The following is a 56,157-nucleotide window of genomic DNA, read 5'->3' as shown; positions in this document are numbered from 1 at the left end:
GGATGACCTCGACGCCGTCCAGGTCCGGAAGCCCCAGGTCCAGGATGATGATGTCCACGGGGTGCTGCGCCGCCTGTTCCAGTGCGCTCTGCCCGGTAAACGCGGTGACGGTGGAGTAACCCCTGGCATTCAGGTTGATCTGGAGCGCGCGGAGGATCTGGACCTCGTCGTCAACGATCAGGACTGCTGCCATGATGCCCCCCTTATGCCGGGTTCCGGCGCGGCGCCGGTGGAGAGCGGCAGGCGAACCACCATGGTCAGGCCCCCGCCCGGTGTGGGTTCAGCCAAAAGGACCCCGCCCATGGCCTCGGTGAACCCTTTCGCGACGGCCAGGCCCAGGCCGATCCCCGTCCCCGGCGTAGTGTCATCCGCGCGCTGGAAAGGCCGGAACATGGCCAGGACCTCCTCGGCGGGAATGCCGGAGCCGTGGTCAACCACGGTGAGCTCACTGGCAGGAACATCCCCAATTCTTGCACTGCCCGCGCCTCCCACCGCGCCTGCAATCACCACGTCGGATTCCGGGGCGTATTTGAGCGCGTTCTCCACCAGGTTGGCGATGACCCGCTCCAGCATCCCCGGGTCCGCATCAACCGGGGGCATGTTGTCCGGCAACAGCACCCGGAGCCGGTCCGTGTCCGTTCCCCGCAGCGCCTCGCCCACCACATCCACCCAGTAGACCGGGCGGATCAGCGGCGCCACCGAGTCGGCCGTGATCCGGGACATGTCCAGGAGGTTGCTGACCAGCCGGTCCAGCCTGTCCGCGCCGTACTCGATGGTGGCCAGGAGTTCCTCCTGCTCTTCGGGCCCAAAGGTGATGGTCTTGTCCCGCAGGCTGCTGGAGGCCAGCTTGATGCCGGCCAGGGGGGTGCGCAGGTCATGGGACACCGCCCGCAGGATGGAAGTCCGCATGGTGTTTCCCTCCGCCAGGCGCAGGTTTTCACGCTGGCTCGCGGAGAGTTCCTCGCGCTGCACCATGGCCAGCAGGTGCGCGCCGAAGGCGGCCAGCAGCCGCCTTTCGTCCTGTGAAAGTTCCCTGCCCGCCAGGGTGAGCATCCTCCCGCCGTCCAGCTGTTCTACCGTGTCCGCCTCCGATACTTCGGTGGGGCGCGGTTCGCCGGAGAATTCCTGGAGCTCCCATGCCGCGGCCCTGCCGGTCCCGCGCCTGGCCCACAGCCCTGTCCCCTTCACCTGGAAATGTTCCCTGACCTGGTCAAGGAAGGCCGGGATGCTGTTCCCTTCGGCGACGGCCCGGCGGCTCAGCTCACCCAGTACGGCGGCTTCCGCGCCGGCAATGTGTGCTTCCTTGCTGAGCTTGGCCGACCGGTCCACCACCAGCGAGACGGCCACCGCCACCAGGACAAAGATCAGCAGCGCCAGGACGTTTTCCGGATCGATCACCGACAGGGACCCCACCGGCCGGACACTGAAGTAATTAACGATGAGCCCCGCCACGATGGCCGCAGCCACCGCCGGCCAGAGCCCCCCGAGCAGCGCCACCCCCACAATGCCGGTCAGGTGCACCAGCATGTCCGTTGACAGCTGGTTGTGGGGGAGCAGGTCCAGGACGAACTGCAGGACCGGGGGAAGCCCCACCGCCAGGGCGAAGGCGGGGATCTCCCGGCGCCGCCCCAGCCGGGGCGGCGTGCGCCTCTGGCCGCCGGACGGGCCTGGAAGGTGGTTGATGAGGTGCACATCCATGGTGCCTGCGTCCCTCAGCACACCGGCTGCCACACCGCCCCACCCACGGAAGGGGGACCGGCGGGAGGGGGCCCCCACCAGGATCTGGGTGGCGTTGATGCTCCGGGCGAAGTCCACCAGGGCCTGCCCCACGTCCCGTCCGCCTATGGCGTGGAACACGCCGCCGAGTTCCGCCGTGAGCCTGCGCAGCAGTTCCAGGTCCTTGCCGGACTCCGCGGATCCCTCCGTGCCGGTGCGGACATGGACCACGTGCAGCTCCCCGCCCGAAGCCGCGGCGATCATCCGTGCCGCCCGGCGCACCAGGGCCTGGTCACGGCTTTTCCCGTCCACCCCGACGGCGATCTTTTCCCGGGCCGGCCAGCTCTCCCTGACCCTCTTTAACTCCTTGTAATCGGACAGGTCCGCGTCCACGCGCTCAGCCAGCCACAACAGTGCAAGCTCCCGCAGGGCGGCGAGCGTGCCGATGCGGAAAACGCCCGCCAGCGCGGCGTCGGCCTCTTCCCGGCTGCCGTAGATCTTCCCGTCCGCCAGCCGCTGGCGCAGCAGCTCAGGTGAGGCGTCCACCAGTTCAATCTGGTCCGCACCGCGCACCACGGCGTCCGGGACGGTGGCGGATTCCTGCGCCCCGGTGACCTCCCGGACCGCGTCGGAGAGCGATTCCAGGTTCCTGATGTCCAGGGTGGAGATGACGTTGATCCCTGCCTCGAGCAGGGCGTCCACCTGCTCCCACCGGCGCACGCCGTCGACAGCAGCGGCGTAGTCGTCCACCAGGACGGTGTCCGGGGACCTGTCCTTGAGCGCCTGGACGTCCAGCACGCTGTCCAGCCCGCCGTCGAGCCCGCTGTCCAGCCCGCGGCTCCCCGGTTCCGGGCACAGTTCCAGGCCCGCCAGCATCTCCTCATTGTCGGCGCGGCCTTTGGCGGAGACTGCGCCCACCACAACGTCGAAGCCCTCCCCGGCCAGCCTGCGGCCTTCTTCCAGCAGCGCAAACGTCTTGCCCGCCCCGGGCGCAGCCCCAAGAAAGATGCGCAGATTCCCTCGTGCCATGGCTCTATTGTTCCCCCTGCGCGATTGTTCCCCCTGCGTGCAGGATGGCTTGGCTAGAGTGATGGGTGGACTGAAGGCAGGGAGCGGCATGACGGAAGAAACGCAGACGGGCGTGGCCGGGACGGTCCTGGGCGAGCGCTACAGGGTTGGCAAGGTAATTGGCGACGGCGGTATGGGGAGCGTCTACCGGGGCACGGACGTGGTGCTGGGCAGGGAAGTGGCGCTGAAGGTGTTCCGTGCCGGCGTCACCGACCCGGACGAACTGCGCCGGCAGCAGGCGGAAGCCCGGATGCTGGCCGGGCTGAACCACCCCGGCCTGGTGACTCTCTTCGATACCGGAACCCTGCTGAGCGGCGGGCGGGAGGTGCCCTTCCTGGTGATGGAACTGGTCAGCGGAACGGATCTGCGCAACCACCTGGCGTCCGGACCGCTGCCCGGCGCCGAGGTGGCCCGGCTGGGCGCCGAGCTCGCCGGGGCGCTGCAGTACATCCACCACCGGGGCGTGGTGCACCGGGACATCAAACCCGCCAACATCCTGCTCACCCGCTACACGGCGGATTCCCCTTTGCGCCCCAAACTGGCGGACTTCGGCATCGCACGCATGCTCGACGGCGCCCGGGTCACCGCCACCAACATGGTTCCGGGGACAGCGGCCTACTTGAGTCCGGAGCAGGCCAGCGGAGGGCAGGTTGGGCCGCCGGCGGACATCTATTCACTGGGGCTGGTGCTGCTGGAGGCCCTTACCGGGAAGGTGGCATTTCCCGGGCCGCCGCTCGAGGCCGCAGTGGCCCGGCTCTCCCAGGACCCCGACATTCCTGGCGTCCTGGGCCCGCGCTGGACGCGGCTGCTCGCCGCCATGACTGCACGGGACCCCCGGGACCGGCCGGAGGCGTCGGCCATCTCCGAAGAACTCGGCACGGCTGGAAACTGGGGCGGAACGCTCCATGACGCCGGCGGGGCGACGGCCGCCACCGAAGCCCTGCCGCAGCCCACCCGCGTCCTTTCCCCCGAAAGGCCCGCAAGTGCCGCCGAACAGGCAGGGGATCCCGGGGCCGCCGGTGCTGCAAGTGCCCAGGGGCCGAGGGTTCCTGCCCTTTCCGGCAGCGATGTCACCAACGCGACGTCATGGCTGCAGGCTCCCGGGGCAGGAATCCCTGAGGCGCCGGCCCACAAGCCGTCCACCGCGCAGCAGCCGTCCACAACCCAGCGGCCGTCCACAACGCAGCGGCCGCCGAAGGAACAGCGTCCCTGGAGGAAATTCGGCACGCTGGGAGGCCGGCGGCCCTGGATCCTCGGCGCCGTTGTGGTTCTTGCAGTGGTCCTCGCGGCAGTCCTGCTGGCCTCCATCCAGCGGCCCGCGCCGGCACCGGTGGAAACACCACAGCCGGTGATCACGGGGCCGCTGGGCGAGCACTTCAAGGAACTGGAAGAAAGCGTGACGCCATGAACCGCATAAAACATGCAGCCCGGATCGGGGCCGCTGGCCTGGCGCTGGTGCTCTTCACCTCCTGCGGCGGAGCGCCGGAACTGGATGCAGGAACGGCGGCAGGCCTGCAGGCCCGCGTGGCCTCGGCCAAACAGCTCACCGCGCAGCAGGACTTCCCTGCGGCGCTCGCTGAGCTTCAGCAGCTCAGCCAGGACGTGGCGGCCGCTGGGGAGAAGGGCCTGATGTCTGCGGAGCGGAAGGCCCGGGCCGAGGCTGCGATCAGCAAGATCAGGGCCGAACTCGAGGCGGCGCAGCGGGCGGCGGAGCCGCAGCCTGCCCCCTCTGCTGAACCCACGGCCGACAACGACCAGGAAGACGACGCCCAGAAAGAGGCCGAGAAGCAGCAGGAGGACGCCAAGAAGGAAGCCGAGAAGGGCAAAGGCAAGGGCCAGGGCAACGGGTGAGCCCCGCCAACAGGTGAGCGCCGGCAACGGGTGAGCCCGGCAACAGGTGAGTGCCGCCCACAGGTGAGCGCCGCCGTCGGACTTCCGGGCTGAGCCTGGCCCGCAGGACGCGCGAGGGGAGAACCTACCCTTCCCCCTCCGATTGGCGCGGGTGGATCATTAGCCATGGACAAGCGCGCAAGCCCTGGCAGCGATGACATCGCCGAGGGCGGGAATGCCGCGGACGCCGCGGGAGCCGCGGACATGCCAGGACAGCCGGGGCGGCCGGACCACGTGGTGGTGTTCGTCCACGGCATGGGCCGGGCCCTCAAAGGCGGCACCCTGCAGGAGTGGGCCCAGCCGCTGATGCTGAGCCTGCACGATCTCTCCCTGGACCTGGTGCCGCAAACCACGCATCCGCACCTGGTGATCACCAAGGCAAACGCCGTGGGTGACGCGCCGGAGGTGCTGGTCAAGGTCCTCCGCGGCGTTGCAGGCCACGAGCCGGACTACCTCACCGTGCTCATGACGGAGGCGTCCTGGGGCAGGGACTTCGAGCCGGCGTCAGCCGCGTCTACCTACTCGTGGGCGCTTCGCACGGCCCTGCGCGTGTATATGCGGTCCGTGCAGCTGATCAAGTGGAACCTCCATCCCGGGCGGCGCCGTGCCAGCCCGGCATGGCTCGGCGCCTGGCTGCGGCAGCTGGTCCTCACCTCGCTGGCCGCGTTCGCCGGGTTCTTCATCCTGCTGGCCGTGCTGGTGGTGCTGCTGCTCATCATCGTCCTGGCCTGGATTCCGGGGCCGGGCCGGTGGGTGGGGAAGCTCGTGTCCCTGTTCGCGGACTTCCTGGGCGATCCCCAGGTGTGGAAGCGCAAGCCCCTGCAGGCGGCGGCCATGCGGCAGCGGGTGGTGGACACGCTCCAGCGCTGGGACCAGGGCTCGGGCACGGAGGTGACCGTGGTGGCGCACAGCCAGGGCGCCGCGATCGCCGGGCAGGTCCTGTTCCAGAACCAGGCCCGCGTCACGAACTTCGTCAGCGTTGGCAGTGGGCTGGACCTGCTGGGTTACGCGCAGTGGGGCGGCGGGACGGGGGAGGACCCCGTGACGGACTGGTTGGCCAACCCCCAGCGGCCCCGGTGGATCAATGTGTGGGGGAAGTTCGACTTTGTGCCCGCCGGGCCCATCTCCACGCACGCCAACGGGCCGCTTCCCGTCTTCGGGAAGATCTACGCCCGGGACACGGAGGGCGACGGCGGCCCGGGCCCCGAGGAACATCCCGTGTACAACCGCTCCGCCCTGATCTACGACCACATCGTCTATTCCAGGAACCGCGTTGAGGTGCTGGACCCGCTGGCGCGGCTGGTCCTGGACCCGCCGCCTGCGGATCCTGCCGGGCTGGCGTTCAGGATGCTCGACGGCGACAGGCGGCTCCGCCCGCACCGCGTCATGGTGAAGAGCCTGGGCGTGACGCGGCTCCTCGCCGTCATCACCTCGGCGCTGAGCGCGCCGGCTGCGCTGGCGTGGCTGGGTTCCCTGGACGGGACGCGGAACCTGGTCCAGTGCGGCCCGCCCGGGGCAGGCCGGGACCCGTGGTGGTCCGCCTGGCTGTGCTCCGGCCCGACGTACCACTGGGCCCACTGGCAGGACCTGGGCGTGCTGGCCGTGACAACCGCCGTGTTCGCCGGCGTGCTGGTGGGACTCCTGAACGGGCCGGTGTGGGGAGTGCTGCATGACCGGCTGCAACGGATGCGCAAGCCGTCCTTCCGGCAGTCCAGCGATCCCACCCGGAACCTGCCGGCCAGCCCGTGGTGGTACGTCGCGTGGTACCTCCTGATCGTCACCGCGGTGGCCGTGGCCGTGCCGTTTATGCTCGCGTGGCCGGACCTGCCCTGGGTGGCCGTAGTGGTGCTGGTGGTTGCGCTTTGGGCACTGTGCTTTACGCGCACGAGCATTACCGGCCTGCCGGCGCGCACCGGACCCGTGCCGGTGGCTGGAGCTGTGCCGGCGCAGGCGCCAGCGGCTGCGGCACCCCCGGCGGAACCGCAGCGGGCGGCACCCCAGCCGCCGCCCGCCGTCGTGCGCGGCGGACGGCAACACGCTCAGCCCACCGGCTCGGCAACCCTCCCGGCTAACACCGTGACCGGCGCGGAGGACCAGCGCTCGCGCTCGGGCTCATAGGAGATGACGACGGCGGCGTCGCTGTCCCGTGCCTCGTCCATGGCGAGCAGCAGGGCGTCCTCCACGTGCCGGGCGTACTCCAGCCGCTCGGCCAGCGTGCCCTGCAGGTCGGCGTCGTCAATCAGCACATGGCCCTTGCCGTCCACAATGACTTTTAGTGAATACCCTTGGTCCTCATGCAAGGACCCCCTGGTGGATGAAATTTCGGTGACTCTGTCTGCCCGGACCAGCCCGTTGCCGAGCGTGCGGATCCACACTTCACCCATCGAATGACCTCCCCGTTTGTGTGGGCGCGGAAAAGCGCCCCATAAAGCGAACGCTACTCCTCCGCGGGGCGTTTGTGACCCCCGAATTTGCTTCATTTGCGGGCCTTTCGGCACTTCCGGGCTGGACGGCCTGCGGGCACGATGTTGGCAGGCGGCGGGTCCAGTCATTCCGCCCGTCCACACGCTTTGGGAGTCTGTATGGCGGATAAGACGGTACCCACCCGCGGCGGCAATCTTGGCTCTGTCCTGGTTAACGCCGTGATGCTGTGGGGGATCAATGTCTGGCCGGGCTGGAAGGTGGTGCCCTTCCTGACGGCGGACATGGACCGTGTGCTCGGCTTGATCAACGCCTCCCTGACCGCGGGCATCATCGCGAACCTCGTCTTCGTGGTGATCCGCAACAGGGGCGTCATGGCTTTGGGGAACCTGGTGGTCCTGGGCATCGGGCTCGCTGCCGTGCTCCGGCTGCTGGAGGTCTTCCCCTTCGACTTCGGGGACAGCTGGTCCGGCTGGCCCGTGGTGGTGCGGATATTGCTGGTGCTGGGCATCGTGGGCTCAATCATCGGTGCCGTAGTGGAAGTCGTGGCGCTGTTCAGGTCCCTGGCAGGCTTCGGGCAGCGGGCGCGCCAGTAGCTGGCCGGCGCCGGGGGTGCCGGGGGCGGCCATAGGATAAATCTGATGACTTCCCCGGACGACCCCCAGCCCTTCAGCCTGCGCGGCATGGCAGTGGCTGCTTTCGGGCCCACGCTGCTCTACGGGATCGGCACGGGAGCCATCCTGCCGGTGGTGGCCCTCACCGCCCGGGATCTTGGCGCTTCGGTGGCCGTCGCTGCCCTGATTGTCACGCTGATCGGGGTGGGGTCCTGGTTCTTCAACCTGCCCGCATCCCTGGTGACCCTCAAATTCGGTGAGCGCTGGTCCATCGTGGGTGCCGCCGCCGCCGCCGGACTGGCGCTCGCGGCGGCGGGGCTGACCTCCGTGATACCTGACGGGCTGTGGCTGCTCGCGGCGGCGATGGCCGTCGTCGGGATGTCCGGGGCCGTGTTCGGGCTGGCCCGGCAGAAGTACCTCACCGAGGCCGTGCCCGTGGAGTTCCGGGCACGGGCGCTCTCCACGCTGGGGGGCGTGAACCGCATCGGCGTGTTCATCGGCCCGTTCCTGGGCGCGGCGGTGATGCAGTTCGCCGGGATCAGCGGTGCCTACTGGGTGGGCGTGGTGGCCATGGCGGGAGCCGCGTTGCTGTCCCTCACCATCCCGGACCTGGCCGTTCCGCCGGCGCCCGACGGCGGCCACGAGGGTCCGGAGCCCACCCTCCGGAGCGTCGCGGTGTCCCACGTGGGCGTGTTCCTTTCGCTGGGGGTGGGGATCCTGCTGCTCAGCGCCCTCCGCTCTTCCCGCCAGGTGGTTATCCCGCTCTGGGCGGACAACCTGGGCATGGACGCCACCTCAGCCTCCCTGGTTTACGGGCTCTCCGGGGCGATCGACATGCTGGTGTTCTATCCCGCGGGCAAGCTGATGGATCGGAAGGGCCGGCAGTTCGTGGCGGTTCCTTCCACGCTGCTGATGGGGACGGCCCTGCTGCTGATTCCGCTGACAGGGTCCTTTGCGGGGTTGCTGCTGGCGGCGCTGCTGATCGGGTTCGGCAACGGAATCAGTTCGGGACTGGTGATGACGTTGGGTGCCGACTTCTCGCCGGACCGCGGCCGCGGGCAGTTCCTGGGCCTGTGGCGGTTCATGGCCGACGCCGGGTCCACCGCCGGGCCCGTGCTGCTCTCCGCGGTGACCGCCCTTGCCACCCTGGGCGCGGGGATCTCAGCCACGGGCGTACTGGGGTTCGCGGCGGCGGCCGTGTTCGCCGTCGTAATTCCACGCCTGAAGCACCGCCGCAACTACTGACCCGGGGGTAGGGGATATCCTCGACAGATGAGTGAACGGGGCACGCCCACCCGGATCAGTGTGCTGCAAAAAGGTGCCTGGTGGCTGCAGGACTACCTTTACGCCGCGGGATGGCAGGTCCGCGGCATGCTGTCGCGCGTCCAGCCCGGGTCCTTCCACCAGGGCCACCGGCGGCCGGTGCTGATCATTCCCGGAGTGTACGAAAACTGGCAGTTCATGATGCCGCTGATCCAGGCCATCCACGACGCCGGCCATCCCGTGCACGTAGTCACGGTGCTGCAGCGGAACCAGCTGGATGTGCCGGTGGCCGCCCGGATGGTGGCGCAACACCTGGAGGAAGCGGGCCTGCGGGACGCCGCGATCGTGGCACACAGCAAGGGCGGGCTGATCGGGAAGTACGCCATGCTGATGCTGGACCCCGAGCAGCGGATCGACCGGATGGTCACTGTATGCACGCCGTTCTCCGGATCCCGCTATGCCAGGTACATGCTGCTGCCGAGCCTGCGCATCTTTTCGCCCCGGCATCCGCTGACCCTCGAGCTGGCCCGCGAGGAGGCGATCAACAGCCGGATCACCTCCATCTACGGCCCGTTCGATCCCCACATTCCCGAGGGCAGCGTCCTTCCCGGCGCCACCAATATCGAGCTGCCCACCGCCGGGCACTTCCGGATTCTGGGTGATCCTGAGACGGCGCGGATCATCGTTGAGCAGCTGAACCCCGACGAGCCGTGACGCCTGGGTTGGACGATCCGGAGGTGGGGGACGCGGATATGGGGGACTCGGCTATGGGTGAATCGCGCGTGGGGGACTCGCGGGCGGATTCGCGGCCTGCCCCGGACGAGCCGGACCACTCACGCTCAAGCAGCGCCGTGGAGCGGCGGCAGAGCAGGTGGGCCACTGTCCTGGCGGTGCTGCAGCGGCTGCTGTACCTGGTGGTGACTGTCGCCGTCGGCTGGGCTGTGTACTATTTCCTGCTCTCCAGGCTCTCCCGCGGCCCCGAGCAGGCGTGGGTGTTCCTGCCCGTGTGGCTGATCCTGGCCTACGCCCTGCTGCCGCGCATCCACAAGATCCTGAGCAGCCTGTACATCCCGGACTACTTCATCGGGCGGGCAAGGACGGGCGACGGCGTGCTGGGCGATCCCGTCAACCTCGCCGTAGTGGGGACGGAGGAAGAGCTGCGGCGGGCCATGCTCTCCGCCGGCTGGGTGGAAGCGGATCCCATCACCCCGGCGACCGCCTGGCACACCCTGGCGTCCACCGTCCTGGGCCGCAGCTATCCCGCCGCCCCGGTCAGTTCCCTGTACGTGTTCGGCAATAAACAGGACCTGGCGTTCCAGCGCGAGATCGACGGGAACCCGCGCAAGCGCCACCATGTCCGGTTCTGGAAGTGCCCGCCCGGGTGGATGCTGCCGGGGGGCCTGTCCGTGGATTGGGTGGGGGCCGGCACATACGACAGAAGCGTGGGACTGTCCCTGTTCACGTTCCAGATCACGCATAAGATCGCCGACCGCACGGACGAGGAACGCGACTTCATCATTGCCACGCTGCAGGCAGCCGAGGCCGTGCAGTCTGTGCACGTCATCCTCAACTACTCCAGCGGCTACCACCACCGCAACGGTGGCGGCGATGCCATCCGCACGGACGGGCACCTGCCGATCATTGACCTGTACGAGCCGGGGCGGCCGGTTGGTTCTGCCTGACTGCGGGTGTGCCGTGCCCGAACCTTGCATACGCGCCGAGTCCTATCGACACCAGGATGAAGGTAGTGCCTGTGGCCTCGGGCCCGGCCAGCAGCCCCACGGCCAGGACCCCGCTGTCCGTTGCCAGTGCGAGGATGTGAAACTTGGGTAGCATCCTCATCGGACGGCTCCCGGCCCGCTTGGCTGGCCCGCGGATCAGTCGCGTTCCGGCGCGCCCGTGCGCAGGACCTGGAAGTCTGCCCCCAGTTCAACGTCGACTTCCGAACCGTCGTCAAGAATGACTTCCGCCTCGTAGGCGGCGCCGCCCTCATTCTCCCGTTCCACGTCCCCTATCCGGCCCTTGCCCACGTTCGCCAGCGCGGCCTGCCCTGCCCTGTCGCGGTCCGCAGCGCTCAGCGGCGGCCCTGATTCGCCGTCGTCCTGCCCCTCCGACACCACCTGGAACGAGCTGTCCAGCTCCACTTCCACGCGCGTGCCGTTGTTCAACTGGACGTTCACTTCATAAGGGGTGTTGGGGTCGTTCTCAGACTCGGCACTGATGACGGTGCCGGGACCCGTGCGGGCAATGGCGGCATCGCTGGCCTGCTGAAGGGCGGTTCCGTTCAACGGCTGGTCATCGCCCGGGGTGGTGCTGGCCGTGGCAATGGACGCTCCGCTGATGGCGGCTGCCGCGGCAGCAACGCCTGTGATCAAAAGAATTTTCCTGCCCATGACGGTCTCCTGTTGTATGGCCCCCAGCAGATCCTGATAGTGAAACCAGTGTGCTCCCAACGCTTCTCCGCCCACAAATTCAGGCCCGCAAATCTCAGCCAGGGCTCAGTTTGCCTCAGCCGGGGCACAGCATGGACAAAAGAATCAAAAACAGTTGGCAGGAGGGTTTGTCACAGGCGGCAACGGGACGCATCCTTGGTTCATGGAGGCCGAAAAGCGGCGCCCGCGCTTCGGGAAAATGCGCACCCCCTTCGGGAAGACGCGCACCCGCCGCTGGGGTGTGCGCAAGCGGGCAACGGCCACTGCGGTCGCCTTTGTGGCGGCTGCCCTGCTGGTTGGCGGGCTGACCCTCCTGCTGCTGCTCCAGAGGGCCCTGGTGTCATCCACCGAGCGGCTCACCAGGCTCCAGGCCGAGGACGTGGTTGCCCACATCGCGGAACAGGACCTTGAGGAAGCCGCCAATTACGTCAGGTCCGCGGCGCGGCCCGGCCAGTACATCCAGATCCTGGACCCCAAGGGGGCCGTCTTGGCCGCGTCCGTACCGGCCGCCGCCACGGAGCCCATCACGGCGCTGCGGCCGGCAGCCAAGCAGACGCTGTTCGAGCGCGTCTCGGTGCAGCAGAGCCTGTTCGACGACGAGCTGCTCGTTGCGGCCACGGGCGTCGGCGAGGACGATAAGGTCTACACCGTCGCCGTTGCCGCCACCGTTTCAGTGCAGTCCGAGACGGTGGCCACCGTGGCATGGTTCGTCCTGGGCGCCGCGCCGCTCCTCCTGGCAGGGGTCGGCGTCGGGGTCTGGATGCTCGTGGGACGGTCCCTGCGCCAGGTTGAGCAGATCCGGGACCAGGTTGCGGGCATTAACGCCAAGAGCCTGGACGGCCGGGTGGGGGTGCCCCAGACATCGGACGAGATCCAGGCCCTGGCGCAGACGATGAACATGATGCTGGACCGGCTGGAGGCCTCGGACCAGGAACAGCGGCGCTTCGTCTCCGATGCAAGCCACGAACTGCGCAGCCCCCTGGCAACGCTCAGCGCAGCGGTGGAGATCGCGGCCGCCGATCCGTCCGGGGTCACGTGGGAGGAGTCAAAGGAGGTTGTGGCCGGGGAAACGGCTCGGATGCGCTACCTGGTCCAGGACCTGCTGACCCTGGCCAAGGCCGACGACCAGGGCCTGCGCCTGGACGCCGCCGACGTGGACCTGGACGATGTCCTCAATGACGAGGTCGGCCGCCTCCGCTGCACCAGCAGGCACGAGATCCAGGCGGAGCTTGAACCGGCGCGGATTACCGGCGACGTCCGGAGCCTTGGCCGGGCCATCCGGAACGTCCTGGACAACGCGGAGCGGTACGCCCGCACGCGGATCAGCATCCGGGTGCACAACTCGCTCGACGACGTTCTGCTCACCATCGACGATGACGGGCCGCCCGTGCCTGCCGCCGACCGGGAGCGGATTTTTGAACGGTTTGTCCGGCTTGACGAAAGCAGGTCGCGCGACAGCGGCGGCAGCGGCCTGGGGCTGGCCATCACGTCCGCGATCGTCAGCGCCCACGGCGGCCGGATCCGGTGCACGGAAGCCCCGGGCGGCGGCTGCCGGTTTGAGCTGGCATTCCCCGCCCAGGCCGCCCCGGCAGAGTCTGCCGCGGCAACGTCCGCACCGGCGCCACCAGCGCCACCAGCGCCACCAGCGCCACCGGCAGCGCCGGGAGAGTCCGGCCCTGCAGAGTCCGCCGGGAAGGCTCGGGTGCAGCCGCTTACTCCGCCGCCGGCGCCGGGGAAGCCGGTGCACCAGGGCGGTCGGGGGTGAGCATGTACCCCATGCCCCGGACGGTGGTCAGGGTGTGGAGCCCGAAAGGCGTGTCGATTTTCCGCCTCAGGTAACCCATGTACACCTCGACCACGTTGCCCCCTCCCTCGAAGTCGGAGCCCCAGACGTTGTCCAGGATTTCGGACTTGGAAACCACCTGCTCGTGCCTGCGCATCAGGTAGTACAGCAGAGCGTATTCCTTGGCGGTGAGCCCGATCGGGGTGTCTCCCCGGCGGACGCTGCGGCTCACAGAATCCAGATGCAGGCTTCCGAGGGCCAGGACCACCGGACGCTCCGGTGCACCGCGGCGCGCCAGGGCCCGGATCCGGGCCACCAGCACCAGGAAGCTGAAGGGCTTGGTGAGGTAGTCGTCGGCGCCAAGGTCGAAGGCGTCGGTCTGGTCGTATTCTCCGTCTTTTGCCGTCAGCATCAGGACCGGCGTCCAGATCCGGTGCTCCCGGATTCCCTTGAGCACGTCGTAGCCGTTCTTCAGGGGCAGCATCAGGTCCAGGAGGATCACGTCATAGGGGTTCTCCACCGCGGCCCGCATGCCGCTGACGCCGTCGTGGGCCAGGTCCACAACGAATCCCTCGTTGCGCAGCCCGCGGCGGACCGTTTCGGCCAGCACGACCTCGTCGTCGACCATCAAAACCCTCATGACCGCGCCTCACGGTTCATACCGACAGTATCCCTGACCGCGGTTGGGCTGCACCACACCCGGTGCTCCTTTTGGAAGTCCCGGCGCCGCCGTGGGGGGATGGGCGGCGCCGGGACGCAGGATACCTGGCGGCGCCCACTTCAAAACGCCGCCAGGAGACTGGTGGGCGGGGTCAGCGAACATCAGTTCGGTCAAAGCCCCGGCCAAGCACCAGCAAGTATTCACGGGCTGTATCAAAATACGGGGCGGTAATGCCTCAAGAAACGATCAACCTTCAGCAAGGTCCGCGCCATGGACCAGGCCACGCCGGGTGGCAGCCAAGCCGGGTGGGTGGGTGGCCCGGACAGGAGGCTGGCGGCGGCCCTCCCGCTCCCCTCCCAACTAGGTAGCGCTAAGTGTCGTTTTGAGGCTCCAAAACGACACTTGGCGCTACCTAGTTGGGCGGGCGGGGGCCAAGGTGACCGTCAGCGCCTGGGTGAGTCCCGCCGTCGTGCGGCGAATGCGAACAGTGAGGTGGTGGCGACGGTGGCGAGGTACCCCGCGATCACAATCAGCGCGATCCCCGCCCAGAAATAGTTCGTGGTGCTGGCCTCCTGCCACGGACCCGGAGCGATCCGGGCCAGCGAATACACCGCCACCACCGCGGACACCAGCCCGATCACAACCGGCAGCGTCAGCCAGATCCGCGCCGAACCGATGTGCCCGCCGAACCCCTCCCACTCATTCCAGGACCCGCGCCGGATGATGAGCCAGCCCGCGGGAATCATGAAGGCGCCCACCAGGAGGAACGCGGCAACCACGTCGGCCGGCCGGTGCCACTGGTTGATCAGGGTGGAGACGCCGGACGCGATGGCGAAGGAGCCGCCCACAAAACCCGCCATCGGACGCCACCGGGGGGAGGCCATCAGGAAGACCGCGGCCGCAGCCGACGCCGCCAGCGTGGTGTGCCCGGACGGCAGCGAGTTCAGCTCCAGCGTCACCACACCTTTGTCCGGGCGGGCCGGGAGCAGGTCCTTCAGCACCTGGGTGGCTATGTTTGCCCCGACGCACGCGGCCACCGCAATCCCGGCCTCCGTCCAGTGCTTCCGGATCACCGTGACAAACAAAACCACGACGGCGGCCATCACCAGTGAGATGGTGGGCAGCAGATCCAGGAACTTTGTGGTCGCCTTGCCCGCCGGCCCGTGGATGTCCACGGCCTCCACCAGCGCCGACTCGTCGATGAACTGGCCGGTGGTGGTCTGCACGAAGTAGTAGTAGGTGGCGATCAGTCCGGCCACGCAGGCCAGGGTGGCAAGCACGAACAGGAAGCCCGACCCCGGTGCGGGTCGGGCGGCTGTCCTGCTGGGTGCCTGCCGTTGGAAAGTCATCGGTTTAAGGGTGTCACAGAAAGCTGGGAGCCCGGTTCACCCAACTGGGTAGCGCTAAGTGTCGTTTCCAGGGTTCATAACGACACTTGGCGCTACCTAGTTGGGCGGGTGTGGATTGATCGGGGCGAGGCGGGGAATGCTGGCCGCCGCTATCAGCAACGCCAGGGCTCCGAGGCCTAACGGCAGGGCGGTCAGGGTGGCCACGCCACCTACCAGCAGCGGCCCGCCGGCATCCCCAAGTTCGCGCCCGAGTTCGGCGGAGCCCATGGTGCGGCCCATGCGCTCGGGCGGGGTGGTGTCTGCAAGGTGGGCGAAACCAAGGGGTGTCGCCACGCCTGTGCCGGTGCCGATGGCCGCCGCCGCGACGAATATGGTGACCGGTCCGGGGGCGAGCGCCAGCAACCCCACGCCTGCGGCAATAAGGAGGAGTCCCGCCGTCGTGCCCTCGTTGTCCGTGACGCGGTTCCGGTCCCTCAGCCTGCCGGCCCGCGGCTGGGCCAGCACCGAGCCCAGGGCCAGGAGGCTCACGGCGGCCGTGCCGGCGAAGGCGTCCAGGCCGTGCCTGGTGGCCAGTGCGGGGAGGAATCCGACGGCGGCCCCGAGCGCCGCCGTCGATGCCGCCAGGACCAGCGTGGGGACGAGGAAGCGCCGCTCGCCCACCTGGCGGGCGAGGTCCACCACCGTGTAACGCTGGCGGGGGAGTGGCTCAAGGTGCGGCACCGCCAGCGCAACCCATACGGCCGTGGCCGCCGCGAGCACGGACAGGGTGCCGAAAAGCAGGGCGAAGCCGCCGGCCCAGATCAGGCCCGCGCCCAGCAGCGGCCCGATGATGTAGCCCAGGCTTTTCCACGAGCCGTACCTGCCGAAGTACGTGCCCGCATTCCTGCCCCGTGCCAGCCGGGCCACCATGGCGGACGACGCCGGCGAGAACGCGGATGCCGCCGCGCCCTGGCCGAGCCGCGCCAGGGCCAACATCAGCGGGTCCGCCGCCCAGAGCCCGATCAGGGACAGTGCGGCAAAAGCGAGCAGCCCGCCGACGATGACGGGTTTAGCGCCGACGCGGTCGCTGAGGGCGCCGAAGACCGGTTTGAGGAACACCTCGGAGACGTCGTACAGGGCGAGCAGGATGCCGAGGTTAAGCAGTGACAGGCCAATGTTCCCGCTCTGGGCGCCCAGGCCCGCCGCGATGCTGTGGGCGCCGAATGCGGTAACGAACCCGGCGGCGTACAGGGGAGCGGAGACGGCGGTGGCGCGGGATGCGGTGCGGGCGGCAGTCACGAGTGCACCTCGCCGTAGACGAGGGCGGCAAAACCATCCAGCGCGGCTGCGCAGCCGGCGAGCTTCTGCTCGGCACCTGCCGACGCCGGGCTGCCGAAAACGTCCTTGGTCCGGAGGGCGCGGAACCAGCGGCGCAGCCGGTCCAGGCTCTGCTCCTCTTCCTCGAGTTCGGCCAGGGTGAACTTCCGCTTGGCGGTTTCCTTGGCGATTTCGTCGGTGAACTTGCCGCAGTCGGCCATGAATTCGGCCCACTCGTCCGCACGTGCAGCGGTGAACAGTTCACGCAGCCTGGCGGCGTCGTCGGCCGGAGCGGTGGTGAGCAGGAGTACTTCGCCGCTTCCGGCGCGGGCCAGCTCCTTGGCCTTCCCGGCGCCCTCGCGGCAGGCGGGAACGTCCGGGGCGGTCCAGGCGCCCTGCCCGACGGGAACCGCGCCGAAGCGCCGGAGCTCACGCCAGACCGCCACCCGGTGCCGCGAAGGCTCCGAGGGCACCTGCACGAGCATCACCAGCCAGGGCACCTGTTCAAGAGAAGTCACATATTGAAGTGTAACAACTGTTACAGGGCTAGAAGTGCAGCTCCGGGCGGGGGTGCAGACGGGCAGCCCGGCCCCTAAACTGCCCGGACTTTCGCCGACTTTCGTCCCTTCACAAACCACCGAATCTGAGTAGTGTCCGGGATATGGAAACCATCATCCAGACTGTTGACCTGCACAAGCACTTTGGCCGGGTGCGGGCCCTCGACGGACTCAATTTGGAGGTCCGGCGCGGCGAAATCCACGGGTTCCTTGGCCCCAACGGCGCGGGCAAGTCAACCACCCTCCGCATCCTGCTGGGCCTGGCCAAGGCCACTTCCGGCACGGCCACCGTCCTGGGCCTCAATCCGTGGACCCAGTCGGTGCAGCTGCACCGGCGCCTCGCCTACGTCCCCGGCGACGTGCGCCTTTGGCCCAACCTGTCCGGCGGCGAAACCATCGACCTCCTCTCACGCCTCCGCGGCGGCACCTCCGACGCCCACGCCTACCGGCAGCGCAAGGACAGCCTGTGCGAAGCCTTCGATTTCGACCCCGGCAAGAAGGGCCGCGCCTACTCCAAGGGCAACCGGCAAAAGGTGGCGCTGATCGCAGCCCTGGCCACGGACGCCGAGCTGTACCTCTTCGACGAGCCAACGAGCGGCCTTGACCCGCTTATGGAGGCGGTCTTCCGGCGTGAGGCGCTGGCCGCCGTCGGACGCGGTGCAACGGTGCTCCTGTCCAGCCACATCCTCTCCGAGGTGGAAGTCCTCTGCCACCGCGTCAGCATCATCCGCGCCGGACGAATCGTGGACGGCGGCACGCTGGACTCGCTGCGCCACCTTACGCGCACCGAGGTCTCCTTCGCGGCGGACGGGGTGGACACCGCTTCCTTGGCGCAGTTGGGCGCCGTCCATGACCTGACGGCCGACGGCGGCAGGGTCAGGTTTGGCACGGATTCGGACCGGATCGCGGAGGTGCTTCCGGCCCTGGGAGCCCTGGGCGTGCAGGGCCTGACCATCACGCCGCCGTCCCTGGAAGAGCTGTTCCTGCGCCACTACGGCGACACCTCCGCGGGCACCGCATCCGGACGTGGCGCATCCGGACGTGGTGCAGGGGCGGACGACGGCGAGGCTGCCGGCGGCGGGCACGCGCACCGGCGGCACCTGCTGGGCGCGAGGGGGCGAGGCTAAGTGGGCGCGCTCGGCGTCCTGTGGCGCCAGCGGCTGCTGCGCGACCGCTGGCAGCTCGCCGTCTGGGTGCTGGGCATCGGTGCCCTTGCACTGTTCGCCGCCGCCGCCATCAACCAGACGTACGGGGAGGAAGCCAGCCGCGCGGAGATCCTCCAGATAGCCGTTGCCACGCCCGCCATCCTCATGCTCCGCGGCCTGGCGCGCGGGGCGAGCCTGGGCGCCTTCACGTTCTTCCAGATCTACGCCTTCCTTGCCCTGCTGGCGGGCCTGATGAGCACCTTCCTGGCCGTGCGGCACTCGCGGGCGGACGAGGAAACCGGCGCCGCCGAGCTGGTGGCATCCACTCCCGCCGGACGCCTGGTCCCGGCCCTGGCCACCCTCCTCCACGGCACCGCGGCCAACGTACTCGTGGCGTTGGCTGTATTCGCCGGCTTCACGGTGCAGGGGCTCGACGCGCCGGGTTCGCTGCTGGCCGGGGCTGCGGTGGGCGGCGTGGGGCTGGCCTTCCTGGGTGTTGCCTTCCTGGTGGCCCAGCTGATGGGGACCTCCCGTGGTGCCAACGGGATCTCGGCGGCGCTGGTGGTCCTGGCCTACATCCTGCGGGGCATCGGTGACGCCACCGGCACGCCCAGCGCCGATGGAACGGTGGTGACAGCCGGTCCCGCCAGCTGGGTTTCCCCGATCGGCTGGGGCCAGCAGACGTACGCGTACACAGGTGACCGGTGGTGGCCGCTGCTCCTGCCGGTGGCGCTCGCCATCGCCTGCGGGGGTGCCGCCTGGCTCATCCTGGACCGGCGCGACAGCGGCGCGAGCGTGTGGGGCGCGCTGCCCGGCCGGACGGCAGCACGCCCTGGCCTGAGGAGCCCTGCCGCGCTGGCGCTGCGGCTGCAGGCAGGGTCCATCGTCGGCTGGAGCATCGGCGGGCTGACGATGGGGCTGCTCGCCGGCTCCCTCGGCAGCGCCATCGCCGCCGCGGACACCATCAACAGCAGCGTCACCTCCGCACTGCGGGCCATGATCCAGGCGCAGGGTGTGTCCCTGACCCAGCTGATGGTTTCGGCCATGTTCTCGATCGCCGGAATCCTGGCCGCCGCCTGCGCGCTGCAGGCCATCATCCGGATGCGGCAGGAAGAGGCCGCCGGCACGGCTGAACTCCTGCTGTCCGCCCCGGTCAGCCGGATGCGGTGGCTGGGCAGCTACCTCCTGCTGGGCACGGCGTCGGTGGTGCTGGTGATGTTCCTGACGGCGTTCGGGGCCTGGGCATCGCTGGCGGCGGCCGGTGATTCCTCGATGGAAGCGGGGGCCATTTGGGAGACCGCTGTGGCCCAGCTTCCCGCGGCGTTGATTTACCTCGCCCTGCCCGCGCTCGTGTTCGTCCTCTGGCCGTCGGCCGCCGTCGCCCTGGGCTGGGGACTCCTGGGCGCCGGAGTGGTGCTGGGCATCTTCGGCGGCATGCTGGGGTTGGACCAGGCCATCCGCGACCTCTCGCCGTTTTCCCACACCCCCGTTCCCAGCGGTCCGACGACGGACTGGAGCGGCGCGTGGTGGATGCTCGCCATCGCCGTGGCCACCGCCGCTCTGGCCGCGGCAGCGATGCGGCGCCGCGAAACCGGAACGGCCTGAAACCGGAACGGCCTGACGGCGGGACGCACACACACAGGGACGCACCCACCCGGACGCACACAGACACAGGAGGCCGGCCGTGACCATCATCGACAACGCCGTATACGTCGACGGGCTCCGGACAGAGGATCCCGGCAGCCTGGACGAGACCTATTTTGTGCTCCGGCAGCGCGAGGGAATGGCATGGATCGGCCTCTACCGGCCGGACGCCGAGGAACTGCAGTCCGTGGCCGAGGAGTTCGACCTCAACGCGCTCGCCGTCGAGGACGCCCTGGCCGGACACCAGCGGGCCAAACTGGAGCACTACGGCGAGTGCGTCTTCCTGGTGCTGCGGCCGGCCCGCTACCTGGACGACGTGGAAAAGGTGGACTTCGGCGAGATCCACGTCTTTGTCGGCGCCGACTACGTGGTGACGGTCCGGCATGCCGAAGCCCCGGACCTGGCCAAGGTGCGCCGGCGGATGGAAGGCATGCCGGAGTTCCTGGCGCTGGGCCCCGATGCTGTGCTCTACGGCATCCTGGACCAGGTGGTGGACGAGTACGAGCCCGTGGCGGCGGGCCTTGAGAACGACATCGACGAGATCGAGGACGACCTTTTCGGGGCGGACCCGGAAGTTTCCCGGCGCATCTACGAGCTTTCCCGCCAGGTCATCACCTTCCAGCGCGCCACCAGCCCGCTGGTGGGGATCCTGCAGGTCCTGATGGCCGGGACGCCGGAGCGGGAGCCCGATCCGGAACTCCAGGACCACTTCCGGGACGTGCTGGACCACGTGCTCCGGCTCACTGAACGCGTGGCATCCTTCCGCGCGTTGCTGCAGAACGCGCTCGCCGTGAACGCCGCGCTCGTGGCCCAGCGGCAGAACGACGAGATGCGACGCCTCACCGAATCCAGCATTGCGCAGAGCGAGCAGGTCAAGCGGATCTCGTCCTGGGCGGCCATCCTGTTTGCCCCCACGCTGGTGGGCACCATCTACGGCATGAACTTCCGTTCCATGCCCGAGCTCGACTGGGTGTTCGGCTACCCGTTTGCCCTCGGCCTGATGATTGCCATGGGCTTGGGGCTCTACTGGACGTTCCGCCACAACAAGTGGATCTAGCGCCCGCCTGTACAGAGCGCCCGCTTGTACAGTGGGTCCATGCCCACGCCGCAGCCCACTGTGCCCCCGATTGAGGAACTCCTGGCCGGCGCGCACGTGGTGAGCCTGCCCATGCGGGTGAAGTTCCGCGGCATCATGGAGCGCGAGTCGCTGCTGCTGCACGGCCCCGCCGGCTGGGGCGAGTTCTGCCCGTTCCCCGAGTACGGCGACGCGGAGGCTTCCCGCTGGCTCTCTTCCGCCGTGGAGGCCGCCTGGCACGGCTTCCCTGCTCCGCTGCGGTCCGTGGTCCCCGTCAATGCCACGGTGCCCGCCGTTCCCGCGGACCGCGTGCCGGAAGTGTTGGCGCGCTTCGGCCGGGTGGACGCAGTGAAGGTCAAGGTGGCGGAACAGGGACAAACGCTGGACGACGACGCCGCCCGCCTCGCTGCTGTCCGTTCCGCCCTCCCGGAGGCCGCCGTCCGTGTGGACGCCAACGGCGGCTGGGACGTTCCCACGGCCATCGAGGCACTCACCCGGCTCGCCGGCGTCAGGCTTGAATACGCCGAGCAGCCGGTGCCCACCATTGACGGCCTGGCCGAGGTGCGGCGCGCCCTCCGCGAGGCGGGCACCCCGGTGCTGATCGCCGCGGACGAGAGCGTCCGCAAGGAATCCGACCCCCTGCGGGTTGCCCGCGCCGGCGCGGCGGACCTCATCGTGGTCAAGGTGGCGCCGCTCGGGGGAGTGCGGCGCGCCCTGGACATCGTGGCGCAGGCGGGACTGCCCGCCGTCGTCAGTTCCGCACTGGACACCTCGGTGGGCATCCGCGCGGGCCTCGCCCTGGCGGCCGCGCTGCCGGACCTGCCGTATGCGTGCGGTCTGGGGACGGTGTCCCTGTTCGAATCGGACATCACCACGGATCCCCTGGTGGCCGACGACGGCGCCATCCGCCTGCGTGACGCCGCCGCCGACGCCGGGCTGCTGGAGCGGTACGCGGCTTCCGCGGAACGGCGGGACTGGTGGCTGGCCCGGCTCTGCCGCGTCCACGCCCTCCTCACCCCCCAGCCACCCTCTCTCACTTAACGTCGCTTTTCGGGCCACCCTCGCTCACTTAACGTGCCTTCCGAACGAACGCCCTTGCATATCTGCGCAGGTCATCGGGGGTTACCGGCGGGTTTACCTGCGGTTCACCTCGCTGACGGCTGCGCGTAGGAACCGGCTGAAAGGGTGGGGGCACCGCATCGATTTTTTGGAAGGCACCCATGTCTGAAACGACTGCCCGCAAGTTCACCCTGCTGCCGATGCTCGGCCACACCAAGGGCAAGCGCAGCGCCATCACCTGCGCCCTGAAGTGCGACAATGCCTGCGCCGGCGACGTCTGCAACACCAGCTCCAACAGCTACTTCCGCGACATCGCCTCCGCCACCATCTCCCGCCGAGCCGCCCTGGGCTTTGGCGCCGCCGGTGCCCTCGCCGTCGTCCTCGGCAGCGCGGTAACCTCCCCTGATTCCGCAAGCGCAGCCGGTCTGTCCAAGGCCGCCAAGGAGGGTTTCGGCAAGTCCAAGCTGCAGTTCACAGCCATCCCGTCGATTGACGCCATGGTGGATGCCGTCACGGTTCCGGAAGGCTTCACCTGGAAGCCGGTCATCCGCTGGGGCGACCCCATCTTCAACGACGCGCCGGAGCTGGACCTGAACAACCAGACGGTTGCAGCCCAGGAAAAGCAGTTCGGCTACAACAACGACTACACGGACATCCTGGAGATTCCGGGCAGCAAGGGCCGCCGCGCCGTTTTGTTCTCCAACCACGAGTACACCAACGACGCCATCATGTTCCCGCCAACCATGCCGGCTGAGCAGCAGCGCAAAGTGGGAGCAGCCGCACACGGGCTGACCGTGGTGGAGCTGGAGCGCCACAACAAGAACCAGCCGTGGACCTACGTCAAGGGCGCAGGCCTGAACCGCCGCTACCTGAACAGCACGGTCTATGAACTGACCGGCCCCGCTGCAGGATCTGCGCTGGTCAAGACCGTTGAGGACAAGGACGGCCGCTTCATCAAGGGCACGCTGGGCAACTGCTCCGGCGGAACCACCCCGTGGGGCACCATCCTCTCCGGTGAGGAGAACTTCCAGGGCTACTTCGTCGGCAATGGCACTTCCGCCGGAGACAAGCGCTACGGCATTACCAGCAAGCCAACCGCCCGCAAGTGGGAACTGGACGAGGACCGCTGGGACACCCGTAAGCCCGGCTACGAGAACGAGGCCAACCGCTTCGGCTGGATCGTGGAAGTGGACCCCTTCGACCCCACTTCCACCCCGAAGAAGCACTCTTCCCTGGGCCGCTTCAAGCACGAGGGCGCCAATGTCATCATCGCCGGGTCCGGCCACGTGGTGGCTTACTCCGGCGACGACGAGCGGTTCGACTACCTGTACAAGTTCGTTTCCAAGGACAAGTACGTCGAGGGCGACCGTAAGCACAACATGACCCTCCTCTCCGCCGGCAACCTGTACGTCGCCAAGTTCACTGGCAACTCACCGGCTGCTGAGATCACCGGCACCGGGGCCGTTCCCGCCGACGGAGCGTTCGACGGTATCGGCGAATGGCTGCCCCTGGTGGTGGACGGCAAGTCCGCCGTGAAGGATATGACCGTCGAAGAGGTCCTGGTGTACACCCGCCTCGCGGCCGACAAGGTTGGCCCCACCAAGATGGACCGCGCCGAGGACGTACAGCCCAGCCTCCACACGGGCAAGGTTTACGTGGCGTGCACCAACAACTCCAACCGCGGCACCGGGACGAACGAAGGCGCCACCGAGGTCAACCCCCGCAACCAGAACCGTGACGGCCACATCGTGGAAATCACCGAGACCGGCGACCAGACTTCCACTACCTTCACCTGGAACCTGCTTATGGTCTGCGGCGATCCCAAACAGGGCGACGTCACCTACTTCTCCGGCTTCCCGGTGGACCAGGTCTCGCCCATTTCCTGCCCGGACAACCTCGCGTTCGACTCCGTGGGCAACCTCTGGATCTCCACCGACGGCGCCCCCTCCGGCATCGGCCGTGCGGACGGGCTCTTCAAGGTCACCCTGGAAGGCGCGGAGCGCGGCAAGGTGGAGCAGTTCCTGGCTGTTCCGCGCGACGCCGAGACCTGCGGCCCCATCATCCACGATGAGGAGCGCACCGTGTTCGTTGCCGTGCAGCACCCGGGCGAGGACGGTACGTTTGAGAACCAGCTCTCCTTCTTCCCGGACTACGTCGCGCCAGGCACCGCCCCGGCTCCCGGCCAGGTGCGTGCACCGCGCCCGTCCGTGATCCAGGTGTTCCGCACCGACGCCTGACCTTCCACCCCCAGCCTGCGACCCTCTCTCATTTCCTGCGGGTTTCGGGTCAACGCTCTCTCACCTTGGTCCTTCACCGGCCGGTAGGTGAGAGAGCGTTTGGGTTTAAGGCACGTTTAGTGAGAGAGCGTTTGGGTTTAAGGCACGTTAAGTGGGAGAGCGTTTGGGGGTGGCAGACTGGTTTGGTGACTTCGTTGAACGAGCCTGCCCCCGACGCCTCCCACACTGCTCCTTCCCCTTCAGAGGCTTCCGACGCCGCCCCTTCCCTCAGCGCCTTGGCCGCGGCGAGGATCGCCGTCGGGGTTTTGGTCGACGGCGGCGTGCAGCACGTGGTGGTTTCGCCCGGTTCCCGTTCCGCCCCCATGGCATACGCTCTGGCCGAAGCCTCGGCTGAAGGCCGCGTGGAACTGCTGGTGCGGATCGACGAGCGTTCGGCCGGGTTCACGGCGCTGGGCCTGGCACTGTCCACAGGCTCGCCGGCGGCCGTACTGACCACGTCCGGGACCGCCGTCGGAAACCTGCTGCCGGCGGTGATGGAGGCGAACCACGCCGCCGTCCCGCTGGTGGTCCTGTCCGCCGACCGCCCGGACGAGCTCCGCGGCACCGGCGCCAACCAGACCACTGTCCAGCCGGACCTCTTCGGCGAGCAGGTGCGCTTCGCGGCCGACGTCCCTGCCGGGGCGGACCCTTCGCGCGCCATCCGGACAGGGCTTTCGGCCGCCACGGGCGCGTTCCCGGACCTCCCGCCCGGCCCCGTCCAGCTCAATCTGGCTTTCCGCGATCCGCTGGTCCCGTCACCGGGAGAGGAGATCCCGGCGGCTGCCGTCCGGCAGCGCTACCGGATCGGCGCCGAGCCGCTCATCATGAACCTGCCGCCCGCTTCAGCCGGGCTGCCCGAGCGGCGGACGGTGGTCCTGGCAGGGCACGACGCCGGGCCGGTCGCCGAAGCGTTCGCCCGCGCCCACGGCCTGCCACTGCTGGCAGAGCCGTCATCCAATGCGCGTTTCGGTCCGAACGCCGTGGGGCCGTACCGGCTGATGCTGGAGCACTTCGGGCTGGGTTCCGCCATGCCGGTCGAGCGCGTGGTGCTGTTTGGCCGGCCCACACTCTCCCGTCCTGTGGCGGCCCTGCTGGCCCGCGCAGATGTTCCGTCCGCCCTGTACCAGCCCGTTCCCGTGGCCTGGTTCGAGCCGGGCCGCCGCACCGAACTGCCGCTGGAAAACCTTGCAGACCTCGCGGAATTCGCCGGCCGCGGGGCGCCGGAGTGGCTGGATACCTGGCTACTGGCGGGCTCGGCCGCCCAACATGCCCTGGACGGAATACTTTCCGCTGACCCCGCAGCCACCGGCCCATCCGTGGCCTCGCTGGTGTGGAAGCACAGCGGCGGCCAGCTGCTCCTGGGCTCCTCCAACGGAATCCGGGACGTGGACCTGGCCGGGCTGCCTGCCCCCGAGCCGGCCGCCACCGTCTACGCCAACCGCGGGCTTGCGGGCATCGACGGCACCATCTCCACGGCCACGGGCCTGGCGATCGGCGGCCGGCAGGAAACCACCGTCCTGCTGGGCGACGTCACTTTCCTGCACGATGCCGGCGGGCTGTTCCTCGGTTCCGGGGAGGAGCAGCCGCAGCTCCGGATCGTGGTCCTCAACGACTCAGGCGGCGCCATCTTCGACCTGCTGGAGCACGGGGCGGTGCGCGAGGCCGGTACGTACGGTGACGCCGTCGAACGCCTCTTCGGCACCCCCCACACAGTGGACCTTTCGGCACTCGCCGCAGCGTACGGCGTCGGGCATTCAGCGGTCAGTACGACGGCGGGGCTCGCCGAGGCGCTTGCCAGGCCGATCGAAGGCCGCACCATCGTGGAGGTCCGCACGGACCGGCACAACCTTCGCGCCCTGCATGGGCGGATCAACGAAGCTGTGGCCGCCGCCGTCGGGGGAGTACTGGCCCCGTAGGACCGCTCACCTGGACGTCGGCCTGAACTGACAGTGAACGCTTCGCCGGTGGGCGTCGCCTCACGGCAGCGCTCCTTCCCGGGTCACGCGCTGCTTTCCTTGATTGCGGCTTGAAAGGCCGGGAGGCTGCGTTCAATCATGTCCTCGTTGGCCGTCAGGGAGATCCGGAAGAACCCCGGCGTTTCGAACAGCACGCCCGGGAACACGAAGACGTCCCTCCGGGCCAGCGACTCGGTGAACGCTTCGTCATCCGGGACGGGGGACGTGACATACAGGTAGAACGTGCCCTCCGGCGGCTGGAGGCGGTAACCCATGCCGCCCAGGGCATCAACCAGGCGGTCCCGGCGCCGCTGCAACTGCCCGACGTCGATGGAAAACTTCTCCAGTTCGGGCAGCGCATGCTGCAGCAGGGCATTCGGGTACACCCAGCCCATGGCCACCTGCAGCCCGGTGATGGCCGGGCGCATCTCAGCTCGGTCCGGCAGGGTGGGCGGCAGTGCAAGGTAGCCAACGCGCTGGCCGGGGGAGAGGTGGGTCTTGCCGTAGGAGTATGCCAGGAGCGTGTGCGCGTAGAACTCCACGGGGCTGTGGAAACGGAGCCCGTCGAACACAATGCGGTTGTAGGCTTCGTCCGAAACGAGGTAGATCCGGCGTCCTATTCTCGCGGAGGCAGCCTCCAGCAGTTGGGCCAGCCGAAGCAGGAGCTCGGGGGAGTAGATCCGGCCCGTCGGGTTGTTGGGCGAATTGACGATCACAACCCTGGTGCGCTCCGTGATGGCAGCTCCGATCGCGTCCAGGTCCAGATCGAACGTTGCCATGTTGGCCTTGACCTTGACCGGCACGAGCCCGGCTTCAAGGATCAGGGGCTCGTACAGGAACCACGGCGGAAGGCTGTAGACAACCTCGTCACCGGGATCCGCCACGGTCTTGAGGGCCAGGGCGATGGCGGCGAAACCGCCCGTGGTCAGGTAGATGTCCTCCGCCCGGAACGGCACATCCAGCAGCCGCTGGAGGGATTCCGCTGCCGCTTCCCGGGCGCCGGCACCGTTGGTCTTGTACGCAAACCACTGGTCATTCCGGGGTGTCAGCGCATCCCGCAGCGTATCGACGTAGCGGTCCGGCGGCATCTGGTGGGGGTTGCCGAACGTGAAGTCACAGATGTCCGCCTGCCCTTGCCGGCGGACGTCAGCCTGGGTGATGTAGGCATCCACCCGCTGGAAGGAGGGGATCGACGCCAGCTGCGCAGCGCGGGCAGATACTGACGACGTGGCCTGGAATGAAGCTGTCGGATCGTTCACGTCAGCACTCCTGGATAGGGCGGCCGGAGGGGACGGCAGCCGGACGGCAGCGCGCTGCTGAGCCAGTGGAGGCTGTGGTGGGGTCCATTGTCGGCTCCGGCATGGACAGAAGTAAAGGCCCTTGGATGCGCAAATGCCCTGGCGCTACCGGAATTCCGGTAGCGCCAGGGCATTCGGGCGTCGGCGCCGCGCCGGGAAGCGCGCGTGGCGCCTCGGGGACTCGCTACTCCTCGAGGCCGATGTGCGTCGGATCGAGGACGCGGCGCAGGAACTCCTTGGTGCGTGGCTGGGTGGGAGCACCAATGACCTGCTCGGCCGCGCCCTCCTCCACCACAACTCCGCCGTCCATGAACACCACGCGGTCCGCCACCTCGCGGGCGAAGCCCATTTCGTGGGTCACCACCAGCATGGTCATGCCCTCCTTGGCGAGGTTCCGCATGACGGAGAGGACATCGCCTACGGTTTCGGGGTCCAGCGCGGAGGTGGGCTCGTCGAAGAGCATCAGCTCCGGGTCCATGCTGAGGGCGCGGGCGATGGCCACGCGCTGCTGCTGCCCGCCGGAGAGCTGGTCGGGGAAACGGTCCGCGAGGTGTCCCAGGCCTACGCGCTCCAGGTTGTGCAGGGACACCTTGTCCGCCTCGGCCTGGGAACGCTTGAGGACCTTGGTCTGGGCGATGGAGCAGTTGCGCTTGGCGTCCAGGTGCGGGAACAGGTTGAACTGCTGGAACACCATGCCTACCTTGCGGCGCATTTTGTCGATGTCCACGTCCGGGTCCGTGGCCTCGAAGCCGCCCACGTGGACGCTGCCCTGGTTGGGCTGTTCCAGCAGGTTCACGCAGCGGAGCAGGGTGGACTTGCCGGAGCCGGAGGGGCCGATCAGGCACACCACTTCGCCCGGCGCCACGTCCAGGCTGATGCCCTTGAGGACCTCGTTGGAGCCGTAGGACTTGCGCAGGTCCTTGATGGAGACGCCGGCGGCGTGGATGGTGCCGGTGCCGGCGGAGGAATTTACGACGTCGTTCATGGTCTTCCCTGCCTATCGATTGTTCCGCGCGGTGCGGCTTTCGAACTTCCGGGCCAGGAAGCTCAGGGGGATGGTGATCACCAGGTAGAAGGCGCCGGCCACCAGGAGCGGCGTCAGGCCTGCACCGAGGCTCGAGATGCCGTCGCGACCGAACTTGGTGAGCTCGTACTGGGAAGCGGTGAGGCCCAGGACATAGATCAGGGAGGAGTCCTTGGTCAGCAGGATGACCTCGTTGGTCAGCGGCGGCAGGACGATCTTGAAGGCCTGCGGGATGACGATGGTGACCATGGCCCGCCACTGCGGCATGCCCAGCGACCGGGCGGCTTCCAGCTGGCCCTTCGGCACTGCCTGCAGGCCGGCGCGGAGGGTTTCTGCGATGTAGGCCGAGGCCACCATGCCCAGGGAGACCATGACGATCACGGTGATGTTCCACGAGACACCGAACGCCAGCGGCACACCGTAGCCGAAGGCGATGAAGACCAGCAGCGCCGGGATGCCGCGGAAGAACTCGATGTAACCGGTGGCGATCCAGCGGTACAGCGGGAAGCTTGAGAGCTTCATCAGGGCCAGCAGCAGGCCGCCGGAAAGGCCCACGATGAAGCCGAGGAACGTGTAGATCAGGGTGTTGACCAGGCCAGTCACAAAGATGCCCGGGAACATCGGCCCGATCTTGGCGAAGTTGAAGACGCTGTTGCCGATGGTCTTCCAGTCGGTGGCCAGGATCAGTGCGGCGATGGCCACAACAAAGATTCCTGCCTGGACATACAGGCTTACTCTGGCTCGTTGACGTGCGGTCATTGCCATGGGGTGCTCACATTCGTTGTGCGTGGCAGAGGCCCCGGACGGACTGCGTACAGCCCGTCCGGGGCCCCAACTGCGGAGTTCTCAAGGCGGCGTAGCTCTCGGGGCCGTGAGGGAACCAGGGGCGGGGCCCTGGACCTGCACGGCGACTACAGCGCCGTGGCTACTTGGCGGTTTCGCCGAACCAGGTGGTCTTGAACTTTGCCAGGGAACCGTCGTCGGCCAGGCGCTTGAGGGTGCCGTTGACCTTCTCCGCCATGGCGGTGTTGCCCTTCTTGATGGAGATGCCCAGCTGCTCGCCGGTGGCGAAGTCCTCAACGCTCTTGAACTTGGGCTGGTCCTTGATGGCGTAGCCCAGGACGGACTGGTTGCCCAGGGCTGCGTCGATGGTGCCGGCTTCGAGGGCCTGCACCAGGAGGCCGGTGTCCTCGAACTGCTGCGCGTCGATGCCCTTTTCCTGGGCGTAGTCGGCGCCGGTGGTTGCCTGCTGGACACCCACCTTCTTGCCCTTGGCGTCGTCCAGGCCCTTGATGCCGGAGTCCTCGCTGGCAACCAGGGCCAGGTCGTCATCCAGGTATGGGGTGGAGAAGTCCATGACGGACTTGCGGGTGTCGGTGATGGAGATCGAGGAGATGCCCAGGTCGCACTGGGTCAGCGCGGTGCCGGTTTCGATGGCCTCGAAGGAGCTGTCCACGATGCTCAGTTCGGCGCCGAGGTCCTTGGCGACCTCCTTGGCAATGTCGATGTCGAAGCCGACGGTCTGGCCGTCCTTCTCGAATTCGAACGGCTCGTAGGGGATGTCCGAGCAGACCGTGAGCTTGCCGGCGTTGATGAGCTGGATGCCGCCTTCGGACGCTGCCGGGGTGGAGCTTCCGCCGCCGCAGGCCGTGAGGGTGAGGGCGCCGACGGCGAAGACTGCTGCTGCCTTGGCGGTCATTTTGGCCGTGGCCAGGGACTTGAGCTGCATGTTTCTTACCTTTTGTTGCGGGGAGTATGCGGTACTAAATCGGTTCATAGTGTAGCGCCGATTATGAGATGTGCATCACAGGAAACTTAGTTTCACTATTGGATAACTAAATCACAATGGAAATCAAGCGCGTCGGAGGTGCACATGTCTCCTATCCCGGACAGGGGGAGTCAGCTGCTGATGCCAAGGGACTCAAGCATCGGCCGGAACTTGGCCCACGTCTCGGCGAGCTCGGCCTCAGGCTGCGAGCCGTCCACTATTCCGCAGCCGGCATACAACCGCACGGTGGTGGGGGACTCGATGACGGCGCCGCGCAGAGCGATGCCCCACTCACCGTTCCCCGCAGCGTCAAGCCAGCCCACCGGTCCGGCGTACGGTCCGCGGTCCAGGTGCTCCAGCTTGCGGATGAGCGCCCCGGCCACCTGCGTGGGGGTTCCGCAGACGGCGGCGGTGGGGTGCAGGGCGTTGATCAGCGCAAGGCAGGTGGGCACATGGCCCTCGATCTCGGCCAGCTCGGCCTTTACGTCGGACGCCAGGTGCCACACGTTGGGCAGTTCCAGGATGAACGGCTCGTCGTGCGCGTTCATGGCTTCGGAGAAGGGTGCCAGCTGCGAGGTCAGCGACTGGATGGCGATATCGTGTTCGTGCCGCTGCTTTTCGGACCCTGCCAGTACCCGGGTGGCGTAGTCCATCGGGAGGCCGTCCTCGCCGTGCGCATCGCGGCGGTCCAGTGTTCCCGCCAGCACGCGGGCCTGGGCGGTGCGGCCCTCAACCTGGATCAGCATCTCGGGAGTCGCCCCCACCAGCCCGTCCACCCCGTACGTCCAGCACTCGCGGTACCGCGCGGCGAGCTCCCGCAGTACCGCGGAGGCATGTACGCCGGAGGGAATAGTGGCCACCACGTCCCTGGCGAGCACCAGTTTTTCCAGCGCACCGGTCCGGATTTCGGCCACCCCCGCTTCCACGGCGGCCATCCAGGCTTCCTCGCTCAAGGAGCCTGTGTGCAGCGTTGCCGCCGCAGCGAGCGGAAGGGGACGTACGACGGCGCCGCCCGCCTTCGCGGAACCTCCGCCTGGGGTGCCGTCCCCGGCAGGGCCCGCTGCCGCCGCCGTCGTGCCTGCTGCAGCAGATTCGGCCGCGGCAGCTGCGGAACCACCGGCAAGCCAGCGGTCCAGGGCGGCGAGGGCGCCGGCCTCGGTGAGGGGGCCGTCGTCGAACGTGAGGTGCGTGAGCCAAACCTGCCCGTCACGCACGCCCACCACGATCTCCGGCACGATCAGCCGCGATTCGTGCGCGGAGGTCTTGGAGAAGGCAAAGGAACCGAAGGCCACCGGTCCTGTCCCGGGAAGCTCCACGGAATCAGTGACGTCGGCCTCGAGGACCAGGTGCCGCCACCAGATGTCGGCCTCAAGGAACCGCTCGGGACCGGTTGCCGTAAAACGCGCGATTTCGCCGAATCCCGCCAGTCCGGCCTCGCGGCGGGTCCAGCAGAGGACATCGTCCCGGACCAGAAACGCAGGAAGCCCCCCGGGGAATTCTTTTCCATCCAGGGGGACTGTCAAGGTGCGGAACGTGCTCGTCATGATGAGACAACACTACTCCCGAGTGTGCAGTGGCCCGGGAGCCCGGGAAGAGGTACCGGCTGGGGCCCGGTGGGAGTAGCCTCCTGCCATGGACTCCGATGTCCGCCGGCTGTTCCTCAGCACCGGCATCCACGTGCCGTGCCTGGTCCAGGGGGCCGCCCCGGCGCAGCCGCTGCTGCTGCTCCATGCCTGGGGCGAATCGCGCAGGAGCTTCGACCGGCTGGCCCCGCTATTGGAGGGATTCCGGATCTTCGTGCCGGACCTGCGCGGCCATGGGGAGGCAGACAAGCCTGCCACCGGCTACTCGCTCGAGGACCAGGCCCGGGACGTGGCGGCCATCCTCGATGCCCTGGGACTTAGGTCGGCCGCCGTCCTGGGTTCCTCCAGCGGGGGTTATGTGGCCCAGCAGTTGGCGGTGATGCAGCCTGAACGTGTTGACGCCCTGGTTTTGGCGGGTTCGCCTTTGACCCTTCAGGGGCGGCCCGCGTTCGCTGACGAAGTGGAGGCCGTCACCGACCCGCTCGACGAGGACTGGGTGCGGCAGTCGCTGCTGTGGTTTCCCCTGGGCCGGGCAGTGCCACAGTGGTACCTGGATGACCGGGTGGCGGACGGGTTGAAGTTGCCCGCGCACGTGTGGAAGTCCATGCTGGCCGGGCTCTGCCAGGCTGCGCCTCCCACGGAAACCGGAACCATCCGCGCGCCCGCGCTGATCCTGTGGGGAGAGCAGGACGGCCTCCTGCCCCGCAGCCAGCAGGAAACCCTCGCAGCCCGTATTCCCGGTTCAGTCCTGAAGACGTACGCCGGAACCGGCCACGTGGTCCTGTGGGAATGCCCGGAGCTGGTGGCCGCGGACACCAGGGCATTCCTCGCCCAATCCTGAGCCGCGCAGCCCCTTGGTCCGGACCCTCCTGAACATTTGAGACAATGTCAGGGTGAACCGAGCATCCTTGGATAAGCGTCCGGACGAAGTAGCCACGATGTTTGACGACGTCGCACCGAAATACGACGTCGTCAACGATGTCCTGTCCATGGGGCAGACCCGCCGGTGGCGGAAGATCGTGGTGGAAGCCATGGAAGTATCCAAGGGCCAGCGCGTCCTTGACCTGGCCGCCGGCACGGGCACATCCAGCGAGCCGTATGCCGATGCGGGCATAGACGTGGTGGCCTGTGACTTCTCCCTTGGCATGCTCAAGGTGGGCAAGCGCCGCCGCCCGGACATCGACTTTATCGCCGGGGACGCCACCAACCTGCCGTTCGCGGACAACACGTTTGATGCCAGCACCATCTCGTTCGGCCTGCGCAACGTCAACGAGCCCAAGAAGGCGCTGCAGGAGATGCTCCGCGTCACCAAGCCCGGCGGGCGCCTGGTCATCGCCGAGTTCTCCCAGCCCGTGGTTCCGCTCTGGCGCACCATGTACACCGAATACCTCATGCGCGCACTGCCCGCCATCGCCGTCAAGGTCGCCTCCAACCCGGACGCCTACGTCTACCTCGCCGAGTCCATCCGCGCCTGGCCGGACCAGGACCACCTGGCCGCCTGGCTGCAGGATACCGGCTGGGAAAACGTCACCTACCGCAACCTGACCGGCGGCATTGTGGCCGTCCACCGGGCGTTCAAACCTGCCCACCCGGCTCCGTCCAACGGCGGCGCTGCCGCCATTGCTGCGCACAAGGGCCCTGTGGCCAAGCTGCGCCGCAACATCACGCGCTGACCTGTGAAGGTACTGATTGTCGGGGCGGGGCCAGCCGGCTCCACCGCCGCGTACTACCTTGCCAAGGCGGGGATCGACGTCACCGTCCTGGAGAAAACGAGCTTCCCGCGCGAGAAGGTTTGCGGCGACGGCCTGACCCCCCGCGCCGTCCGTGAAATCCAGAAGCTGGGCCTGCCGCACCCTGAGAACGACGGCTGGCGCCGGAACAAGGGGCTTCGCCTGATCGCCGGCGGGCGCACCGTCGAACTGCCCTGGCCCGAGGTGTCCGACTTCCCGCAGTACGGCCTGATCCGCACCCGGCTTGGCTTTGACGAGGAACTGGCCCGGCACGCCCAGGCCGCCGGCGCCGCCATCCTTGAGCGGCACAGCGTCACCGAAGCGCTGCGGAACGCCGACGGCCGCGTCACCGGCGTCCGCGCAGCGCTCCTGGACGAGTCCGGACGCAGGACGGGCGAGACGCTTGAGTTCAGTGCCGACGTCGTCCTCGCCGCCGACGGCAACTCCACGCGCACCGCCGTTTCCCTGGGGATCCAAAAGCGTGACGACCGCCCACTCGGCGTCGCCGTCCGCACCTACTTCAGCTCGCCGCGCACGGACGACGACTGGATGGAAGGCTGGCTGGAGCTTCCCGGCCGCGACGGCAAGCTCCTGCCCGGCTACGGCTGGGTGTTCGGCGTGGGGGACGGCACCTCGAACGTGGGCCTTGGCATCCTGAACTCCTCGAAGGAATTCGGCAAGCTGGACTACAAGCAGGTCCTGCGCGAATGGACCGCCGGAATGCCCGCTGACTGGGGCTTCACACCGGAGAACCAGGTGGGCGAAATCCGGGGCGCCGCCCTGCCCATGGGCTTCAACCGCACCCCGCACTACTCGCCCGGCCTGCTCCTCCTGGGCGACGCCGGCGGCATGGTCTCCCCATTCAACGGCGAGGGCATCTCCTACGCCATGGAGTCCGCGCGCTTCGCCGCCGAGTTCTTGGTCGACGCCTCCTCGCGCTCGGCTTCTTCGGGCGGAACGTACGACGCCGACGCGCACCTTGCGCGGTACGCGGACTATGTGCGGGACCAGTGGGGCTCGCACTTCACGCTCGGCAGGGCCTTTGCCGCGCTGATCGGCAAGCCCGCTGTCATGAAGCTCGCGCTGCGGACAGGCATGCCAATCCCGGTGCTGATGCGGTTCGTGGTGCGGCTCCTTGCCAACCTCACGGACCCGTCGGCGCGCGGTTTTGAGGACCGGGTGATCCGCGTCCTGGAATCGCTGGTTCCGGCAACAACCAATACATCGCCCGCCCCGGCAGACTCCAATCAGCGGTATCCGCTACAAAAAGTTAGGGTTAACCCGTGACCAACGCCGCAGACCACAGCTGGACGCACGCCGGACACGGCCTGCCGGGCTCCGAACCCAGCCTTAACACCACCGCCATCGCAACGGGTTTGCAGCTGCCTGCGGGCTTCGCCGCCATCGCCGGGGACCCCGAGCTTGGCCCGGCCATCACCACCAACCTGGCCCGGGTGGAGAAAAAGCTCCGCGAAGCGATCGCCAACTCGGACCCCCTGGCTGATGCGACGTCGCGGCACCTGGTGGAAGCCGGCGGCAAGCGGATCCGGCCCCTGTTGACCCTGTTGTGCGCCCACCTTGGCGATGCTTCGCTGCCCGCGGTGGTGCAGGCCGCCGTCGTGGTTGAACTGACGCACCTGGCCACCCTGTACCACGACGACGTCATGGACTCCGCCCCATTCCGCCGCGGAGCGCCCACGGCGCACGAGGTGTGGGGCAACTCGGTGGCCGTCCTCACCGGGGACCTGATCTTCGCCCGGGCCTCGATCCTGGTGTCCGAGCTTGGCTCCCGTGCCCTTGGCATTCAGGCGCGCACGTTCGAACGGCTGTGCCTGGGCCAACTGCATGAGACCGTGGGCCCGCGCCCGGACGAAGATCCGATTGAGCACTACCTTTCCGTCATTGCTGACAAGACCGGTTCCCTGGTGGCGGCGTCCGGCCAGCTGGGCGCCATCTTCGCCGAAGCCGATCCCGCCTTCGAGCCCGTCCTGGTGGAGTACGGAGAAAAGGTGGGTGTGGCCTTCCAGCTGGCCGATGACGTCATCGATGTCACCGGCATCAAGGTCAAGTCCGGCAAATCCCCGGGCACTGATCTGCGCGAAGGCGTGCCCACCCTGCCGGTCCTGCTCCTGCGCAAGGCTGCCGCGGACGGTGACCAGTCCGCCGTCGGACTTCTCCAGCTCATTGACGGCGACCTGACCTCCGATGAGGCGCTCGCCGAGGCCGTTGCCGGACTGCGCGAACACCCCGTCACGGCAGAGTCGTGGGTGGTTGCCCGCCGGTGGGCCGATGAAGCCATCGCCGCGCTCGCCCCCCTGCCCGAGGGCGTAGTCAAGGACTCCCTGTCCAACTTCGCGCTGGCCGTGGTGGACCGCGCCAGCTAGCCCTGGATCTTGCACGGAAGCCCGGCCCCACGGTGCCGGGCTTCTTCTTTGCGTCGATTGCTCCGCACCTGCCCTTTTGGCCCGCCATAACGACCGGTGTGAAGCAATCGATGAGTTGGCGTTAAACGGGACAGCCCCGGTTCTCGGCAACGATACGAGTCATACGTTGCTTTGAACCGAGGCTGTCTCTCCGTTCGCATCAGACCCGCCGGAGGCGTTTAGCGGATCCGTGAATAGTCTATGACAGCTTTGTCATAGAACGCAAGTAACTTGTTACCTCTTCTGTCACAGACTTTTCGCTGGCTAAGACGTGGCGGTGACCGGAATGCGCCACTTATGAGTGTTGGGCTCCGGATGGCCCGGATGACTGCGGGGCAGGCGCAGGCGGCGGTGGTCAAAAATCACGCATTCCGGTGCAGGCCGGGGATCAAACCCGCTGACATGTTGTCCACATAGTCGTAAGTGCGGCTCGCGGAGCGTTCCAGGCGGCAACACGCTGTTCTGGTGGACATCAATGACTACATGATTCGGCACGGAGGAGCTGCCCGTGCACTGCAGCTGAAGAGGGCGGGTTTCTCTCGCACGATGGTCAGCCAGGTTGTTGGGTTGGGCGTACTTGTCAAAGTTCGGCGGGGCGTCTACGGGCTGCCTCGCCAGGACGCCATGGCCACGGCCCTGGCTGCTGGCGGCAGACTGACCTGCCTCTCCGCGGCGCCGGTGTACGGGCTCTGGACGCTCAACAGTGTTACAACCGTTCATGTCTGCCGCAGTCACCCGAGTAAGACGGCAGGGGTAAAGGACCATGGCCGGCCCAGGCATCCAAAGCATGCGTGGCTGCCCGTTGTTGGGCTGGCCGATGTCCTGCTTCACGCCCTTCACTGCCTTCCTGGGCCCGATGCTCTGGTCATGGTGCAGTCGGCCGTGGGCAGCGGAAGTATCTCCCTGGACTTCCTGTTCGCAAAATGCCAGGGTCGCCGGAACGGCAAAGCGCGGTCGGTACTGGATTTGGTGATTCCCAGAGCAGACTCGGTGCTTGAAGTCCTGGCCAACGCTCATTTCGCGAAAGCCGGGCTTCGGGTGCGGAGGCACGTCTTCATTCCCGGAGTGGGCGAAGTGGACTTCCTCGTGGAGGAATGCCTTGTGGTCGAGCGCGACGGGTCCACTCATTTTGAACCGCGTTCCGTGAAGCGGGACCAGCGGCGCAACAACCGGAGCATCGTCGATGGCTATCTCGTCCTGCGTTACTACTATGACGACGTCGTTCACTCGCCGGAAGCAATGGTGGCTGAAGTCCAGGCAGTGCTGAAGCTATGGCAAAGCGGTCAGTTTCGTGGCAATTCCGTCGGCAACTTTGGCCTATTTGCGTAGCTTATGGCTGAGTCAAAGCTGCCTGACCTCGGGAATCCAAGGGCCCGAGGCGGATCCAGCCCTAAAAACTACGCATTCCGGGCAGAAGGAACGAGATGAACAGGGGAACCCTAGTCTTCGTCGTCCTCGAAGGCCCATTCGAACATGTCGAACACGAACTCCGAGAAGGTGCCTTCCTCGGACTTCCACTGGCCGCGGGCGTTGTTGCGCCGGTACACGATGGGGTCCGGGACACTGAGATCGCCTACGCGGAAGCCCCAGGTGTACTCCTCTTCCTCGTCCTCGAGGAACATCAGGAAGCCCTCGTCGTCGACTTCGAGCTCGTCCGGATCCCAGAAGTAGTGGTAGGCCTCCATCAGGTCCTCGCAGCCACCAAGGGCCAGGTAGAACTCGCGGAGGACCAGGGGAATCTGGAACTGGTGGTCGGCCAGGGCCTTGTCCAGCTCTTCGGGGGACAGCCCGTCCTCTTCCTGCCATTCATCCTCGAGATACTTCGGAACAAGCGCACGGAACTTCTCGAGGAACATGTCAGTCATGCTTCATATCCTAGCTAATCGCGGCCCTGCGGTTCGCCGCTGCCAGCCCCGGTCCGGTGCCAGCCGTGGACGGCCAGCGGGATGCGCCAGGACCGCCGCCAGCCCAACACCCGGAAGGCAAACACGACCGCGGCAACGGCGCAGGCGGTGAGCGCATTGAAGGTCCCGGTCACCCAGAGCACGCCGGTCAGCGCGGCTCCACAGAATGCGGGTACGGCGTACAGGTCGGCAGGGTTGAACAGCTGCGGCACCTCGTTGGCCGTGATGTCCCGGAGCAGCCCGCCGCCCACCGCAGTGGTGACGCCCAGCAGGACTGCGGCCAGGGGGTTCACGCCAAAGCTGAGCGCCTTCAGCGTGCCGGTGATGCAGAAGAGGGCCAGCCCGCCGGCGTCGAACAGGACCAGCAGCGACGTGAAGCGCTGGAAAGCCGGGAACAGGAAGTACACCAGGACCGTGGCCAGCACCGGCGGGACCAGGTAGGCGGGGTTGGTGAACGCGGCCGGGATGACGGCGAGGATGATGTCCCTGATCACGCCCCCGCCGAGGGACACCAGCGAGGCAAGCAGGAGCGAGCCCACAATGTCGAACTGCTTCCGGGCCGCCAGCAACGACCCGGACACGGCGAAGAAGAAGACGCCGGCCAGGTCCAGCCATACCAGGGCGATGTCAAAAGGGAATGTCATGGAGCGTCCCGGCGGTTTAAAGAGGGCGGACAGAGCGGCTCCAACGTTACGCTAGCCCCTATGAACAGCCCCATCATGATCGCCTGCGCCCATGGGACGTCCAACACACAAGGTGCCGCGGAGGTCAACGCCCTCCGGGATGCCATTGCCGCGCTGCGCCCGGGCCTCGATGTCCGGGAAGCCTATGTGGACGTCCAGCAGCCGGATCTGGTGGACGTGGTGGCGGGCCTGCCCGAGGGGGAATCCGCCGTCGTGGTTCCGCTGCTGCTCAGCGTGGGCTACCACGTGAAGGTGGACATCGCGAGGGCTGTGAAGAGCCGGCCGGGAAGTGCCGCGGCTGCCCCGCTGGGGCCGGATCCGCGCCTGGCAGAGCTGCTGGACCAGCGGCTGCGGGAAGCCGGCGTCACGGACAATGATGTGATCGTCCTGGCTGCCGCGGGCTCGTCCAATCCCAACGCGGCCAAGAGCGTCGAGGAGCTCCTGGGCCAGTTGCAGCAGCTCCGGTCCAACCGGATGGTGGCCGCCTACGGGGCCTCGGCCAAGCCTTCAGTGCCCGACGCCGTCGCAATGCTTCGCGAGGAACTGGAAGGCGGTGCCGGCGCGGGGGAGTCCGCCGGGGCTGTCGACGTCGGCGGGCGTGTGGTGATTGCCTCCTACCTCCTGGCGCCGGGCTACTTCCACGACCAGCTCGCCAAGGCCGGCGCCGACGTTGTCACCGAACCCCTGCTGCCGTCCCCCGTGCTCGCCGAGATCGCGCTGGAACGGTACGACGCCGCCGTCGCAAAAATGAAGGAAACGCCTGCCAAAGCGCCTGAGGTTGAACGCGCAGCGCCCGCCGCCGCAGCCCCCGCAGGACCGGAGCCCGAAACACAGGAGGGTGGCTTCTTCAAGGCCGTCCGGCGTTTCGTGACGAAATATTTCCCTAGGTGACTTAGCGTTTCCGGGCCTTTGTGACGCTCTTCGGGCGGGACCTACAGTCGATGCATGACTGATACAGCTCTAGCCGGAGCGTCCGCGGACTCCGCTGCCTCCAAGCGCCCGGCCCGCACGTCCCGCCCCGCCGCGAAGCCGCACGGGCAGTGGAAAGTGGACGGCAAAACGCCCCTTAACGCCAACGAAACCTGGAAACAGGAAGACGACGGCCTCAACGTGCGCGAGCGTATCGAGACCATCTACTCCAAGGAAGGCTTCGACGCCATCCCCGGCCAGGACCTCCACGGCCGGTTCCGCTGGTGGGGCCTCTACACCCAGCGCAAGCCCGGGATCGACGGCGGCAAGACCGCAACCCTTGAGCCCCACGAGCTCGAAGACAAGTATTTCATGCTGCGCGTCCGCATCGACGGCGGCGCCCTCACCACCGAGCAGCTGCGCGTTATCGGCCAGATCTCCGTTGACTTCGCCCGCGACTCCGCCGACCTCACCGACCGCCAGAACATCCAGCTCCACTGGATCCGCGTGGAGGACATCCCCGAGATCTGGACCCGCCTGGAAGGTGTCGGCCTGTCCACCACCGAGGCCTGCGGCGACGTTCCCCGCGTGATCCTGGGTTCGCCCGTGGCAGGCATCGCCAAGGACGAGATCATCGACCCCACCCCGCTGATCGAGGAGCTGGGGGAGCGGTTCATCGGGAACCCGCTGCTGTCCAACCTGCCGCGCAAATACAAGACCGCAATCACCGGACACCCCAGCCAGGACGTGGTCCATGAGATCAACGACTTCGCGCTGGTGGGTGTCCGCCACCCGGAACTCGGGATTGGCTATGACCTCTGGGCCGGCGGTGCGCTGTCCACCAACCCGATGCTCGGCAAGCGCCTGGGCGCCTTCGTGAAGCCGGAACAGGCCGCGGACGTGTGGCTCGGCGTCACCAGCATCTTCCGCGATTACGGCTACCGGCGCATGCGCACCAAGGCCCGCCTGAAGTTCCTGATGGCCGACTGGGGTCCGGAGAAGTTCCGCCAGATCCTCGAGGACGAATACCTCGGCTACAAGCTGGCCGACGGTCCTGCCGCGCCCAAGCCCACCACCCCCGGTGACCACATCGGCGTGCACGAGCAGAAGGACGGGAAGTTCTTCATCGGCGCCACGCCGCTGGCCGGCCGACTGTCCGGCGCCGCGCTGGTGAAGCTCGCGGACACCCTCGAGGCCCGCGGCTCCTACCGGCTGCGCACCACGCCGCACCAGAAGCTCGTTGTGCTGGACGTCGAGAAGGACCAGGTTGAGCCGCTCGTGGCCGAACTGGACGCGCTGGGCCTGTCCGCCCGTCCGTCGGTGTTCCGCCGCGGCACCATCGCCTGCACCGGCATCGAGTACTGCAAGCTGGCCATCGTGGAGACCAAGCACACGGCCGCCACGGCAGTGGCCGAACTGGAGCGACGCCTGGCGGATCTGGCGGAGTCCGGCGAACTGCCGCACGCGCTGTCCCTGCACATCAACGGCTGCCCCAACTCCTGCGCCCGCATCCAGACGGCGGACATCGGCCTGAAGGGCATGATGCTTCCAACGCCCGACGGCGATCCCTCCCCGGGCTTCCAGGTCCACCTGGGCGGCGGGCTGGCTTCCAACGAACGCGAGGAAGCAGGGCTGGGACGCACCGTCCGCGGCCTCAAGGTCTACGTCGATGACCTGCCCGACTACGTTGAGCGCGTCGTCCGCACCTTCGTGGCCCAGCGTGCCGAAGGCCAGACCTTCGCCGAATGGGCCCACGCAGCAGACGAGGAGGCACTCCAGTAATGAGCAAGCATGCACTCGGAGTGGACCCGGTAGTTGCGCCGGCAGAAGCCGCTGCACAGGTGGAGGCCACGGCGGCAACCGCTGTTGCTGAACCTGCAGCCCCCAAACTCCGCTCCAAGGAAGAACTGAAGGCGCTGGCCGAGGCCGGCGCTGCCGAGCTCGGCTGGGACGCCCCGGCCCGCGACGTGATCGCTTGGGTGGAGCGCAACTTCGAGCTCCCCGCCGTCGCCGTCGCCTGCTCCATGGCCGACGCCGTCCTGCCGGCGCTGGTGGCTGACCAGATGCCCGGCGTCGACGTCCTGTTCCTGGAGACCGGCTACCACTTCCCGGAAACCTACGCCACGCGTGACGAGGTGGCCGCGAACCTCCGCGTGAACGTGGTGGACGTGCTCCCGGAGAACACCGTGGAGCAGCAGGACCGGCTGCTGGGCAAGGACCTCTTTGCCCGCGACGCAGCCCAGTGCTGCGCCCTCCGCAAGGTGGCCCCGCTGCAGCGCACCCTTGCCGGCTACGAACTCTGGTTCACCGGCGTCCGCCGCGACGAAGCGCCCACCCGCACCAACACCCCGCTGGTGGGCTGGGACGAGAAGAACGGCCTGGTCAAGGTCAACCCTATGGCCGCGTGGACGTTCGACCAGCTGGTCCAGTACTCCGACGACAACCTCCTGCCCGTCAACCCGCTGCTTTCCCAGGGTTACCCCTCCATCGGCTGCCAGCCCTGCACCCGCAAGGTAGCGCCCGGCGACGACCCCCGAGCCGGCCGCTGGGCAGGCACCGACAAGACAGAATGCGGACTACACGTATGAGCACTTCACTAACCGAGGAGACCCAGGTGACTGAGTCCGCCGTCTCAACCCGACTCTCCAGCCTGGACACCCTCGAGTCCGAGGCCATCCACATCATCCGCGAGGTTGTTGCCGAGTTTGAGAAGCCTGCGCTGCTGTTCTCCGGCGGCAAGGACTCCGTGGTGATGCTGCACCTGGCCACCAAGGCGTTCTGGCCGGGCAAGGTTCCGTTCCCCGTGCTCCACGTGGACACCGGCCACAACTTCCCCGAGGTCATCGACTTCCGCGACCGCACCGTGGAGCGCCTGGGCCTGAAGCTTGTGGTGGGCTCCGTGCAGGAGTTCATCGACCGCGGTGAGCTCGCCGAGCGCGCCGACGGCACCCGCAACCCGCTCCAGACCGTCCCGCTGCTGGACGCCATCCAGCAGAACAAGTTCGACGCCGTCTTCGGCGGCGGACGCCGCGACGAGGACAAGGCCCGCGCCAAGGAGCGCATCCTGAGCCTGCGCGACGAGTTCGGCCAGTGGGACCCGCGCAACCAGCGCCCCGAGCTGTGGAACCTCTACAACGGCCGCCACACCGTGGGCCAGCACGTCCGCGCGTTCCCCATCAGCAACTGGACCGAGCTGGACATCTGGCGCTACATCGAACGCGAGAACATCGAGCTGCCCGGCCTGTACTACGCCCACGAGCGCGAGGTCTTCGCCCGCGACGGCATGTGGCGCGCAGTCGGTGAAGTCTCCCAGCCGCTGCCGCACGAGGAAGTCATTACCAAGACTGTCCGCTACCGCACGGTGGGGGACATGTCCTGCACCGGCGCCGTGGAGTCGGACGCATACACCGTGTCCGACGTCGTGGTTGAAGTTGCCGCCTCCACCCTCACCGAGCGTGGCGCCACCCGTGCGGATGACCGCATCTCCGAGGCCGCCATGGAAGACCGCAAGAAGGACGGGTATTTCTAATGACCACCGAAGCAGTTCTCCCGGCGGACCTGGAAACAGCCCTGCCCACCACTTTGTTCCGGTTCGCCACCGCAGGATCGGTCGACGACGGCAAGTCCACTTTGGTGGGCCGCCTCCTTCACGATTCCAAGGCGATCCTGGCTGACACGCTCGACGCCGTTGCACGGACTTCGGCCGACCGCGGCTTTGGCGGGGAGAAGGGCGGGATCGACCTGGCCCTGCTGACCGACGGCCTGCGTGCCGAGCGCGAGCAGGGCATTACCATCGACGTGGCCTACCGCTACTTCGCCACCGACCGCCGCAGCTTCATTCTGGCCGACTGCCCCGGGCACGTTCAGTACACCAAGAACACGGTGACCGGCGCGTCCACTGCGGACGCCGTCGTCGTCCTCATTGACGCCCGGAAGGGCGTGCTGGAGCAGACCCGCCGCCACCTGTCCGTGCTGCAGCTGCTCCGCGTGGCGCACGTGATCGTGGCCGTGAACAAGATCGACCTCGTTGATTTCAGCGAGTCCGTGTTCCGCGAGATCGAAGCCGACGTGCAGCAGGTGGGCCGCGAATTGGGCCTCGGTTCTGATGGGATTACGGATCTGCTGGTGGTTCCCGTTTCCGCGCTGGACGGCGACAACGTGGTGGAGCGCTCCGAGCGCACCCCTTGGTACACCGGACCTGCGCTCCTCGAGGTCCTCGAAACCCTCCCTGCAGCCGACGAACTGGAAAGCCACCTGGAGAGCTTCCGCTTCCCCGTCCAGCTGGTCATCCGGCCGCAGGGCGCACTGGCTACGGACGCCGTGGCTGCCGGCCTGGACGTGGAGGCCTACCGTGACTACCGCGCGTACGCCGGCCAGATCACCGAGGGCTCGGTCAAGGTGGGGGACAAGGTCTCCGTCCTGACCCCCGGCCAGGACCCGCGCACCACCACCGTGGTGGGCATCGACTTCGCAGGCGCCTCGCTGGAGGAAGCCGCAGCCCCGCAGTCCGTGGCCATCCGCCTGGCTGAGGAATTCGACGTCGCCCGCGGTGACACCATCGCCGCCGCCGGGACCGTCCGCGAAGCCTCGGCCGACCTGTACGCGTCGCTGTGCTGGCTGTCCCCGAAGCCGCTGCGCGAAGGCCAGAAGGTGCTGGTGAAGCACGGCACCCGCACGGTCCAGGCGCTGGTCCGCAACGTTGGCGGCAAACTGGACCTTGCCTCCTTCAAGCTGGAACCGGCGTCCACCCTGGAACTGAACGATATCGGCAACGCGCAGCTCCGGCTCGCCGCGCCGCTGCCGCTGGAGAACTACCTGCACCACCGCCGCACCGGCGCGTTCCTGGTGATCGATCCGCTGGACGGCAACACGCTGGCCGCCGGACTGGTCAAGGACCACCCGGGCGACCACGAGGACGAGCGCTACAGCATCTAGTTTTCGCCGGAATCGCCAGAACAGCGTGAGGCCGCCGTAGAGATACGGCGTTCCCGCAGCGTTCCGGCGATTTCGTGGTTAACGGCTGCGTTAGTGCCCGCCCTCGAGGATCGACTTGAGCTTCCGCAGGTCCTTCCGGGTCTCCCGCCGGATCATCGGCGCCATAAAGAGCGCTGCCAGCCGCGAGAAACCTGAGGGGCTCCCGGTGTTGCCGAGGCTCATGCGCGTGCCGCCGTCGTCGTCCGTCCACGTGTAGGTGGTCTGCATGGGGAAGGGGCCCTGGGCTGTCCGCATCACCAGCTTCTCGCCGGGGACATAGTCCACGAACTCATAGGTGTAGCTCAGCTCCCGGCCCAGGAACTTCGCGGTGAAAGCCACCCTGGACCCGGCGGCTACCGGGCCGCTGGTCAGCCGCTGCGAACTGTGGATGTTCACATACCATTGCGGTGCGTTGTCCGGATTGGCGGCGTACTCCGCCACCTCGGCCCGCGGCCTGTTGATGTGGATCTGGGTCTGCACATTCACCATGGTTGCGTCTCCTTGCAGCGGCGGGTTCGTCTGATTGCGGGAGTAGCCTTGAATCCACGTTAGTCCGGATCCGGCAGCGGGAGGGGAAGCATGGAAGCCATCAGCCCGAAGCTCCTGAACTGGGCGTCCATCCTGGATGAGAAGACCCGCGAGCAGGCCGTGATGACCTCGCAGCTCCCCTTCATCTATCCGCATCTCGCGCTGATGCCCGACGCCCACCTGGGCAAGGGCGCAACGGTGGGCTCGGTCATCCCCACGCTGCATGCCATCATCCCGGCGGCGGTGGGGGTGGACATCGGGTGCGGCATGATCGCCGTCCGGACCCAGTACGCCCTCAAGGATCTCCCGAAGGACCGGAAGAAGCTGCGTGAGGACATCGAGCGTGCCATCCCGCTCTCCGCCGGCCACAACAACAGGAACGTCGTCCCCACAGCGGAACCCCGGATCGCCGAGCTGAAGAGGCAGGCCGCGAAGGCCGGCTTCAACCCCGGCCAGTACGTCGAAAAATGGGAGCTGCAGCTGGGTTCCCTGGGCTCCGGCAACCACTTCATCGAGGTCTGCGCCGACGAATCCGACGCAGTCTGGCTCTTCCTGCACTCCGGCTCGCGCGGCGTCGGCAACAAGATCGCCCAGCACCACATCGGCGTCGCCCAGCGCGTGGCGACGAAAAGCAGGATCCACCTCCCTGATCCGGACCTCGCCTACCTTGAAGAGGGCACGCCCCAGTTCGAGAGGTACATTGCGGAGCTGCGCTGGGCCCAGCACTTCGCCCTCCTGAACCGCGAGGAGATGATGGACCGCGTTGCCACCCAGTTCGGCCACTGGGTGGGCGGACGCGTGCGCGAGCTGGAGCGGATCAACTGCCACCACAACTTCACCCAGCGGGAGACGCACTACGGCAAGTCGGTGTGGGTGTCCCGCAAGGGCGCCATCAAAGCCGAGCCCGGCGATCCTGGACTCATTCCGGGGTCCATGGGGACGGCGTCGTACGTTGTGGCAGGCCGCGGCAACCCCGAGTCGCTGAACTCCTCGCCGCACGGTGCCGGCCGTGAGTACTCCCGCAACGCCGCGCGCAAGGCCTTCTCCCTGGAGGAGCTGAAGAAGGCCATGCGCGGGATTGAGTTCCGGGCCTCGGAGGCCTTCATCGACGAGATTCCGGCAGCCTACAAACCCATCGACGTCGTCATGCAGGACGCGGCGGACCTGGTGTCCGTCCGGCACAAACTGCGGCAGCTCATCAACGTCAAGGGCAACTGAGCGGCCCAAGACGGGCTGACGCTTAACAGCAGCATCCGCGCGTTTCGAATATGACGCTAGATGAACCTGCGTGACCCCCCGTTTAGGCTTCATTGAACGGGTTTGGGCCACTCCCTATGGTGAAACAATGACTAGTTCCAAGCCCGGGATGACCCGCATCGTGGCAGGCGAAAGCGCGGCACCCCAGCGCAAGCGTGCCGTCGAGGCTGCCCTGGCCATCGGACTGGTCCTGCTGATCGCCGTCGGGGCGGTGGTGGCGTCCACCGTTTCGCGGAACACAGAGGCGCAGGCCACTGAACCGAGCCCCGCCGCTGAACTGAAGCTGGGCTACTTCGGCAATGTCACCCACGCCCCGGCGCTGGTGGGCATTAAGCAGGGGTTCCTGGCCGAGGCCCTGGGCAGCACCTCGCTCAGCACCGAAACCTTCAATGCCGGGCCGGCGGCCATCGAGGCGTTGAACGCCGGAGCCATCGACGCCGCCTACATCGGACCCAACCCGGCCATCAACTCCTTCGTCAAGAGCCGGGGCGAGTCCGTCAGGATCATCGCCGGCGCTGCCGCGGGCGGCGCCCAGCTGGTGGTCAAGCCGGAGATCAACTCCTCCACCGATCTCAAGGGCAAGACCCTCGCCTCCCCGCAGTTGGGCGGCACCCAGGACGTGGCCCTCCGCGCCTGGCTTGCTGACCAGGGCTACAAGACGAACGTGGACGGCAGCGGCGACGTCGCCATCAACCCCACGGAAAACGCGCAGACACTCAAGCTCTTCCAGGACGGAAAGCTGGACGGCGCGTGGTTGCCTGAGCCGTGGGCGTCACGCCTGGTGCTCCAGGCCGGAGCCAAGGTGCTGGTGGACGAGAAGGACCTGTGGGACGGGGCGGGCACCGGGAAGCCGGGCGAGTTCCCCACCACGGTGCTGATTGTGAACCAGAAGTTCGCCGCGGACCACCCGGACACCGTCAAAGCACTCCTGGCCGGCCACGCGAAGTCGGTGGCCTGGCTGAACGAGGCCCCGGCAGCGGAAAAGGCGTCCGTCATCAACTCGGCCCTCCAGGAATCCGCGGGCGCAACCCTGGCCGAGGACGTCCTGGCCCGGTCCCTGGCCAACATCACCTACACGCTGGACCCGCTGGCCGGAAGCTACCCGCGGCTGCTGCAGGACGGCGTCGAGGCCGGCACCACCAAGCAGGCCGACATCAACGGGCTCTTCGACCTGCGTCCGCTCAACGGGGTCTCAGCAAGCAAGATTTCAGCAGCCGGCCTCGGCCAGGACTGATCCCACCCACCAACCTAAGGACGCACCATGCCAGTCGTACTGGAACACCTGGGCAAGCGCTTTGGCGACGGCGCCCCGGTACTGGACGACGTCAACGCCACCATCGGGAAGGGCGAGTTCGTTGCCCTCCTCGGTGCGTCCGGCTGCGGCAAATCCACCCTGCTGAACATCATCGCGGGACTGGAGCCGCCGTCGTCGGGCGCCCTGGAAGTGCCCAGCGACGGCGCCGCCTTCATGTTCCAGGACGCCGCCCTGTTCCCCTGGCTGACCGCCCGGGAAAACATCGAGCTGGCCCTGAAACTCCGCGGCGTGGGCAAGGCCGAGCGCAAGGCCAAGGCCCAGGAACTCCTGGAACTGGTGCATCTGGGTTCAGCGGGGGACAAGCGACCGCACGAGCTCTCCGGCGGCATGCGGCAGCGCGTTTCCCTGGCGCGGTCGCTCGCCCAGGACCGGCAGCTGCTGCTCATGGATGAGCCCTTCGCCGCCCTCGACGCCATCACCCGCGACCTGCTGCACGACGAACTGGAGCGGATCTGGAAGGAAACCGGGCGCACCATCGTCTTCGTGACCCACAACGTCCGCGAGGCCGTCCGGCTGGGCCAGCGCGTGCTGCTGCTGTCCTCGCGCCCCGGCCGGGTGGTCCAGGAATGGGCCGTCACCGAGGAACACCGAACCGACGCCGGGCTCGCCGGCCAGCTGACCGGCGTCATCACCGCCCGGCTGCGTGAGGAGATTCGCCGCCATGCCAAATAACCCCACGCCTCTTGCCGAAGCGTCCGCCGAACCGGCCGAGCCGCGCCACATCCACGCCGCCCTGACGAGGACCTCCACCGGCACCGAGGACCTGCGCGAACTCGAGTCCGGGCTGGACTCGCTGCAGTCCGACGCCGCGCGCAAGCACCGGATCGACTGGAGCCGGATCCTGCTGCCCATCGCCGCCCTGGTGGTGCTGGTGCTGGCCTGGCAGTTCTACGTCTCGCTCGGCCTGAAACGGCGCGACCTTGTGCCGGGCCCTCTGGACGTCGCAGCGCAGGTGGGTGTCCTTTGGGGTGAAGGCAAGCTCCAGGAAGCGGTGTGGACCTCGCTGCAGCGGGGGCTGGTGGGCTTCCTGATTTCCGTGGCCATCGCCACACCGGTGGGCCTGCTGCTGGCCCAGGTGGCCCCGCTCCGCCGCGCGTTCGGCCCGCTGATTTCCGGCCTGCAGGTCCTGCCGTCCGTCGCATGGGTACCGGCAGCCATCATCTGGTTCGGCCTCACCGACGCCACCGTGTACTTCGTGGTGTTCATGGGCGCCATCCCCTCCATCATCAACGGACTGATCTCCGGCGTGGACCAGATCCCGCCGCAGTACCGGCGGGTTGGGACTGTTTTGGGCGCCTCCCGGCTGGAGATGGCGCTGCAGATCATCCTTCCCGCCGCCCTTCCCGGATACCTCGGCGGCCTGAAGCAGGGCTGGGCCTTCTCCTGGCGTTCACTCATGGCGGCGGAAATCATCGCCGTGGGAGGCACCATCGGATTCGGCCTGGGCTCGCTGCTGGACCAGGGCCGCATCCTGTCCGACATGACCGTGGTGATGTCCGCAATCCTCCTGATCCTCGCCGTCGGCATCCTGATTGAACTGCTGGTGTTCGGGCCCATCGAGAAGCGGCTCCTCCGCAGCCGCGGACTCCTGGCAGGCAGCACCCGGTAGCCCACACAACTCTTGCTAAGCCCGACGGCGACCTCCCGCCGTCGGGCTTTGCTGTTCCTTGGCGACCCAAAGGCGTAACTTTTACCCGCCCGGCGCCACGCACGCCGCGTGATTCCGCTGGCAAGGTCCTGTGCCAGGCTCAAAAGTTACGCAGTTACGCCAGCACCCGGGAACCCAGGCCCCGGAAGCCGGGACTGAGTGAAAGACTGGCCCCATGACCGCCAGCCTCGTGTGCCGCACCCAAAGCACCCTCCCGCCGGAGCGGCTGTTCGACCTGGCCCGCAGCATCGATCTCCATGTGGATTCCCAGAAAGGCTCGCGGGAGCGGGCGGTGGCCGGTGTGACGAGCGGGCTGATCGGCCAAGGGCAGGAGGTCACCTGGCGAGCGCGCCACTTCGGCCTGCCCTTGACCATGACCAGCCGCGTCACTGCCGTCGACTTCCCCCGGAGTTTCACGGATGAGCAAGTCCGCGGCCCGTTCAGGTCCTTCCGCCACGTGCATGAGTTCGAGCCCGCCCCCGGAGGCAGCATCATGACGGACAGGGTGGAGTTCAGCGCGCCGTTCGGGCTCCTTGGCCGCGCCGCAGAGATGCTGGTCCTGCGTCCGTATCTGCAGCGGCTCATCCGGGACCGCGGCCGGTTCCTCGCCAGCATCAGCAGCTGAACCAGGGCACTTTGACACGGACGCGCCGGGGACTGAGGCCGGTCCGGCCCGGAAGCCCGGCAATGTGCCCCACAATGGCGGACGACGGCGGCCTCCCGCCTTTGTGACGCAGCGTTACCTTGCGTGAACTGGTGTTGCTCGGCCTTTGTGGGCGATTGTGACGCGGCCCTACCGTTGATTCATGGCAATTCAGGATATCTACCCCACGGCGCTGCGGCTGCTTGGCCGCCCCGTGCTGGTGGTGGGCGGCGGCCCCGTTGCGGCCCGCCGCGCCAAGGGCCTGCTCGACGCCGGTGCAGTAGTCACCGTCGTGGCTCCCGTTGCCTCTGACGCGCTCCGGGAACTGGCCGACGCCGGCCTCCTCACCTGGGAGCAGCGAACCTACCGTCCGTCCGACGTCGACGGCGCCTGGTTCGTCCAGACCGCCACCGGCGACTCAACCGTGGACGCCCAAGTCTCAAAGGACGCCGAGGCGCAGCGCATCTGGTGCGTCAACGCCTCCGACCATGAAGCCTCCGCAGCCTGGACCCCCGCAGTTGCCGAGGTGGACGATGTCAAGATCGCCGTGAACGCCGGCGGAGACCCGCGCCGCGCCATGGCAGTGCGCGACGCCGTTGCTACCGCCCTCGAAACGGGCGACCTCCCGTTGCGCCGCCGCCGCGCCCACCGCGGTTCCGTGGCCCTCGTCGGCGGCGGCCCTGGCGATACCGGCCTGATCACCGTCCGTGGCCGCCGCCTCCTGGGCCAGGCCGACGTAGTGGTTGCAGACCGCCTGGGCCCCCGCGAACTCCTCAGCGAGCTGGCTCCGGACGTCCGCGTCATCGAAGTCGGCAAGACCCCCGGCCACCACCCGGTGCCGCAGGCGGAGATCAACCGCATCCTGGTAGAGGAAGCTCAAAACGGCCACCGCGTGGTCCGGCTCAAGGGCGGCGACCCCTACGTCCTGGGCCGCGGCGGCGAGGAAGCCGAGTACTGCCGCCAGCACGGCGTCGAGGTGGAAGTGGTTTCCGGCGTCACGTCGGCGATCTCCGTTCCCGCCGCCGCCGGCATTCCGGTGACGCACCGCGGTTTGGCCAAGGGCTTCAGCGTGGTCACCGGCCACGAGGAACTCTCCGAGGTCCCGGCCCGCCCCGACCATACGATCGTCCTGCTTATGGGTGTGGGACAGTTGCGCGAGTCGGCGTCCGCCCTGGGCAAAGCCGGCCTGCCTGAAAACACTCCAGTTGGTATCGTTGAAAACGGCTATTTGCCGGACCAGCGCGTGACGATTGGCACGCTCGGTTCCATTGCCGACCAGGCGGAAGCTGCCGGCGTCGCAAATCCCGCAGTGATTGTCATCGGTGACGTGGTGCGCGTGAGCCCCTTCGCGCCGTCGCACTTCAAAACCGCTGACTACAGCACCACCACCCCGAACAGCCCCCGCACCAGCAAGCCCCGAGTCCTCACAACCTAGCCCCCACCCAACCAGGTAGCGCCAAGTGTCGTTTTGACCCCTCATAACGACACTTTGTGCTACCTGGTTGGGAGGGAACGAAGAAAAGGAACACAGCCGTGTCATCAAGCACCACCGTAGGTTCTGCCGAACGCCCGCTGCGCGTCGCCGTCGTGGGCTCCGGCCCGGCCGGCGTCTACGCCGCGGACATCCTCACCAAGAGCGAAGCCGTCAAGAACGGCGAGCTGACCGTGAGCATCGACCTCTTTGACCGCTACCCGGCACCCTACGGCCTGATCCGCTACGGCGTGGCCCCGGACCACCCCCGTATCAAGGGCATCGTCAACGCCCTGCACAAGGTCCTGGACCGCGGCGACATCCGCTTCTTCGGCAACGTGGACTACGGCACCGACCTCACCATCGAGGACCTCCGCACCCACTACGACGCCGTCATCTTCGCCACCGGCGCCATCAAGGACGCGGACCTGAACATTCCCGGCATCGAGCTGGAAGGCTCCTTCGGCGGCGCGGACTTCGTGTCCTGGTACGACGGCCACCCGGACGTCCCGCGCGAATGGCCGCTGGACGCCAAGGAAATCGCCGTGATCGGCAACGGCAACGTGGCCCTGGACGTGGCCCGCGTCCTGTCCAAGCACGCCGACGACCTGCTGGTCTCCGAGATCCCGGACAACGTCTATGCCGGCCTGAAGGCCTCGCCCGTCACAGACGTCCACGTCTTCGGCCGCCGCGGTCCCGCGCAGGTCAAGTTCACCCCGCTGGAGCTGCGCGAGCTGTCCCACTCCAAGGACGTGGACATCATCCTGTACCCGGAGGACTTCGAGTTCGACGAGGAATCGGACCGCCAGATCCAGAGCAACAACCAGACCAAGACCATGGTGGGCACGCTCACCAACTGGATCGCCGAGCAGCCCGAGGACCTCTCCGAGCTCAAGGCTTCCCGCCGCCTGCACCTGCACTTCCTGCACAGCCCGGTGGAGATCTATGACGACGCCGAGACGCCGGGCAAGGTTGCCGGCATGCGGTTCGAGCGCACCGAGCTGAACGGTACGGGCAACGCCCGCGGTACCGGCGAGTTCGTGGACTACCCGGTCCAGGCCGTGTACCGCGCCATCGGCTACTTCGGCTCGGCCCTGCCGGAGATCGAGTTCGACCACAAGAAGGGCGTCATCCCGAATGACGGCGGCCGTGTCCTGGACGCATCCGGCGCCCACGTGCCGGGCATCTACGCCACCGGCTGGATCAAGCGCGGCCCTGTCGGCCTGATCGGCCACACTAAGGGCGACGCCCTGGAGACCGTGACCTACCTGCTGGAAGACCGCGAAAACCTTCCCGTGGCGCAGACGCCCCAGGAAGAGGCCGTCGTCGAACTCCTCGACGCCCGCGGCGTGAAGTTCACCAGCTGGGAAGGCTGGCTGGCGCTGGACGCCCACGAACTCGCCCTCGGTGCAGCCGCCACCGAAGCCGGCGGCTCGCACGGTGTCGAGGTCAAGCGTGAGCGCATCAAGGTGGTGCCGCGCGAGGACATGGTGGACATTTCCCGCGACGGCGTGGCCGCGCAGGTCTAAGGCTTCCTCCACTCAACAGCGGGGCCACGCGCCCGTACGATCCCAACAGGGGTGGACGGGCACGTGGCCCTTTTGCTTTAACCCGGCCGTGCTACCTTCCTGCCCCGCCGGCCGCCATGAGTTCCAGCCGCTTGAGGGTTTCGCGGTTGCGGACGGAAATCGCGGGGTCACGCAGCGCCTTGGGCACCCGCTTCCCGGGTCCGCGGATGGCGTCCTCGGCGATGGTCACGAGGCACTGATCGCCCCGGTCCTCAAGCGTTATGGCCACCTTCGCTTCGCCCATGGGCCAGCCGCGGGCCACCAGTTCCAAGGATTTTCCGGGTTCGACGCCGGTCACCTGGGTGCTGTCGTTGATCACCAGCGGCCACGCGCCCACCGAGTGGTGCAGGCGTGAGCCGGCCTGCGGCCAGGTGTCATCCACAGCCCTGATCCGGGAGGCACCTACCACCCAGCCGGAGTACAGCCAGCCGTCGGCAATGACTTTCCAGATATCGGCGGCGGGGGAGTTGAACAGCTGGGACACGGTGGACATGGTGTTCCTTTCTGTGGTGGCGGAGCGGGCAGGAGTTCCCGCCGCAGCGGGGACCGCGGTGGGAGAGGGCACGACGGCGGCAGGAGCCGGCCGCTGTGCCGCCAGGTAGGAGCGTTCCCGGAGGCGGCGCGTCCAGGCGTATGTTTGTGCTCCGGGCGGCCGGTTGGCCAGGGGGTCGAAGCGCAGGGGAGTGTCCCGCGGTTCCGGGGCGGCCCGCAGTCGCAGCTCGCCGCACCGCCGCCACGGCCCCGTTGGCTTGGCCCAGTACAGGCCAAGCACCCATTCCCCGGACGCCAGGGACCCGTCCGGCAGCTGCTTCGTCCGCAGGCCCAGCAGCACCGGCCCTTTCAGGCCGCGGTACGGCATGAGGGTGGTCAGGGTGGCGCTTGCTGCGTCGAGCTTGGGCTGGAGCAGGAACCTGCCGGGCAGCCGCCAGCCGGTGGACGCGAAGAGGACGTCGGCAGGGCCGGTAGCTCCGCCGCCAGGGCGGCCGCCGGGAGTATTGTCGCCGTCAGCACCGCCCGAGGAGGTCACACGCAGCGCTAGCCCCAGGATGTCCGGAAGTCCCTGTGGCAGGCCGGCCGAACGGGAAAACCGTGCCTCGACGGTGTCCGTGCCGGGCGCGTCCAGCCAGTCCAGCCCGCTCGGCTCGCCGGGGCTGCCCGGGCTTCCGGACCGGACCAGGAATCCGGCCAGGCCCACCCCGTCCGGATGGATTGGCCGGTCCGGCCGGGCAAGTTTGAGGAGGCGGAACAGGCCGGCGAACGCGCCGCCCGCCGTCGTGCTTAACGCGCCGCCGGTGGCTGGCTGGTCCTTCAACAGGTGGTCCGTCATGCTTCCTTCCTACCCCGAAAAGGCGGAACTACATGCGTCCGAACCGCGAGCGGACAAGGGCGAAAATCCCATAGGCAATGAATCCGGCGCCGATGGCCACCAGCAGGTAGGGCCCGAACGGATGGTCCTGGAGGGCCTTGAGGCTGCCGTCCAGGCCGGTGGATTCGTCCGGATCGTGCTTGGCGGCGGCGATGACGAAGAGCAGTCCGGTGAGGACCAGGGCTACGCCTTTGGCGATGTGGCCGCCGATGCCCAGGCCGTCGATCAACCTGCCGCGCCGCCTGCCGTCGAAGTAGTACAGCTCTTCCTTGAACCCCCGGCGCACGCCTTTCACCACAAAGTAGATGCCGATCCCGACAATCGTCAGGCCGAGGGCCACCAGCGTCCATAGCCCCAGCGGCGTAGCCATCAGCGAAGCGCTGAAGTCCCGGGTGCTGTCACTGGAATCACCGCGCAAGCCCACCGCGAACCCGGCGAAGCTGAACCCCACGCTGCTGTACGCGATGGCAAGGAAGCCGGACGAAATGAGCTTGGACACCCGTTCCTTGCGGGGAAGCCGGCGGGCCCGCAGGGTTGCCTCGCTGGCCTGCCACAGCCCCAGGCCGAAGCAGGCCAGCACGCATGCCCACATGACGGCCGGGCCCCAGGCGTTGGCGGCGAGCTGCTCGATGGCGCCGGTAGGTTCCGCCTCGCCAGGCTGGCCGAAGGCCACGGCGATGGCAATGGCGCCGATGATCACATGCAGCAGGGCCATCACGGCGAAGCCCGTGCGCGCCAGGACGTCCAGGACTTTGTGGTTTGAGGCCTCCTCGACGGCGTCCGCGGCCTGGCTGATGGTGGATTCCCCGTCAGACATGGCTCAGCCGTTCATAGGTCCTTCGGCCCGCAGCTTTTCGGCGCCCGGCCCCTCGACGTGGACGGTGCAGCGGACCACGAGCTTCCCGGGGGCGTTGTCCAGTTCCACCAGGGAGTCGTCCGCACTCAGGACCGTGAACACCTGCGAGTCCGGCACCACGGACACACCCTTGGCCTTGGCCGTCTCCCGGGCGTTGCCCAGTGCCTCGTTCTGCAGGCCTTTTACGTATGCGTTCTCGTCTTCACGGGCCGGGTCCCCAAATGCCCAGCCGAACAATGTCCCTGTGTTTCCCATGGCGACGATATTACGCGTTCCGCTCTGGAAAGACGGGCTTTCGTAACATTAGTAAGTGTGCTTACCATGGGCGGGCCAAGACCCTGGCGGGACGCGGCAAGCGAAGTCCGCACGAGCGGCATCCCGGAACCATTTCGACGTTAGGAATCCACATCATGGCAGGAAATCTCATTGCCCGGTCAGTTCACGATCTGACGGCAGCGGCCTGGTTTGGCGGGTCGCTCATGGGCGCCATCGGCCTCAACGGTGCAGCGGCTGCGGCAAAGGATCCGTCCGAGCGCACCCGGCTCTCCAGCGCCGGCTGGATGAAGTGGGCGCCGTTCCAGACGGCGGCCTTCGCCTCGCACCTGGTGGCGGACCTGGCCATCGCCTGGGAGAACAAGGAGCGCATCGCCAAGCAGGAGGGCGTGGCCCGGGACACCGTGATCAAGACGGCGGTGACGGTGGCGGGCGCCGCTGTGACCCTGTATTCCGGCATCCTTGGCAAGAAGGTGGAAAAGCTCGCGGGTGAGGGCTCCGAGGGTGCCACGGAGCCCCGGCCGGATGCCTCTGACGAGCTGAAGGCTGCCCAGCAGCAGCTGAAGGTGCTCCAGTGGGTCATCCCCGCGTTTGCCGGACTGGTGGTCATTTTGGGCGCGAAGCACGGCGAGATGCAGCGCCCCAAGAACGTCTTCGCGGGCCTGCGGTCCTAGCAGGCCGGATGCCTGCCCGCGGGTAAGGGGGCAACGCACGACGACGGTCCGGCACCTG

Annotated in this window: 51 protein-coding genes (1 of these 51 only partly in view); 32 read left to right on the top strand and 19 right to left on the bottom strand. The window is 67.8% G+C overall.

Going from position 1 to position 56,157, the window contains the following annotated elements; translation table 11 throughout:
- Together FHJ30_RS15245 and FHJ30_RS15240 are read right to left on the bottom strand one after the other, a co-directional pair.
- Positions 1 to 193 carry the beginning of a response regulator gene (locus tag FHJ30_RS15245; RefSeq protein ID WP_139030111.1) on the bottom strand. 479 nt of this gene lie to the left of the window's left edge, so 193 of the gene's 672 nt are visible here — the first part of the coding sequence; its start codon is at positions 191 to 193; the stop codon falls past the left edge of the window.
- Complete coding sequence (locus FHJ30_RS15240; protein ID WP_139030110.1) at positions 178 to 2,745, bottom strand: DUF4118 domain-containing protein; 2,568 nt, start codon at positions 2,743 to 2,745, stop codon at positions 178 to 180. The genes FHJ30_RS15245 and FHJ30_RS15240 overlap by 16 nt, the downstream gene beginning before the upstream one ends.
- An 88-nt stretch (positions 2,746 to 2,833) precedes the next feature.
- Here FHJ30_RS15240 and FHJ30_RS15235 point away from each other — a divergent pair, with 88 nt between their 5' ends.
- From FHJ30_RS15235 to FHJ30_RS15225, 3 genes are all read left to right on the top strand, one after another.
- The gene (locus tag FHJ30_RS15235; protein ID WP_139030109.1) at positions 2,834 to 4,192 is read left to right on the top strand and encodes a serine/threonine-protein kinase; all 1,359 of its coding nucleotides are present in this window, start codon (positions 2,834 to 2,836) and stop codon (positions 4,190 to 4,192) included.
- Positions 4,189 to 4,635 carry a hypothetical protein gene (locus FHJ30_RS15230; RefSeq protein ID WP_139030108.1) on the top strand — a complete coding sequence of 149 codons (447 nt, stop codon included), beginning with the start codon at positions 4,189 to 4,191 and terminating at the stop codon, positions 4,633 to 4,635. Before FHJ30_RS15235 ends, FHJ30_RS15230 begins: the two co-directional genes overlap by 4 nt.
- 165 nt (positions 4,636 to 4,800) lie before the next feature.
- Complete coding sequence (locus FHJ30_RS15225; RefSeq protein ID WP_139030107.1) at positions 4,801 to 6,792, top strand: hypothetical protein; 1,992 nt, start codon at positions 4,801 to 4,803, stop codon at positions 6,790 to 6,792.
- On the opposite strand, the gene FHJ30_RS15220 is transcribed toward FHJ30_RS15225, so the two are convergent.
- Positions 6,714 to 7,058: a hypothetical protein gene (locus tag FHJ30_RS15220; protein ID WP_139030106.1), complete on the bottom strand. Its 345-nt coding sequence runs from the start codon at positions 7,056 to 7,058 to the stop codon at positions 6,714 to 6,716. The genes FHJ30_RS15225 and FHJ30_RS15220 overlap by 79 nt on opposite strands.
- Before the next feature lie 198 nt (positions 7,059 to 7,256).
- On the opposite strand from FHJ30_RS15220, the gene FHJ30_RS15215 reads away from it, so the two are divergent.
- Genes FHJ30_RS15215 through FHJ30_RS15200 form a run of 4 tightly spaced genes read left to right on the top strand, consistent with a single transcriptional unit; the run spans position 7,257 to position 10,654 of the window.
- On the top strand, positions 7,257 to 7,691 hold the full coding sequence (locus FHJ30_RS15215) for a hypothetical protein (RefSeq protein WP_139030105.1): 435 nt from the start codon (positions 7,257 to 7,259) through the stop codon (positions 7,689 to 7,691).
- A 45-nt stretch (positions 7,692 to 7,736) separates the two neighbouring features.
- The gene (locus FHJ30_RS15210; protein ID WP_139030104.1) at positions 7,737 to 8,954 is read left to right on the top strand and encodes an MFS transporter; all 1,218 of its coding nucleotides are present in this window, start codon (positions 7,737 to 7,739) and stop codon (positions 8,952 to 8,954) included.
- Positions 8,955 to 8,981: 27 nt separating this feature from the next.
- Entirely contained in the window at positions 8,982 to 9,686 is a 705-nt protein-coding gene (locus tag FHJ30_RS15205; protein WP_139030103.1) for a triacylglycerol lipase, read from the top strand.
- Positions 9,687 to 9,739: 53 nt separating this feature from the next.
- Positions 9,740 to 10,654, top strand: a complete 915-nt coding sequence (locus tag FHJ30_RS15200; protein ID WP_228404122.1) for an LssY C-terminal domain-containing protein — start codon at positions 9,740 to 9,742, stop codon at positions 10,652 to 10,654.
- Positions 10,655 to 10,849: 195 nt separating this feature from the next.
- On the opposite strand, the gene FHJ30_RS15195 is transcribed toward FHJ30_RS15200, so the two are convergent.
- Positions 10,850 to 11,365 (bottom strand): PepSY domain-containing protein, encoded by a 516-nt coding sequence (locus tag FHJ30_RS15195; RefSeq protein ID WP_139030102.1) that lies wholly within the window; start codon positions 11,363 to 11,365, stop codon positions 10,850 to 10,852.
- A 202-nt stretch (positions 11,366 to 11,567) separates the two neighbouring features.
- Between FHJ30_RS15195 and FHJ30_RS15190 the strand changes: the two genes are divergently transcribed.
- On the top strand, positions 11,568 to 13,169 hold the full coding sequence (locus tag FHJ30_RS15190) for a cell wall metabolism sensor histidine kinase WalK (RefSeq protein ID WP_240793718.1): 1,602 nt from the start codon (positions 11,568 to 11,570) through the stop codon (positions 13,167 to 13,169).
- Here the strand turns inward: FHJ30_RS15190 and FHJ30_RS15185 are convergent.
- The 4 genes from FHJ30_RS15185 to FHJ30_RS15170 all read right to left on the bottom strand — a co-directional run bounded on the left by FHJ30_RS15185 (position 13,117) and on the right by FHJ30_RS15170 (position 17,011).
- On the bottom strand, positions 13,117 to 13,827 hold the full coding sequence (locus FHJ30_RS15185) for a response regulator transcription factor (RefSeq protein WP_139030101.1): 711 nt from the start codon (positions 13,825 to 13,827) through the stop codon (positions 13,117 to 13,119). The two genes, FHJ30_RS15190 and FHJ30_RS15185, sit on opposite strands and share 53 nt — an antisense overlap.
- 464 nt (positions 13,828 to 14,291) lie before the next feature.
- A complete protein-coding gene (locus tag FHJ30_RS15180; RefSeq protein WP_139030100.1) occupies positions 14,292 to 15,197 on the bottom strand; it encodes a phosphatase PAP2 family protein in 906 nt (301 codons plus the stop codon).
- Positions 15,198 to 15,293: 96 nt separating this feature from the next.
- Positions 15,294 to 16,475, bottom strand: coding sequence for an MFS transporter (locus FHJ30_RS15175; RefSeq protein ID WP_139030099.1), 1,182 nt, complete (start codon positions 16,473 to 16,475; stop codon positions 15,294 to 15,296).
- Positions 16,472 to 17,011, bottom strand: coding sequence for a Chromate resistance protein ChrB (locus FHJ30_RS15170; protein ID WP_240793717.1), 540 nt, complete (start codon positions 17,009 to 17,011; stop codon positions 16,472 to 16,474). Before FHJ30_RS15170 ends, FHJ30_RS15175 begins: the two co-directional genes overlap by 4 nt.
- 143 nt (positions 17,012 to 17,154) lie before the next feature.
- On the opposite strand from FHJ30_RS15170, the gene FHJ30_RS15165 reads away from it, so the two are divergent.
- The 6 genes from FHJ30_RS15165 to menD all read left to right on the top strand — a co-directional run bounded on the left by FHJ30_RS15165 (position 17,155) and on the right by menD (position 26,165).
- Positions 17,155 to 18,177: an ABC transporter ATP-binding protein gene (locus FHJ30_RS15165; protein ID WP_139030098.1), complete on the top strand. Its 1,023-nt coding sequence runs from the start codon at positions 17,155 to 17,157 to the stop codon at positions 18,175 to 18,177.
- Positions 18,178 to 19,800: an ABC transporter permease gene (locus FHJ30_RS15160; RefSeq protein WP_179997642.1), complete on the top strand. Its 1,623-nt coding sequence runs from the start codon at positions 18,178 to 18,180 to the stop codon at positions 19,798 to 19,800.
- A gap of 79 nt (positions 19,801 to 19,879) precedes the next feature.
- Positions 19,880 to 20,896, top strand: a complete 1,017-nt coding sequence (locus FHJ30_RS15155) for a magnesium and cobalt transport protein CorA (RefSeq protein ID WP_139030097.1) — start codon at positions 19,880 to 19,882, stop codon at positions 20,894 to 20,896.
- Positions 20,897 to 20,935: 39 nt separating this feature from the next.
- Positions 20,936 to 21,955, top strand: coding sequence for an o-succinylbenzoate synthase (locus FHJ30_RS15150; RefSeq protein ID WP_139030096.1), 1,020 nt, complete (start codon positions 20,936 to 20,938; stop codon positions 21,953 to 21,955).
- 179 nt (positions 21,956 to 22,134) lie between these two features.
- A complete protein-coding gene (locus FHJ30_RS15145; RefSeq protein ID WP_139030095.1) occupies positions 22,135 to 24,210 on the top strand; it encodes a PhoX family phosphatase in 2,076 nt (691 codons plus the stop codon).
- Between the two features lie 185 nt (positions 24,211 to 24,395).
- Positions 24,396 to 26,165: a 2-succinyl-5-enolpyruvyl-6-hydroxy-3-cyclohexene-1-carboxylic-acid synthase gene (gene menD / locus FHJ30_RS15140; RefSeq protein ID WP_139030094.1), complete on the top strand. Its 1,770-nt coding sequence runs from the start codon at positions 24,396 to 24,398 to the stop codon at positions 26,163 to 26,165.
- Between the two features lie 83 nt (positions 26,166 to 26,248).
- Here menD and FHJ30_RS15135 read toward each other — a convergent pair whose 3' ends face one another.
- The 5 genes from FHJ30_RS15135 to FHJ30_RS15115 all read right to left on the bottom strand — a co-directional run bounded on the left by FHJ30_RS15135 (position 26,249) and on the right by FHJ30_RS15115 (position 31,838).
- The gene (locus FHJ30_RS15135) at positions 26,249 to 27,463 is read right to left on the bottom strand and encodes an aminotransferase class I/II-fold pyridoxal phosphate-dependent enzyme (RefSeq protein WP_139030093.1); all 1,215 of its coding nucleotides are present in this window, start codon (positions 27,461 to 27,463) and stop codon (positions 26,249 to 26,251) included.
- Positions 27,464 to 27,686: 223 nt separating this feature from the next.
- Positions 27,687 to 28,487 carry an amino acid ABC transporter ATP-binding protein gene (locus tag FHJ30_RS15130; protein ID WP_139030091.1) on the bottom strand — a complete coding sequence of 267 codons (801 nt, stop codon included), beginning with the start codon at positions 28,485 to 28,487 and terminating at the stop codon, positions 27,687 to 27,689.
- Positions 28,488 to 28,499: 12 nt separating this feature from the next.
- Positions 28,500 to 29,291, bottom strand: a complete 792-nt coding sequence (locus tag FHJ30_RS15125) for an amino acid ABC transporter permease (protein ID WP_139030089.1) — start codon at positions 29,289 to 29,291, stop codon at positions 28,500 to 28,502.
- A gap of 160 nt (positions 29,292 to 29,451) precedes the next feature.
- Positions 29,452 to 30,255: an ABC transporter substrate-binding protein gene (locus FHJ30_RS15120; RefSeq protein WP_139030087.1), complete on the bottom strand. Its 804-nt coding sequence runs from the start codon at positions 30,253 to 30,255 to the stop codon at positions 29,452 to 29,454.
- A gap of 170 nt (positions 30,256 to 30,425) precedes the next feature.
- Positions 30,426 to 31,838 carry an isochorismate synthase MenF gene (locus FHJ30_RS15115; protein ID WP_139030085.1) on the bottom strand — a complete coding sequence of 471 codons (1,413 nt, stop codon included), beginning with the start codon at positions 31,836 to 31,838 and terminating at the stop codon, positions 30,426 to 30,428.
- An 88-nt stretch (positions 31,839 to 31,926) separates the two neighbouring features.
- Between FHJ30_RS15115 and FHJ30_RS15110 the strand changes: the two genes are divergently transcribed.
- The 5 genes from FHJ30_RS15110 (at position 31,927) to FHJ30_RS15090 (ending at position 37,359) form a co-directional block, all read left to right on the top strand.
- Complete coding sequence (locus FHJ30_RS15110) at positions 31,927 to 32,718, top strand: alpha/beta fold hydrolase (protein WP_139030083.1); 792 nt, start codon at positions 31,927 to 31,929, stop codon at positions 32,716 to 32,718.
- A gap of 52 nt (positions 32,719 to 32,770) precedes the next feature.
- A complete protein-coding gene (locus FHJ30_RS15105; RefSeq protein ID WP_228404108.1) occupies positions 32,771 to 33,550 on the top strand; it encodes a demethylmenaquinone methyltransferase in 780 nt (259 codons plus the stop codon).
- Positions 33,551 to 33,553: 3 nt separating this feature from the next.
- Positions 33,554 to 34,894, top strand: coding sequence for a geranylgeranyl reductase family protein (locus tag FHJ30_RS15100; protein WP_139030082.1), 1,341 nt, complete (start codon positions 33,554 to 33,556; stop codon positions 34,892 to 34,894).
- Positions 34,891 to 35,991, top strand: a complete 1,101-nt coding sequence (locus FHJ30_RS15095) for a polyprenyl synthetase family protein (protein WP_139030080.1) — start codon at positions 34,891 to 34,893, stop codon at positions 35,989 to 35,991. Before FHJ30_RS15100 ends, FHJ30_RS15095 begins: the two co-directional genes overlap by 4 nt.
- 504 nt (positions 35,992 to 36,495) lie before the next feature.
- Entirely contained in the window at positions 36,496 to 37,359 is an 864-nt protein-coding gene (locus FHJ30_RS15090; protein WP_139030078.1) for an endonuclease domain-containing protein, read from the top strand.
- A 110-nt stretch (positions 37,360 to 37,469) separates the two neighbouring features.
- Here FHJ30_RS15090 and FHJ30_RS15085 read toward each other — a convergent pair whose 3' ends face one another.
- Positions 37,470 to 37,895, bottom strand: a complete 426-nt coding sequence (locus FHJ30_RS15085; RefSeq protein ID WP_139030076.1) for a hypothetical protein — start codon at positions 37,893 to 37,895, stop codon at positions 37,470 to 37,472.
- Positions 37,896 to 37,909: 14 nt separating this feature from the next.
- Positions 37,910 to 38,578, bottom strand: a complete 669-nt coding sequence (locus FHJ30_RS15080) for a trimeric intracellular cation channel family protein (protein ID WP_139030074.1) — start codon at positions 38,576 to 38,578, stop codon at positions 37,910 to 37,912.
- A gap of 60 nt (positions 38,579 to 38,638) precedes the next feature.
- On the opposite strand from FHJ30_RS15080, the gene FHJ30_RS15075 reads away from it, so the two are divergent.
- The 5 genes from FHJ30_RS15075 to FHJ30_RS15055 are packed head-to-tail and all read left to right on the top strand — an operon-like array spanning position 38,639 to position 44,461.
- On the top strand, positions 38,639 to 39,508 hold the full coding sequence (locus FHJ30_RS15075) for a sirohydrochlorin chelatase (protein ID WP_139030072.1): 870 nt from the start codon (positions 38,639 to 38,641) through the stop codon (positions 39,506 to 39,508).
- 54 nt (positions 39,509 to 39,562) lie between these two features.
- Positions 39,563 to 41,308: a nitrite/sulfite reductase gene (locus FHJ30_RS15070; protein WP_139030070.1), complete on the top strand. Its 1,746-nt coding sequence runs from the start codon at positions 39,563 to 39,565 to the stop codon at positions 41,306 to 41,308.
- Positions 41,308 to 42,114: a phosphoadenylyl-sulfate reductase gene (locus tag FHJ30_RS15065; RefSeq protein WP_228404105.1), complete on the top strand. Its 807-nt coding sequence runs from the start codon at positions 41,308 to 41,310 to the stop codon at positions 42,112 to 42,114. The genes FHJ30_RS15070 and FHJ30_RS15065 overlap by 1 nt, the downstream gene beginning before the upstream one ends.
- The gene (gene cysD, locus FHJ30_RS15060; RefSeq protein ID WP_120691969.1) at positions 42,111 to 43,055 is read left to right on the top strand and encodes a sulfate adenylyltransferase subunit CysD; all 945 of its coding nucleotides are present in this window, start codon (positions 42,111 to 42,113) and stop codon (positions 43,053 to 43,055) included. The genes FHJ30_RS15065 and cysD overlap by 4 nt, the downstream gene beginning before the upstream one ends.
- Positions 43,055 to 44,461: a sulfate adenylyltransferase subunit 1 gene (locus FHJ30_RS15055; protein WP_139030069.1), complete on the top strand. Its 1,407-nt coding sequence runs from the start codon at positions 43,055 to 43,057 to the stop codon at positions 44,459 to 44,461. The genes cysD and FHJ30_RS15055 overlap by 1 nt, the downstream gene beginning before the upstream one ends.
- A 90-nt stretch (positions 44,462 to 44,551) precedes the next feature.
- On the opposite strand, the gene FHJ30_RS15050 is transcribed toward FHJ30_RS15055, so the two are convergent.
- Entirely contained in the window at positions 44,552 to 44,989 is a 438-nt protein-coding gene (locus tag FHJ30_RS15050) for an SRPBCC family protein (RefSeq protein WP_139030067.1), read from the bottom strand.
- A 90-nt stretch (positions 44,990 to 45,079) separates the two neighbouring features.
- Here FHJ30_RS15050 and FHJ30_RS15045 point away from each other — a divergent pair, with 90 nt between their 5' ends.
- From FHJ30_RS15045 to FHJ30_RS15015, 7 genes are all read left to right on the top strand, one after another.
- A complete protein-coding gene (locus tag FHJ30_RS15045) occupies positions 45,080 to 46,246 on the top strand; it encodes an RtcB family protein (protein WP_139030065.1) in 1,167 nt (388 codons plus the stop codon).
- A 148-nt stretch (positions 46,247 to 46,394) separates the two neighbouring features.
- Positions 46,395 to 47,519 carry an ABC transporter substrate-binding protein gene (locus FHJ30_RS15040; protein WP_139030199.1) on the top strand — a complete coding sequence of 375 codons (1,125 nt, stop codon included), beginning with the start codon at positions 46,395 to 46,397 and terminating at the stop codon, positions 47,517 to 47,519.
- Between the two features lie 27 nt (positions 47,520 to 47,546).
- Complete coding sequence (locus FHJ30_RS15035; RefSeq protein ID WP_104998733.1) at positions 47,547 to 48,272, top strand: ABC transporter ATP-binding protein; 726 nt, start codon at positions 47,547 to 47,549, stop codon at positions 48,270 to 48,272.
- Positions 48,262 to 49,209: an ABC transporter permease gene (locus FHJ30_RS15030; protein ID WP_139030064.1), complete on the top strand. Its 948-nt coding sequence runs from the start codon at positions 48,262 to 48,264 to the stop codon at positions 49,207 to 49,209. Before FHJ30_RS15035 ends, FHJ30_RS15030 begins: the two co-directional genes overlap by 11 nt.
- 214 nt (positions 49,210 to 49,423) lie before the next feature.
- A complete protein-coding gene (locus tag FHJ30_RS15025) occupies positions 49,424 to 49,873 on the top strand; it encodes an SRPBCC family protein (protein WP_139030062.1) in 450 nt (149 codons plus the stop codon).
- Between the two features lie 181 nt (positions 49,874 to 50,054).
- Positions 50,055 to 51,326: a uroporphyrinogen-III C-methyltransferase gene (gene cobA / locus FHJ30_RS15020; protein WP_139030061.1), complete on the top strand. Its 1,272-nt coding sequence runs from the start codon at positions 50,055 to 50,057 to the stop codon at positions 51,324 to 51,326.
- A 98-nt stretch (positions 51,327 to 51,424) separates the two neighbouring features.
- A complete protein-coding gene (locus tag FHJ30_RS15015) occupies positions 51,425 to 52,891 on the top strand; it encodes an FAD-dependent oxidoreductase (protein WP_139030059.1) in 1,467 nt (488 codons plus the stop codon).
- 91 nt (positions 52,892 to 52,982) lie between these two features.
- On the opposite strand, the gene FHJ30_RS21720 is transcribed toward FHJ30_RS15015, so the two are convergent.
- Genes FHJ30_RS21720 through FHJ30_RS14995 form a run of 3 tightly spaced genes read right to left on the bottom strand, consistent with a single transcriptional unit; the run spans position 52,983 to position 55,407 of the window.
- Positions 52,983 to 54,257: an SRPBCC family protein gene (locus tag FHJ30_RS21720; RefSeq protein ID WP_240793716.1), complete on the bottom strand. Its 1,275-nt coding sequence runs from the start codon at positions 54,255 to 54,257 to the stop codon at positions 52,983 to 52,985.
- A 28-nt stretch (positions 54,258 to 54,285) separates the two neighbouring features.
- Positions 54,286 to 55,113 (bottom strand): DUF1206 domain-containing protein, encoded by an 828-nt coding sequence (locus FHJ30_RS15000; RefSeq protein WP_139030058.1) that lies wholly within the window; start codon positions 55,111 to 55,113, stop codon positions 54,286 to 54,288.
- 3 nt (positions 55,114 to 55,116) lie between these two features.
- The gene (locus FHJ30_RS14995) at positions 55,117 to 55,407 is read right to left on the bottom strand and encodes a hypothetical protein (RefSeq protein WP_139030056.1); all 291 of its coding nucleotides are present in this window, start codon (positions 55,405 to 55,407) and stop codon (positions 55,117 to 55,119) included.
- A gap of 155 nt (positions 55,408 to 55,562) precedes the next feature.
- Here FHJ30_RS14995 and FHJ30_RS14990 point away from each other — a divergent pair, with 155 nt between their 5' ends.
- Entirely contained in the window at positions 55,563 to 56,099 is a 537-nt protein-coding gene (locus FHJ30_RS14990) for a hypothetical protein (protein ID WP_139030055.1), read from the top strand.
- Positions 56,100 to 56,157 lie beyond the last annotated feature (58 nt).

The organism is Arthrobacter sp. BB-1 (genome assembly GCF_006151685.1).
In the GTDB taxonomy this organism is placed as follows: domain Bacteria; phylum Actinomycetota; class Actinomycetes; order Actinomycetales; family Micrococcaceae; genus Arthrobacter.
This window is presented reverse-complemented; position numbering and strand designations above follow the sequence as displayed.

Excerpts from the sequence above, each read along its gene's own strand:
- FHJ30_RS15240 (WP_139030110.1), bottom strand. The coding sequence starts at position 2,745 with ATGGCACGAGGGAATCTGCGCATCTTTCTTGGGGCTGCGCCCGGGGCG.
- FHJ30_RS15235 (WP_139030109.1), top strand. The coding sequence starts at position 2,834 with ATGACGGAAGAAACGCAGACGGGCGTGGCCGGGACGGTCCTGGGCGAG.
- FHJ30_RS15230 (WP_139030108.1), top strand. The coding sequence starts at position 4,189 with ATGAACCGCATAAAACATGCAGCCCGGATCGGGGCCGCTGGCCTGGCG.
- FHJ30_RS15225 (WP_139030107.1), top strand. The coding sequence starts at position 4,801 with ATGGACAAGCGCGCAAGCCCTGGCAGCGATGACATCGCCGAGGGCGGG.
- FHJ30_RS15220 (WP_139030106.1), bottom strand. The coding sequence starts at position 7,058 with ATGGGTGAAGTGTGGATCCGCACGCTCGGCAACGGGCTGGTCCGGGCA.
- FHJ30_RS15215 (WP_139030105.1), top strand. The coding sequence starts at position 7,257 with ATGGCGGATAAGACGGTACCCACCCGCGGCGGCAATCTTGGCTCTGTC.
- FHJ30_RS15210 (WP_139030104.1), top strand. The coding sequence starts at position 7,737 with ATGACTTCCCCGGACGACCCCCAGCCCTTCAGCCTGCGCGGCATGGCA.
- FHJ30_RS15205 (WP_139030103.1), top strand. The coding sequence starts at position 8,982 with ATGAGTGAACGGGGCACGCCCACCCGGATCAGTGTGCTGCAAAAAGGT.
- FHJ30_RS15200 (WP_228404122.1), top strand. The coding sequence starts at position 9,740 with ATGGGTGAATCGCGCGTGGGGGACTCGCGGGCGGATTCGCGGCCTGCC.
- FHJ30_RS15195 (WP_139030102.1), bottom strand. The coding sequence starts at position 11,365 with ATGGGCAGGAAAATTCTTTTGATCACAGGCGTTGCTGCCGCGGCAGCC.
- FHJ30_RS15190 (WP_240793718.1), top strand. The coding sequence starts at position 11,568 with ATGGAGGCCGAAAAGCGGCGCCCGCGCTTCGGGAAAATGCGCACCCCC.
- FHJ30_RS15185 (WP_139030101.1), bottom strand. The coding sequence starts at position 13,827 with ATGAGGGTTTTGATGGTCGACGACGAGGTCGTGCTGGCCGAAACGGTC.
- FHJ30_RS15180 (WP_139030100.1), bottom strand. The coding sequence starts at position 15,197 with ATGACTTTCCAACGGCAGGCACCCAGCAGGACAGCCGCCCGACCCGCA.
- FHJ30_RS15165 (WP_139030098.1), top strand. The coding sequence starts at position 17,155 with ATGGAAACCATCATCCAGACTGTTGACCTGCACAAGCACTTTGGCCGG.
- FHJ30_RS15150 (WP_139030096.1), top strand. The coding sequence starts at position 20,936 with ATGCCCACGCCGCAGCCCACTGTGCCCCCGATTGAGGAACTCCTGGCC.
- FHJ30_RS15145 (WP_139030095.1), top strand. The coding sequence starts at position 22,135 with ATGTCTGAAACGACTGCCCGCAAGTTCACCCTGCTGCCGATGCTCGGC.
- FHJ30_RS15130 (WP_139030091.1), bottom strand. The coding sequence starts at position 28,487 with ATGAACGACGTCGTAAATTCCTCCGCCGGCACCGGCACCATCCACGCC.
- FHJ30_RS15125 (WP_139030089.1), bottom strand. The coding sequence starts at position 29,291 with ATGGCAATGACCGCACGTCAACGAGCCAGAGTAAGCCTGTATGTCCAG.
- FHJ30_RS15120 (WP_139030087.1), bottom strand. The coding sequence starts at position 30,255 with ATGCAGCTCAAGTCCCTGGCCACGGCCAAAATGACCGCCAAGGCAGCA.
- FHJ30_RS15115 (WP_139030085.1), bottom strand. The coding sequence starts at position 31,838 with ATGACGAGCACGTTCCGCACCTTGACAGTCCCCCTGGATGGAAAAGAA.
- FHJ30_RS15110 (WP_139030083.1), top strand. The coding sequence starts at position 31,927 with ATGGACTCCGATGTCCGCCGGCTGTTCCTCAGCACCGGCATCCACGTG.
- FHJ30_RS15085 (WP_139030076.1), bottom strand. The coding sequence starts at position 37,895 with ATGACTGACATGTTCCTCGAGAAGTTCCGTGCGCTTGTTCCGAAGTAT.
- FHJ30_RS15080 (WP_139030074.1), bottom strand. The coding sequence starts at position 38,578 with ATGACATTCCCTTTTGACATCGCCCTGGTATGGCTGGACCTGGCCGGC.
- FHJ30_RS15075 (WP_139030072.1), top strand. The coding sequence starts at position 38,639 with ATGAACAGCCCCATCATGATCGCCTGCGCCCATGGGACGTCCAACACA.
- FHJ30_RS15070 (WP_139030070.1), top strand. The coding sequence starts at position 39,563 with ATGACTGATACAGCTCTAGCCGGAGCGTCCGCGGACTCCGCTGCCTCC.
- FHJ30_RS15065 (WP_228404105.1), top strand. The coding sequence starts at position 41,308 with ATGAGCAAGCATGCACTCGGAGTGGACCCGGTAGTTGCGCCGGCAGAA.
- cysD (WP_120691969.1), top strand. The coding sequence starts at position 42,111 with ATGAGCACTTCACTAACCGAGGAGACCCAGGTGACTGAGTCCGCCGTC.
- FHJ30_RS15055 (WP_139030069.1), top strand. The coding sequence starts at position 43,055 with ATGACCACCGAAGCAGTTCTCCCGGCGGACCTGGAAACAGCCCTGCCC.
- FHJ30_RS15050 (WP_139030067.1), bottom strand. The coding sequence starts at position 44,989 with ATGGTGAATGTGCAGACCCAGATCCACATCAACAGGCCGCGGGCCGAG.
- FHJ30_RS15045 (WP_139030065.1), top strand. The coding sequence starts at position 45,080 with ATGGAAGCCATCAGCCCGAAGCTCCTGAACTGGGCGTCCATCCTGGAT.
- FHJ30_RS15040 (WP_139030199.1), top strand. The coding sequence starts at position 46,395 with ATGACCCGCATCGTGGCAGGCGAAAGCGCGGCACCCCAGCGCAAGCGT.
- FHJ30_RS15035 (WP_104998733.1), top strand. The coding sequence starts at position 47,547 with ATGCCAGTCGTACTGGAACACCTGGGCAAGCGCTTTGGCGACGGCGCC.
- FHJ30_RS15030 (WP_139030064.1), top strand. The coding sequence starts at position 48,262 with ATGCCAAATAACCCCACGCCTCTTGCCGAAGCGTCCGCCGAACCGGCC.
- FHJ30_RS15025 (WP_139030062.1), top strand. The coding sequence starts at position 49,424 with ATGACCGCCAGCCTCGTGTGCCGCACCCAAAGCACCCTCCCGCCGGAG.
- cobA (WP_139030061.1), top strand. The coding sequence starts at position 50,055 with ATGGCAATTCAGGATATCTACCCCACGGCGCTGCGGCTGCTTGGCCGC.
- FHJ30_RS21720 (WP_240793716.1), bottom strand. The coding sequence starts at position 54,257 with ATGACGGACCACCTGTTGAAGGACCAGCCAGCCACCGGCGGCGCGTTA.
- FHJ30_RS15000 (WP_139030058.1), bottom strand. The coding sequence starts at position 55,113 with ATGTCTGACGGGGAATCCACCATCAGCCAGGCCGCGGACGCCGTCGAG.
- FHJ30_RS14995 (WP_139030056.1), bottom strand. The coding sequence starts at position 55,407 with ATGGGAAACACAGGGACATTGTTCGGCTGGGCATTTGGGGACCCGGCC.
- FHJ30_RS14990 (WP_139030055.1), top strand. The coding sequence starts at position 55,563 with ATGGCAGGAAATCTCATTGCCCGGTCAGTTCACGATCTGACGGCAGCG.